Genomic DNA, 49,258 nt, shown 5'->3' with positions numbered 1-49,258 from the left:
CGCAGATAATGTTCCTCCGGAACTTACTATTTATCTTCCTCTTAAATAAACTCTTATCATCAATAATAAGATAATTATAATAAAGAATGGTTCCTAAAGGAACCATATCTCTGTAGATTATGATTATTAATGCCTTCGGCGTTCCGGAGGAACGCTATCTCATTATCCCTATATATTGGGATTACGATTAATGTGCTTCCAGCCAGTTATCTCCAACTCCAACTTCTACCACCAACGGCACTTTTGTAGGATATGCGCTTTCCATTTCGGTTTTGATAAGCTTTGATGCTTTTTCAATCTCACTTATCGGAGATTCAAACACCAATTCGTCATGTACCTGAAGAAGCATTTTGGCATTCATTTTCTTTTCATCCAACTGTTGATCAATTCTGATCATTGCCAGTTTTATAATATCAGCAGCACTTCCCTGTATTGGTGCGTTTACAGCATTACGCTCTGCATGCCCACGTACAACAAAATTATTGGAGTTGATATCGGTAAGGTGTCGTTTTCTACCTAGAATAGTTTCTACATAACCTAGATCACGTGCTTTCTTCACCTGCTCGTCCATATACTCACGGAGTCTCGGATAAGTCTCATAGTAAGCATCAATCATCGCTTTTGCTTCTGAACGGGAAAGTCCGGTTTGCTCTGCCAATGCAAAAGCTCCCTGACCATATATAATTCCGAAATTTACAGTTTTTGCCTGACTCCTTTGTATTTTAGATACTTCTTCAATTGGGATTTTAAATAGCTTAGCCGCCGTAGAAGCATGAATGTCTGCTCCCTGATTAAAAGCTTCCAGCATGTTATTCTCTCCACTTATCTCAGCAATTAGTCTCAATTCTATCTGAGAATAATCGGCAGAAATCAGCTTTTTCCCTTCTCCGGCAACGAAAGCACCACGAATTTGCTGACCACGGAGTGTACGGATCGGAATATTCTGTAGGTTAGGATTAACGCTTGCTAGACGTCCGGTAGCAGCAGTAGTCTGTGAGAAATTGGTATGTACTCTGTTGTCAAAGGCATCAATCTGTGTAGGTAAAGCATCTACATAGGTAGATTTCAGTTTTTGCAGCTGACGGTATTCTAATATATGTTTAATAATTTCATGCTTAGAAGCCAGTTTTTGCAGGATATCTTCAGAAGTTGCATATTGTCCGGTTTTGGTTTTCTTTGCCTTTGGATCAAGCTGCATTTTATCAAACAAAATATCCCCTAACTGACGCGGAGAGTTCATATTAAACTCTTCACCGGAAAGTTCAAATATTTCCTGCTCCAATTTCTTAAGGTCGCTTTCCAAATCTATACTTTCCTGCGCCAGCCAATCTTTATCCAACGAAACTCCGGCAAGCTCCATACGTGCTAAAACATTTACCAACGGCATTTCCACCTCGGTAAAAAGTTTCTCCAGGTTTTCGGATTTCAACTGCGGGGCAAACAACTCATATAACTGGAAAGTAACATCTGCATCTTCTGCTGCATAAGCTGTTTGTTCAGCTACGCTCACATCTCTTAATGTGCCTTGTTTTTTACCTTTTTTCCCGATTAAAGTTTCAATAGAGACCGGTATATAATCCAGATACATTTCGGACAGATAGTCCATACCATGACGTCCGTCCGGACTTAGCAGGTAATGAGCTATCATTGTATCAAAAAGTTTTCCCTTCACCTCAACACCTTGCTGGTGAAGTACTTTATAGTCAAACTTTAGATTATGGGCGATTTTTATCTGGTCTTCTTTTTCGAAAACCGGACGCATAATATCCAAAAGAACTTGCGCTTCCTGCTTATCTTCCGGCATCGGAATATAATAAGCCAAGCCTTTTTTATAAGAGAAAGAAACACCAATTAGCTGTGCTTCCAACTCATTCAAGGAAGTAGTTTCTGTATCGAAGGCTAATGCAGGTTTTTCCAAAAGATTTCTCACCAATACCGAAAGCGCTTTTGGCGAATCTACATACTGATATAAATGGTCGTTGGTTTTAATATCTTTTTTAGAAGAGGTTGCTGCATCCAGCTCGTCAAAACTTGAGAATAAATTAAGCTGCTCTGCCTGTGGTGAAACTTTCTTCACAGTCTCTTCAGCTGTTGCCTGTACCGGTTCTCCTTTCGGAGCAAAAGCACGGTACATATTTTCGTATAATCTACGGAACTCCAGTTCCTCAAATATTTCTTTTACTTTTTCAAAATCAGGTGCTTCCAGATCGTATTGCTCCTGATGGAAATCTATTGGAGCATCGATCATAATAGTCGCCAATTTTTTGGAGAGTATACCTCTTTCCGCACTTGCTTCTACTTTTTCTTTCAGCTTTCCTTTCAGATCAGCTGTATTTGCCAAAAGATTTTCTATGCTACCATAATCCTGCAGGAACTTTTTAGCTGTTTTTTCACCAACACCTTCCAGTCCCGGGATATTATCTACACTATCCCCCATCATTGCCAGGAAGTCAATTACCTGCTTAGGATCCTGAATATCGTACTTTGCTTTTACTTCTTCTACACCCAGAATTTCGATGTCTCCACCTTTCATTCCGGGCTTGTATATTTTCACATGATCTGTTACAAGCTGGGCAAAATCCTTGTCCGGTGTCACCATGTATACATTATAGCCTTCTTTCTCTGCTTTATAAGAAAGTGTACCTATAACATCATCGGCTTCATAACCTTCTACCCCAAGAATAGGAATATGCATCGCTTCCAGAATCTGATGGATGTACGGAACTGCTATTTTAATAGCCTCCGGTGTTTCGGAACGATTGGCTTTGTATTCTTCAAAGTCATCATGACGCAGGGTTTTACCACCCACATCAAATACAACAGCAAGATGTGTTGGTTTTTCTCTTTTTATAAGCTCTATTAATGAATTGGTAAATCCAAAGATTGCAGAGGTATTCATCCCCTTGCTTGTTAATCTCGGACTTCTGATTAATGCATAATATCCACGGAAAATCATTGCGTAGGCATCGATAAGAAAGAGCCTTTTGTCTTGTGTTACATCCATAAAACAAAGATAGGAAATAGTTGTTAGTTAGCAGTTGTCAGTTAATAGTTATGAACTAAATAATTAACAATTAACCATTAATTAACTGTAGACTAAAAAGAACTATTTTTGTATCATGTTAGATATAAGGACTGTTACCGTAATGCGCTATATTCTGCCACTACGGGAAGGCGGCTCTCTTCCTGCACTGGCAGAAGCCGATGATGATTTTAAATATGTACTGAAATTCCGTGGTGCCGGCCATGGAGTAAAGATGCTGATTTCCGAATTACTGGGTGGAAAAATAACAGAGATACTGGGATTAAAGATTCCGGAGCTTGTATTTGTAAATCTGGATGCTGATTTCGGGAGAAGTGAGGGTGACGAAGAAATTCAGGATCTTCTAAAGGCTAGTGAAGGCCTTAATCTTGGCCTGCATTTTCTTTCAGGTGCTATTGCTTATGATTCTACTATAAAAACAGATCCGCTTCTGGCTTCCAAAATTGTTTGGCTGGATGCATTTATCACTAATATAGACCGTACATTTAAAAATACAAATCTATTGATGTGGCATAAGGAGCTATGGATAATAGACAATGGTGCTTCTTTTTATTTTCACCACTCCTGGCAGAATTTTGATGCTGCAGCCAAAACACCATTTAAATACGTAAAAGATCACGTTTTACTTCCACAGGCATCTATGCTGGATGAGGCTGATCAGTTTGCTAAAGAAAAACTGAACGATGCTATTTTCAGGGAAATTGTAAATCTTATCCCTGAAGATTGGTTACACTGGAATGATGCCGACGAAACTCCGGAAGAGATAAGAGAAGTTTACTTCCAGTTCCTGAGAACCCGACTAGAAAATTCTGAAATCTTTGTAAATGAAGCTAAAAATGCAAGAGGATAAAATATACGAATACGCAGTAATACGCTTAGTGCCAAAGGTTGAGAGAGAGGAATTTTTCAACATCGGACTGGTCATGTTCTCCAAGAAAGAAAAATACATTCGTGTGGAGTTTCATCTCTGTCCGGACAAGTTTGCTTTAATGCACAGTAAACTGGATTACGAAGATATTACTCAGAATCTGATCAGTTTTCAGAATATTGCTAAGGGTGACAAAAGCGGAGGTCCTATTGCTTTATTGGAGATACCAGAACGCTTCCGCTGGCTTACAGCTGTAAGGAGTGCTGTTGTTCAGACCTCTCGTCCTCATCCCGGAAAGAGTAAAGATCTGGATAAGACTTTTGATAAACTCTTTGAAGAACTGGTGAAGTAAAAAATTCACCTTTATATTTATAATCCTTGTTGTGGTACAAAATCCAACAAGGATTTTTTACTTGCACAATATCATATATATTATTCTTATTTTCAAATGTTTATATTTAAATTTATAATAAAATCATTATTTTTACTAAAAACTAATTAACATGAATACACAAATCAGAAAAACAGTCTGCTCTTTAGCATTATTTACTGTAACATTGCTGTTTTCTCAAAAAGTCAAACCTCCTGTTATGGGATGGAGTAGCTGGAATAATTACCGCATAAATATTAATGAAAAGCTAATTAAAGAGCAAGCTGACGCCATGGTCTCGTCTGGATTATATGAGGCAGGCTACAGATATATCAATATAGATGATGGTTATTTTGGTGGCAGAGATGAAAAAGGAAACTTGATTATCGACAATAAAAAATTCCCGTCCGGTATGAAGAGTCTTGCTGCGTATATTCACAGTAAAGGACTAAAAGCCGGGATTTACTCAGATGCCGGAAAAAATACTTGTGGCTCAATCTGGGATAATGACAAACAAGGTTTTGGTGTAGGCTTATATGGTCATTTGGATCGGGATGCTGACTTGTTCTTCAAAGAATGGAAATATGATTTTATAAAAGTCGATTGGTGCGGTGGTGAGCAAATGAAACTAAATGAACAAGAAGAATACACCAAGATCATTAATAAAGTAAAGTCTATCGATCCTGATATTGTTTTCAACGTTTGCCGTTGGCAGTTTCCGGGAGAATGGGCTATTAAAATTGCTGATTCATGGAGAGTTTCAGGAGATATTAGCGCAAAGTTTTCCTCCATTCTGCATATTATAGATCTTAATAAAAATCTCTATCCTTACGCTTCTGCAGGACATTATAATGATATGGATATGCTTCAGGTAGGACGAGGGATGAGTTATGATGAAGACAAAACACATTTTTCCATGTGGGCTTTATTGAATTCGCCATTGCTAGCAGGCAATGACCTTCGGTCGATGTCCAAAGCTACTATCGAAATTCTTACCAACAAAGAAATTATTGCACTGAATCAGGACACAGCTTTCAAACAAGCCCAAAACATTATCACTGACGGAAATATAGAAGTTTGGCAGAAGATGCTGGCTAAAGGCCAAAGAGCAATAGCGATTATGAATCGTGGCGACCAGGAAATTAATTACACTTTAAGCGCTTCCAAACTGGGATTAAATCAAAATACGAAAATCAGAGATTTATGGCTTCACAAAAATCTGGGGAAATACGTTGAACAGCAAACTTTCAAAATACCTCAACATGGTATCATTGTCTTGAAAACCTATTAATTTAATCTTTTTTCAATTTCTTAAGTCTGTCAATAATCTTATTTGATAGTTCATTAAGATCACGCTGTGAATCGTTTGTATAAATATTAGTTACCATAAATAACCCTGTCTTTTGATTTGGATAAAGGGCAATCCATGAGGAGTGCCCTAATGTTCCTCCACTATGGTATAGCATTTTGTAATCCTGATTATAGTTATATGTATTCCATGCATAAGCTCTCCCATTCTGCATATTTCCTTTCAGTAGATTCATAGATTGAATAATTACCGGATCATCGTTTTCTAAATACATTCTGATATAGTTAAGCATAGAACTGGTGGAAGATTTCAAACCACCTGCATATTGATACCCATTGTTTATTAATGGCATCAACTTCTTCTCGCTATTTTTACCGATAGATAATCTTTTTTCCAAAACCTTCTCTATCGTAAAATAGGTTTCCTGTTCATCTGATCTGGAGAAAATGTATTTTTCTAATAATGCTTTGTATGGAAGCTTGTATGTGTTTTCCAGAATATATCCAACTAACTGGACACCTGCATTAGAATAATTGTACTTCTCATGTGAGTTATCCTTGAGTTTTATCTCCTTCAGAGCCTGAAAAAAAGCTATGCTTGAAAAAGATTTAAAACAGGATAACTGTTCTTCAATTTTCTGTCCAAAGCCTATACAATTAATATTCATAGGAAGTCCTGATGTATGAGTAATAAGGTGTCGCAGTGTTATTGGCTCTCCATTGCTCATAATCAAATTAGGATACGAACCTTCAATATAAGTTCTGATATCTTCATCCAGATTAACTTTCTTATCATAAACTGCCTGAGACAATAATAAACCTGTATAAGTTTTTGTAATAGATCCTATTTCAAACAATGTATTAGTATCCGGTTTTTTACCATTACTTAGCTTACCATAATGAAACTGAAATGTTTTCCCCCGAATATATAAAGCTCCGGAAATCATTTCATAACCAGATGATTTCATTAATTCGGCAACCTCCTGTGATACAATTATTTCAACAGAATCCTGAATAAGCTTATGTATTTTAGTTTCAAAACGTACCGAAGCACCTAAAAAGCTAATACTCAATAACAATATAGTATTTAAAAACAGAACTATTTTTCGCCTAAACACTGATTGTTTATTATTCATAAACCACATAATTTACCTTATCTACTCCGGTATTACCTGTCTTTTCATGGTAAGCGTACAACGTTAGCTCATAATTTCCGGGAACGTTAATCATATCTTCTCCTTCGAAAAGGTTTGTTGATATCCATGACATTTTGATATCCTTTACATATTTCCCGTCTTTTTTTAAGATTCCTTTTACTTCAATCTCTTCAGAATCCCAAACGCCACCTTTATCAATAACACACCCACACATCATTACAATATTTGCCTGGAACTGAAACGGTTTATCTTTTATTGTTTTCAACGGTATATACTGATGTGTTCTGGGCTTTAGTATATCAATAATGTATCCCGGAATTTCCAGTATAATCCCGTCGCCTAAAATATCTTTCCCAGGAATTACCCATAATTCGGTGCTTACCTTTGCCTGAGCCTGTTTGTTGTTAAATGGAGAAATTACTTCTACCGTTACAAAAGTAGGTTCGCTAATATCGATGTTTGCTGTAAACCCTGCGGTCTGGGCATCGGTAATAGAGGCACCTCTTGCTTTGGTATTTTTCATTATTAAATCTGTATTTCCCGTCCCGCCTGTAGTTTTTCCTTCAGCAAGTATTTTCTGGCTTATCTTATCCCTTACAATAATGTAAGCACCTCCAAGCGAACTTCCGATAAATTTTGCATCTCTGGCTTTTGCCCTTATCATGATTTTGGTTGGCGTGGCAGAAACCAGCATTATATTAGCACACAACAATGTGGCTAAAAAAATAAATGTTCTCATGTGTTTAGTGATTTTTGATATTCTTGTTTAAATCTGTTATAAAAGGAATTAACTTTTAGCTCTGCATCAATCGCATCCAGATAAGAGAAAATACCCAAGTCATCCGAAAGAAGCTTTAAGATTGCACTTTCGCAACTTTGCCAGATTAGTTCTAATTCGGGTAATATTTCAGTTGCTTTGGGCGATAAGGATACCAGTTGTTTCCGTTTATCATCCTTATCTTTTTGGATATGTAAATAATCCTTTTCTGACATTTTTTTTACAATAACAACTACTGACGGATGCGAATAACCTAAAGATTCTGCAATATCTGCAATTGAGATCTCTCCTTTATTCTGTAGTAACATAAAAATAAGATACCAGTTAGGCTCTATATCTATATCAATTTCTTTGTATAGTTTCCTTACATCATGCGACATCCGATCACTAATTCTCTTAAGTCTGCTGTCGAATGCCTTATATCCTAATGTTTTAATAAAATCCATTCTCTGTATTATTTATAACAAATATAATAAAAATATGAAGCTAACTATATAGTCAACTTCATATTTAAATAAAAATGAAAATTATTATCCTAAAGACTTTTGATGATTTTCTTTAATATCCTGGCAGAACATATAGTTTATATGTGAAAATTTATTTTTCTTTGTAATGTTTCTTTATGAAGTATATATTCTATACTTCTACCCGATACTACTCAATTTGCTAATATCTGATCATGAAAAAACTAATACTCTCTATTATTTTTGTTCCTGCTGCATTTTCTGCCCAACAGGTTATTTCTAAAGATGCCGAAATTGCCAATTACGTCTCACAGGTAAGTACAGATTCTCTAAAGTCTCATATCAATAAGCTGGTAGGTTTCGGAACCCGACATACCATGAGTTCTGTAACGGATCCCAAGAGAGGAATCGGTGCTGCCAGAACCTGGGTTTTGAGAAAGTTTAAAGATTATGCCAGAAGTACAGATGGCAGAATGGAAGTATTTCTACAAAATCAGATAATACAACCAGATGGTAAAAGGATTGATAAACCAACAGATTTAGGAAATCCTGTTGCTATTCTACACGGAACAGATCCTAGTGATAAGCGGATTTTCATGATTAGCGGACATCTGGATTCACGTGTAAGCGATGTAATGAATTCAAAAGACAATGCTCCGGGGGCTAACGATGATGGCAGTGGTACTGCAGCAGTAATAGAAAGTGCAAGAATCCTGAGTAAATCCAAATTTCCGGCAACTATAATATTTGTTGCTTTTTCCGGAGAGGAACAAGGCTTATTAGGATCTAAAATGATGGCTGAAAAGGTTAAAAATGAGAACTGGCAACTGGAAGCACTTCTGAATAATGATATGATTTCTAATAACCTGACCAGCGAAACCAACCTGGTTAATGCACACCAGTTGAGAGTATTTTCTGAGGGCTTACCGCAATATGAGTTGGATAAAAAAGCCCAGAGAATCAGAAGCCTTGGTTTGGAAAATGACGGCGATGCCCGACAACTGGCAAGATATATAAAAGAAACGGGTGAACGTTATGTAGATAATCTCCAGGTAAAACTTATATATAGAAATGACAGATTTCTAAGAGGAGGTGATCACTCTCCCTTTGTAGAAAGAGGCTATTCCGCTGTAAGGCTTACTGAATACAATGAAAATTTCGACCATCAGCATCAGGATATCCGCAAGGAAAACGGAAAACAATACGGAGATTTACCCGAGTTTATTGATTTCGATTACTTCAAAAAGAATGTAGGAGTAAATGTTTCTGTATTGGCTAATCTGGCAAAATCACCCTCAAAACCTGAGAATGTAAAAATGGAAGTAAAAGAACTCACCAATTATACTTCGCTTTCCTGGGAGAAGCCTAAATCGGGTGAAGTAACCGGATATTATGTTTTAATGCGTGAAACAGATTCTTCGGTATGGCAAAAGAAATTTTTCACAAAAGAAACATTTATAAAATTGCCGTATTCTAAAGATAATTGTTTCTTTGCCGTTCAGGCAGTAAACAGCACCGGCAACCAAAGCTTGATCGTTATTCCTGGTGTAAAATAAAAATAGCCTGTCAGATCAAATTTGACAGGCTATTTTTTATCTCTAAATTCTCTTAGGAAATTTTCGTCAGCTTTGCGAATTTCAGAATCAGGTTTTTCTCACCTTCATGCTGGAACAATACTTTTGCTTTTATATTTTGCGGATCGGTTCCGTCCAGGAAGACAACTTCTCCCACTCCAAAACGGTCATGTCGTACCATATTCCCTACTTCAATATGATCTGTAGTTCCACCAGATGGATTGTTAATTTGAGCAGAAGCTACAGGTTTCAGGTTTTTAGGTGTTAAAGCCGGAGAAGGCGTTAACTTCTTCGGAGTATCTTTCTTCACCAGGCGTGGAGGTGGTGCATCGTCAAAAAGACTAGAGGTAAGTCCTGAAGAATTTCTGAATCGTGTATCAGTTGCCGGATTAAGGAAATCCAGATACATTGTATCTACTTCGCTCAAGAAACGGCTTGGTTCGGAATCTGTAATTTTACCCCACTGAAAACGGGAAACTGCATACGAAAATATAGCCTGTTTTTCAGCTCTTGTAAGCGCTACATAAAATAAACGTCTTTCTTCTTCCAACTCTTCTCGGGTGTTAGCACTCATAAACGAAGGGAAAAGATTCTCTTCCAGCCCTACAATATGTACCACTGGAAATTCCAAACCTTTTGACAAGTGAATGGTCATTAAGGAGACTTTATTGTTGTCATCGTCTTTATCCTGAGTATCTGTAGAAAGTGCAATATTTTCAAGGAAATTAGAAAGGCCGGGATCACCGTCTTCTAATTGTTGTTGCTCTTCAATAAATCCTTGTAAGGAGTTCATTAATTCCTGAATATTCTCCATACGGGAAACACCTTCGGGAGTCTGATCGTCCTTTAGTAGCTTTAGTAGTCCGCTCTTCTGTGCAACATCCATAGCCACCTGATAAACGGTTTCTGTCTTCATCATCACCTGAAAGGCTTTGATCATATTCCAGAATTCTGAAAGCTTGTTGAGTGTACCTGCATTAAACCCTGTCTGTGGCCCATACATCTGAAGGTTATTCAGTAATTCAGCCATCGAAATATTCAGTTGATCGGCAGTAACAATTAGTTTATTCTGCGTTGTTTCACCGATACCTCTTGTTGGATAATTGATAATACGAAGCAAAGCTTCCTGATCGTTTTCATTAACCAGAAGTCTTAAATAAGCAATCAAATCTTTGATTTCTTTTCTCTGGTAGAATGAAAGTCCACCATATACTTTATACGGAATGTTCTTTCTTCTCAATGCATCTTCAAATGCACGAGTCTGAGAGTTGGTTCTATATAGAATTGCAAAATCACTGTATTTACGCTGATTTCGCATACTGTTTTCCAAGATCTGTGCAGCAACGAAGTTGGCTTCATCTGCATCGGAGAGACTCCGGTAAACCTGTATTTTATCTCCGGGTTCATTTTCACTGAAAACATTTTTCTTAAACTGCTGCTGATTTTTAGCAATAACATCATTTGCAGCGTTTACAATATTCTGCGTAGAACGGTAATTCTGTTCCAGAGAAACAGTAATCGCATCCGGATAATCTTTTTTAAAGTTCAGAATGTTGTAGATATTTGCACCACGGAATGCATAGATGGACTGTGCATCATCTCCTACCACACACAAATTCTCGAATTTAGAAGCCAATGCTTTTACAATAAGATACTGGGAATGGTTGGTATCCTGGTACTCATCTACCAATATGTAACGGAATCTGTCCTGATATTTTGCCAGCACTTCCGGAAACCTGGTTAGAAGCTCGTTGGTACGTAACAACAAATCATCAAAATCCATTGCACCGGACTTGTAGCAGGTTTCAACATACTTCCGGTAAATTTCACCTAACAGCTTCATATTAGCCATTGCATCAGCTTCCATCAGTTCCGGATTGTTGAAATAGGCATTTACTGTAATCAGATTGTTTTTATACTGAGAAATTCGGTTCAGTACTTTTTTCGGTTTATACAGATCTGAATCGATAGACATTTCTTTCAGCACTTTTTTTATAACATTCAGTGCATCCTGACTGTCATAAATTGTAAAATTAGATGGAAATCCAAGGTAATGTGCTTCCATACGGAGTATTCTGGCAAATATGGAGTGAAATGTTCCCATCCATATACTTTTAGCATCGCTATCTCCCACTACCCTTGCAATACGCTCTTTCATCTCTCGTGCTGCTTTATTGGTAAAGGTTAGTGCCAGAATATTGAAAGGATCTACACCATTTTGTATAAGATGAGCAATACGCATGGTAAGTACTCTGGTTTTTCCGGAACCCGCTCCCGCTAATACCATCAATGGTCCCTGGATAGTTGTTACCGCTTCGTATTGTGATTCATTAAGTCCTTTCAGATAATCCATTCCGTGTCTACAATTTTTAGGAATACAAATTTAAGGAAAAGTTTTGGCAGTTGGAATTCAACAAATTTAATTCGTAAGTACCTCTATACTATATCTATACTGAAAAAATATATACATTTGTAAAAACAGCAGATATGGAAATTAACAGAGACCTTATCCGTGAAGCCATGAAAGAAGGCTATTCTTTCTACCAGATGAATGGTAAACTGGTAATCCGCCGGGCAGGCGGTTTCAAAAAAGGCGATCTTAAAAACGATCCCAAATACAGTAAAGTTACCCAGAATGCCTCGGAATTCGGAAGATGTTCCCGCATGGGAAAACTTTTACGGACGGCTCTGGAAAATGAACTGAAAAATATACAGGATAAAAATATCCACCGCCGGGTTGCTAAATTGCTGTATGATATTATGAAACATGATCCGGAATCTCAGCCAGGAAAGAAAACTACTGAAAAAGGATTGTTGAATAACGAAGGATTAGCCCTAATGAAAGGATTTCAATGGAATGAGCACGATGCATCAGCCATTTCTTTTGATCCGGAAAAACATAGTCTGGAATTTGTTGTCTTTCCAAAAAATGCTGTACAATTCAGTGCTGAATGGAAAAATATTGATACCGATATGGAACAGAGTACTTTTCAGGTTACTGAGCAGATGCTAAAAATACAACCACTGGATCAGAAGAAAAAATACAGTTTTAAAAAGCGACAGGAACATCCACAAAATCTAATGCAGTTTCTCATTATACATTTCTTTGATAAAACCGGAACAGAAATTCCACAAAGCTGTCACATTGAATATATTGAAGCAAAAAGTTTTATACAAAGTTTATTCTAACTCCATAAATTTTAATTTTATTCTGAATGAAAATACCAACTATTCACGGCATTTATAGAAAGAAGAATTCTCGCAAATTATACTGCTGATCCGGAGTACGTACACAAAATACTACCAAAACCTTTCAGACCTAAGCTATATAACGGGAAAGCTATAGTTGGAATCTGCTTAATAAGATTAAAAAACATAAAGCCTAAAGGGTTTCCCGATATTATAGGAGTAAATTCGGAAAATGGAGCTCACCGAATTGCTGTGGAATGGGAGGAAGATAATGTAACTAAGGAAGGTGTTTATATTCCACGCAGAGATACCTCGCTTAGGTTAAACTCTCTTATCGGTGGAAAAATATTTCCCAGAAAGCATTATCTGGCCAAATTTAATGTCGATGAAAAGGACAATCATTATCATTTAGACTTTGTAAGCTCTGATCATACAACTATTGAAATAGATGCAAAATTATCGGACAAACTGAATAAAGATTCTATTTTTAAAACTATTGATAATGTCTCTGACTTTTTTAAAAAGGGCTCTGCAGGCTACTCTCCTAATGGTAATGATTTTGAAGGTTTAAAACTGGAAACCTATAAATGGGAAGTAAAACCTTTGGAAGTCATAAATATTAGGTCAAGTTTTTTTGAGGACAGAAACATTTTCCCGGAGGGAACAATACAATTTGATAATGCACTTCTGATGGAGAACATAGAACATGAATGGAAATCTCTTCCATCAATTAACCATTGATTGTAAATAAAATCTACTTAAAATTATTACATGAAATTACGGGAAAAGAAACCAGCTCTTATTTTAATCGATATTCAAAAAGGATTTCTGGATGAAGAATACTGGGGAGGCAACAGAAATAATAAAAATGCCGAAGAGATAAGTGGTACAATCCTGAACAAATGGCGGGAACTGAATCTACCTATATTCCATATCCGACATAGTTCTGTAAATCCTAATTCAAAATTACATGAATCAAATCCCGGGTTTGAGTTCAATGAATATGTTCTACCTATAGATAATGAACCTGTTATTACAAAAGAAGTGAACAGTGCTTTTATAGGAACGGATCTGAAAGAAAGACTGGACAAAGCGGGAATAAATACGCTGGTGATTGCAGGTATTACCACCAACCATTGCGTATCTACCACAACAAGAATGGCTGGTAACTATGGATATGAAACTTATTTAATATCCGATGCTACTGCAACCTTCAACAGAACAGGAATTAATGGTGAAAAATATGATTCAGAATTAATCCATCTAACAGCTCTTGCCAATCTGAATGACGAATTTGCTACAGTATGGAGTTCTGATAAATTACTGAATAATCTATAGAAAAATACTTTCAAAACCTTTAGATGAAAATAAACCCCGTCAAAAACAGGGTTTATATGTTTTAAAACTGAATTGCATCCAGCAATCCGTCTGTAGGGGCATCACTTGCAAGTTCCCAGAACATAATACCGCCCAAGCGTTGTTTTTTAATATAATCTGTTTTTATTTTAATCGATTTTTTATTGTCACCTGTAGCAAAAAGCTTTTTCTCCGCATTAAACCAGTAAGGTACTGATGCTGTAGAATCCCAGTAAGCAACAAAACCATCGGATTCCATAGTGTCTTTGTTGTTTTTATAGTCCTTGCCACTTACAAATTTTGCAGCTTTAAACAAGCCATTATCATTTGTATCTTCAACTTGAAAATATCTCGTGTAGAAAGGTACACCAACAACAACTTTATTTAAAGGAAATTTATACTTCCTGAAAAAATCTACAGCTCTGTCTATAGATTCATCCTGAGATCTGTTAGAATATAGTGCCGACTGATGACCAGTTTCGGTGGAGTAACCATGTACAAGGTCGTAGCTCATAAGATTCACAAAATCCAGATACGGGTTCACCTTCTGCCATTCTATAGATTTCTCAAAGAAATCACCAAATCCTCCAGCTGCAAATGTAATCAGTTTAGTCTTGCCCAATTCTTTACGCAACTGTATAACAAGATCCGTAAAATTTGGCTTATCCTGATCCTGGTACAAATGCTCTGGCGGTCCTTTTATTGCAGGATATTCCCAGTCTAAATCGATTCCGTCCAGTTTAAAGTGATCGATAAATGCCTTTGTTGACTTTGCGAATTCTATTCTTTTGTTCTTATCCGAGAATGTTGCAGAACAGGTAAAACATCCTGTCCACCCTCCTAAAGCGATCATTGTTTTTAGTTTGGGATGCTTTTTCTTTAATTCGGCAAAGGTTTTTAGCATCACAGTGTCTTTTTTCTTGTTGATACTAATCTTTCCTTCATTATCCAAATGGGCAAATCCGTAAATAAGGTGGGTAACTTTCTTCAGGTCATACTGCATTAAAGAGGTACTATCCGAAGAAATATAAGCCACTACCTTATATTGTTTTTGCTGCCCAAAAGCTATATTCAAACTGAATGTAAGAAAAAGGAAAAAGACTATTTTCCTAAAAGAAATTGTAAAGTTATCATTCATAATATTAGTTTTCCAGACTAAAGATAATGAATTTAAATAAAACGGGATAAAATCAAAAAAAACACAGCCTTATCAAAGTTTAAAACCTGACATAGCTTTTTAGAGCCTGTTTAAATTTTGATCAAAAAAAATATTAGACTTCGACAGGCTCAGCCTGACACTCCTAAAAGGAAGCTATTTTGGACAGGCAATATCACTCTGAGCCTGTCGAATAGTATTAACAATAAAATTTAAACAGGCTCTTATATCAGATCTATAATTCTTTTGATCTTTTTGTAGCTACATTAGGAGGGGTAGATTATTTTCACAATAATTTTCCGATGATCAATCTACTCTGCAGCACTTATAATTCCCATATAGAAACGGCAACTGTATACTCCGCTAAATCACTGTTAGTGTCTACAGTATACTTGCCGGTTTTTGGATCTGTTCCTGACTTCATCTTACCCGACATTTTCACATCAAGTTCATATAGAGATCCGTTCTCACCTTCTTGTTTTCTTATGACACCACTACCTCCGTGCTCAGTTTCATAATTTCCCATAAAAGGCACTAGTTTTGGCATTTTGTATTTTTCCCGCAAAAGCTTCTCAATCCTTGCGTGATCTTTACCTGATACGCTATAGTAAGCGGTTGTCATAAGTTGAGAAAGTTCCTTAGGTTCCTCGCATCTTTCAAATTTAAGCCCCTTTATAGGTTCTGCATAAGCTTTTAGTAAATCACATTCAAACGGAGCTTTTGTTAAATCCTTTTGTTGGCCACTAAAAGTCAAAGGAAGCAATAAGCCCAATAACATTAAATAATAGCTCTTGTATTTCATCTTTATTTGGATTTTATACCGATTATATATTTATATCTGAAAATTAAAACTTACCATTTTCCTGAATAAATCCGAACCTGTTATTACCTTCGCTTTTAATAATCTCTATCTCCTGTCTTATCACCTCTTCGAGCGAGGAAGCCACTACGCTTCTAGTCCAACCTTCATTCTGTAACTCGATAATTTGTCCGAAACTTCCTTTCTCGCTTGGATCCGTATCAATTAGTAAGTAATCACCATTTCGCCCTTCCGCAAAAGGAATCCATTTTGGATTTGCATAGTTAACAGCCTTTACTTTATCAGAATACCCAGCTTTCATTTCTGCCCCCAATACTTCATCATCATTTAAGTCCTGTATTTCTTCCCATTCATCTATAATTTTTTCGAATGGTAACAAATCGTAGCTCCATCCGTTTACACTAAAGCTAAAAGCTGAAGTTACTGCATTCCATCTTACATTATGCACTTTATAGAAATTCAACAGAACCCCGGGTAACGGTACCTCCAGCTGCACTTCTGTTTCATGAATTTGTCCGGCGGTAATACCATGGGTAAGGTTATAATACGCATTGTCCTCATCTACATATTCTTTGATGATAGCAATCCACTTACTCCAAATTACAGCTAAATCTTCGAATCCTGCATCCAATGGTAATGATTCCAAAGTCTTCACCTCTCCTTTTGTATAGGCTTCTATAGAAACTGTATTGAATACTCCGTCTTCTATATCCAGCCATAAACTATGGTTATTAAAAATAAATGCTCCGTTTGGATCATCATCCCATAATTTTACCCGCTTATCTTTATTATTGATATAATACTCTTTTATATCTGTTCCGTTTAGTAAGAGCTCGCCGGTAAAAACCTTTTCCGGTGAATGCTCATAATCCTCTGCCTCGAAAACTACATCAACAGTCTCCGCCAAATTTCCTTCCTTAGAATATGCTTTTAGTCCTAATTCCGACCATGTATAAACGGTATTATGCTCTCCGGTAAAAACACGGGCTTCACCCAGGATACTTTCCAGTTCCTTTATAGGCAGCGGAAGAGCTATGGAATTTCCGTTAATATCAAAACTATCAGCTGTGAAACAAATTCTGGTCATATACACTCTTTTTTAGCGAATATAATCATTTAAACATAAAAAAGCACCGCAATAGCGGTGCTTTATATTTATAATTTAGTTGAGTAACTCAGTCTGTTATCTTGCGATATTTACAGCTCTTGTTTCACGGATTACCGTTACTTTTACCTGTCCAGGATATGTCAATTCATTCTGAATTTTCTCAGAGATATCATAGGAAAGCTGTGCCGCTACATCGTCATTCACTTTACCGCTCTCTACCATTACACGAAGTTCTCTACCTGCCTGAATTGCAAACGCACTAGATACTCCGTCGAAGCTTAATGCTGCAGCTTCAAGATCTTTAAGTCTCTGCATATAAGATTCCAGTACCTGTCTTCTCGCGCCAGGTCTTGCACCTGAAATAGCATCGGCAACCTGAATAATCGGAGATAATAAAGATGTCATCTCGATTTCATCGTGGTGAGCTCCAATTGCATTAATAACTTCTGGATTTTCACCAAACTTCTCTGCCCACTGCATTCCTAAAAGTGCGTGTGGAAGTTCAGATTCCTGCTCCGGAACTTTACCTATATCATGTAATAAACCTGCTCTCTTAGCCAGTTTAACATTTAATCCTAATTCTGCAGCCATTGTAGCAGCAATATTTGCTACTTCTCTGGAGTGTTGCAATAAGTTTTGCCCGTATGAAGAACGGTACTTCATTCTACCTACAATCTTCACTAATTCCGGGTGAAGACCGTGGATACCTAAATCTAAGATTGTTCTCTTACCTACTTCAATAATCTCCTCCTCGATTTGTTTCGTTGTTTTGTTTACAACTTCTTCAATTCTTGCCGGGTGAATACGTCCGTCGGTAACTAAGCGGTGTAAAGATAATCTTGCAATTTCTCTTCTTACCGGATCAAAACATGAAAGCAAAATAGCTTCCGGAGTATCGTCTACAATAATTTCTACTCCTGTAGCAGCTTCCAAAGCTCTGATGTTACGCCCTTCACGGCCGATAATTCTACCTTTAATTTCATCGGATTCGATGTTGAATACAGAAACAGAGTTTTCAATTGCCTGCTCTGTACCAATTCTCTGAATGGTCTGAATAACAATTTTACGAGCTTCGTTTTTCGCATTCAATTTTGCTTCATCCATTACATTGGTAACAAAAGCCTGTGCTTTGGATTTAGCTTCTCCTTTCATTGCCTCTACCAATTCAGCCTTAGCTTCATCAGCAGAATATCCTGAAATCTTTTGTAATAATTCAACTTTCTGAGCAGTAGCAGCAGCTAATTCCTGCTGGCGGATCTCCATTTGCTCAATTTTCTTTTCCAGATCCTGATTCTGACGGGTAAGATCTTTCTCTAATTTCCCGACTTTAGAAAGCTCATCATTAAGCTTATTTTCTTTGTCCTTTGTTCTTTTTTCAGCCTCCTGCATTTTCTTTTCACGCTGCTGAATATTACTGTCATGCTCGGCTTTTAATTCAAGAAATTTTTCTTTAGCCTGTACATTTTTTTCCTTTTTTATACTTTCAGCTTGTACAGTCGCTTTTTCTATAAGATTTTCTGCACTTTTTTTAGCATCTTCAATAATAAATCGGGCTTTGGAGTTTAGCGAACTTTTTGATAGTAAAAAGCCAACCAGTGCTCCTATAACGAGGCATAGAATGCCGACAATGATAATAGTGGTTGTCATATATATAGTTTAATTTTCTTTTTTTATTTCCTTTTTTGTTTCTGTTTTTACACCATAAAAAAAGCCCACATCAGCTCTATGATTAGAGTAAACTCCGAATCTACACGATTTGAGCTGATTTTTACTGTCTGTAATCCGGATAAATCCGGCACGCCATTCAGTAAACATTCGCTCGGCAAATTGTTTGCGTTGAGTTTACCTGCTTGTGTTAGAACTAATGTAGGCAGTCGTTAAAAGACGAATATTATAATTCCTCTAATTCGTTTTGCAATAAATTATTCAAATGAATTAACTTTTCATTCGAAATGCTTATATTCTTTTCGTCATTAAGCTTATTGATCTCCGCATTGGTTCCCAGTCTTAGGGCGCACATTGCTAAAGCATCCTGTTTATCATTAACGGCGAAATTCGCTTCAAATTCCTTTATCATATCCTCTATCTGCTTCCCAACCTTACGTAGTGTTTCTTCCTCAGCTGCGGGAACGTTCAACGGATAGTTTCTTCCGGCTATATTGATGGTTATTCTTCTAAAATCCATTATATGCCTGTGTTTTGAAGTTGCGCTATACAAGAATCTATCTCTTTTACCAACCTGTTGATGTGATTTTTCATCAATCGGTTATGTTCCGGATTACCTGATATAGCAGACATTAATTTTATTCTTCTCTGTTCTTCCTGTAATTCTTCATTTTTGCTGCTTTCATCTTCATATTTCGTCCTCAGCTTTTCATATTTATCCGAAAGCTCTGCATATTTTTCTGAAAGATTCTTATAATTAGCTGTTAACCTAAGAATCTTTTTCTCCAGTGATACAAAATTGCTTTCTAAATCCTTCAGCATTTTCGAAGTTTATAATTCTAACCTAAAAGCAAAAGTAACAAATTAATTTAACATTTGTTAATGTTTACTTCAATTTTATTTTATCAGCCTATCGCCCCAATAGATAAAGCTGATTTGTTTATTTTTTACTTTGTTGCTTTATAAATAGTTGCAATTCCGAAAGTCAGTTTTTTATATTCAACTTTAGAAAATCCTACATTCAGCAATATGTTTTTCATCTTCTCACCATAAGGGAAGGCATTTACAGAATCCGGCAGATATGTATATGCGCGGCTGTCTTTAGAAATAAGCTTTCCTATATTCGGCAGAATATTTTTAAAATAAAACATGTAAAACGGCCCCAAGAAACCTTCAACTTTGGAAAATTCCAAAATAAATACGTTTCCGTTTGTTTTTACAACTCTCTTCATTTCTCCAAGACCCTTTTCCAGATTTTCGAAGTTTCTTACACCAAATGCAGCTGTAATTGCATCGAACTCATTATCCTTGAAAGGCATATGCTCTGCATCTCCTTTTATCATCTGAATCTTGTTCTGAAGTCCTGCTTTTTTCACTTTCTCCACCCCTACATTCAACATTTGCTGGGACAGATCATACCCTACAACATCAGCACCTGTTCCTTTTTGTATGGTCAGTGCCAGATCTCCTGTACCTGTTGCTACATCCAGAATTCTGTTTGGGCTGTCAATTTTAAGCCACTTTACCAACTTGTTTCTCCATGTAACATCTATCTTCATAGACAAAACATGGTTAAGTAAATCATATTTAGGGGCAATGTTATCGAACATTTCCTCTACCTGATTTTTCTTACTTTGTTCTGAATTATATGGGGTTATTGTATTATGTTCCAAAATATTGTTTTTATTCGTTATAATAATCTTTGTAGTAGTTTAAGAAGTCCTGCTTTCTGAATATTTTCGTTCTGGATTCTACCTTCTGGATATTCTTAATTACCTTATCATATTCTTCATTGATGTTGTAATAGAAATCTTCAGTATACAGTTTGTTTATCTTCTTAGCATCGGTAAAAAGAGTTTCTCCGTCTACAACAATATTATGTTTTGCCCGAAGCGAATCTTTGTTCAGATTGTATCCGTAATATTGTCTGTTTACATAATAGTCCTTGTGGGCTATATTTAGCAGACCACGCAGCTTGTTTACAGTGAAAGCAGAATCATAAAGCATTTTCTTGTTCTTATCAAATACTTTTATACTATTCTGACCTTTATTAAGGTCTACTGTTACATATTGTCCGGAAGCAATAATATTCTCTTCCCCGTTATTCACTTTAAAGTAAAAAGTATCAGGAGTGGGATTGTCTACCAGGTAATGGTTTTCTTTTTTTAAATAGATATAGTAAACAGCAAAAGCCACGACCGCAGCCAACACTGAAAAAATAAGGCCTTTCGCCGATGCACCAAGCTTCTTCATACGTCAAAAATAAGCTCTGCAAAGTTAATAATAATTTTGTTTTCACTATTATATATATTTAATTCTTACCTTTGCCAACTATTAATAATTTACTTTTTATATATTAAAAACTGATGCTTAAAAGTGTAATCACCGGTTCCGGTCACTACCTTCCTGAAAGAGTAATTGACGGATCATACTTTAATGACGCTGTTTTCTATGATGAAAATGGTAATAAGATTGAAAAATCTAATGAGGAGATTGTAAAAAAGTTTGTTGAGATTACGGAGATTGAAAGACGCCGTTATGTTACAGATGACCTTTTAAACAGTGATATTGGTGCTAAAGCGGCCCAACAAGCTATTGAAGAAGCAGGAATAGATCCGGAAACTATAGATTATGTTATTGCGGCGAGTAACTTTGGTGAAGTTACACAGAACGGACTGGCTAACTTTATGCCTTCAGTTTCTGCAAGAATAAAAAGTAAACTGGGGATTAAAAACCGCAAATGTGTTAATTACGATATGATCTTTGGCTGCCCGGGATGGGTAGAAGGAATGATCCTTGCCAACGACCTTATTCAGGCTAAAAGAGCAAAAACTATTCTGGTTGTAGGTACAGAAACCTTAAGCCGTGTAGTAGATATATATGACAGAGACAGATTAATCTTTGCTGATGGAGCAGGAGCTGTTATTCTGCAGGCTAAAGAAAATACTGAAGAAGGATTTATTACTTCCAGTACGATTTGTGATAACGATGCAGAGCTGGATTACCTTAGCAATGGTTGTTCTCTGAATCCGGAAGTAGGACCAGAAAGACTATTCATCCGTATGCGTGGTCGTAAAATTTACGAATACGCTCTTAAAAATGTTCCGGATGCTATAAAAGACACCATCAGTCAGGCTGGATTAGACATCGATGATATCGACAAAATCCTTATCCACCAGGCGAATGCTAAAATGGATCACGCTATTATCCACAGACTATTCAAACTTTACGGTAAAGAATACAGAGAAGAGATTGCTCCGATGACTATTCAGGAATTTGGTAACTCTTCAGTAGCAACTGTGCCTACGATGTATGATCTGATTAAAAAAGACAAAATGCAAGGGCATTCTTTCAAGAAGGGTGGTTATGTTGCCATGGCTTCAGTAGGTGCCGGCATGAACATCAATTGCCTCATCTATAAAAACGAATGATTCAAAAAATCTTCCCTTATGTTTTCGGAGTAATCCTGATATTAGAATTATATGTATATCAGGCGATAAAAAACATAACTAAGAATAAAAAAATAAAATTAACATACTGGGTAATAACAGTACTGCTATACGGTATTATTATTACCCTTATGCTTACTTTCGAAAAGGGATCCAGAGACCAGACCAAAGTACATTGGCTTGCCGCTCTGTTTACCATGTTTCTGGTACCGAAAGTATTAATTGCTGTTATTCTGCTTCTGGGTGATATTTTTCGCGTTGCAGAATACACCTTACAGCGTTTTACAAAACCTGCAAAAACTTTCCCCGAAAGACGAAAATTCTTAAGCCTGACAGCATTAGGATTAGGAGCAGCACTCTCCTATTCTTTCTTCGACGGCATAGTATGGGGCAAATACAGATATTTTGTAAGAAACATTAAGGTAAAAATCCCGAATCTTCCTAAAAGTTTTAAAGGCTATAAAGTCCTGCAAATCTCAGATGTACACAGCGGAAGCTTTTCCGATCCTGCTAAATTGCAGCATGCAATAGACATGATTAATGAGCAAAATGCTGATCTTATCTTGTTTACGGGAGATATGGTAAATGCTTATGCCGAAGAGTTTGTTCCTTTTGTAAAACTGTTCTCCACTATAAGATCTAAGGACGGAAAACTGGCAGTTCTTGGTAATCATGATTATGGTGGTTATGGAACATGGAAAAGTCAGGCAGAACACGATCAAAACATTCCAAAACTTATAGAACTTGAAAAACAGGCTGGTTTCGATATGCTTCGTAACGAGTTTAGAATTATTGAAAAAAACGGAGAAAAACTTTATATCGTAGGTGTTGAAAACTGGGGTCTTCCTCCATTCCCGCAATATGGAGATCTGGACAAAGCAACACAGGGAATACCTGCAGATGCTGCCAAGATTCTAATGTCTCACGATCCTACTCACTTTGACGAGATTGTAAAGAAACACCCGTCTAATATTCATTTAACTTTATCCGGACATACGCACGGCATGCAGTTTGGATTAGACTTAAAGAACATTAAATGGTCTCCGGTACAATATAAATATCCTAAATGGGCAGATTTATATGAATCGATGGGTAAATACCTTTATGTTAACCGTGGATTTGGTGTTATTGGATATCCGGGAAGAGTCGGCGTAAAACCAGAAATCACAGTATTTGAATTAAGCTAAGATGCTTCAATAGTATATAATCACACTATTTTCATAGTGTGATTTTTTTTAAAATATAGTTGCCTTTTAATCTTATAATTTACCATAACAATATAGCTACTATTCGTTTAGTATATTTTCTCAGAATATTTTGTAGCAGGTGGAATAACAATAGCATCATATTTTTCAATATAATTAATAAAATCTTTACTTAGCTTAATACTATTCTGAATACTTAACTCTTCCAGTTTGCAGAGATCTATGACAGTCCATTGATTCAGAGAGGTATATTTCAAAAGCTCTTTGTCTTCATCTTCAACTAAATCTTCTACTTTTCCTATTTTTTCATTCAGGACAAATCTTGGAAAAGTTATAATAGAAAATGACTTTGACCGATTAACATTTGCCAGTTCATATATCATGTTACCAACTTCTAAATTTCCACTAAAACCTGTCCCTCTTGCCGTATGAACAGCACCTAATTTAATAAAAGCTTTAACAGGAGGTTTTTTAGTACTTTGATCAGAATAATATCTGGCAAAGTTACTTTTCATATTATCAACTCTTCTCTGCCAAAAGCCCAAAGTTATTTGATGATTTATATTTAATGATAATTCAAATTGTGTTATTATGGGAGTATTTATCTCGTTCTTAGAAAGCATTATAAATTCTTTCAGTTCTTTCGAAGCCAATAAATGACTCATTAAATGGAGGTTGTAATTATCTTTTCCGTTTTTATATTGAGATTCAACAAAAGAATAAACTTTACCATACAAATCTATAGACACTTTTCCTTTATCCGAATTTTTATAAAGCTCATCAATAAGAAAAAGATAGGAACCATAACTCTCAAAATCAATTCCACTAAGACTAATGCTATATTTTTTTAGCTGTTGAAGTGTTTTTTCCTCCTCTTTGGTACCAAAGAATCCAAAAGGTGGCAAATTTATCTGTGATGAATATTTAGTGTAATAGTCTTTTAATGGGAGCGGACTTTCGGCAAGTTCAGTAAGCTTCTTCGCTGCTATTGGACCTATTTCAGTAATATAATGATTATATCCGTTTTCTTTAAAAAGAGGAATTAAAGAAGTTATCAATGTTTCGATTGAATGTATGTTATGTTGTTCACCGATTAAGAAAAATTGTGATTCTATAATTTTATTCATTATAAAATCAGCTCCATATCCTTTAAAATTCTGATCCTGATTTAATGAAAAATAATAGGTAGACTCCTTAACAATATCTTTATTCTGTTGAGAAAACAAAATAAAACTAAAAAATAAAAAACAAAGAATAATATATTTTTTCATTATGTAAATATCATTCAAATTTATTCTTTATTCCTCATTAAAATCAATGACACATATATACTATAACATATCTGTTATAAATAAAGAAAAAGCAGGATCAGGCTCAAAAGTTGGAAACTAAGCAAAGCTCGGCTAATACGAAGATGAGAGATTCTGTTTGGATAGTAATCTGAAGTTTTTGATTTTTCATCTGAAGGATTTTTGCTTCCCTTATTAAGATAGCGTTCCTCCGGAACGCTTCGGATTTTCAGAATTATATTCTATAGAGATAAAGCTCCTAACGGAGCTCCTCACTCATAATGATGAACTCTATTTTCTGTACAATCGTGATAGGAGAAATCAGGAGAAGTTAGAATGAAGCTCCGGAGGAGCCTGATCTGTGTAAAAACAGGTGTGCCAGAAAGTAAGTATTCTGGAAGAAAACTATCTCACAACAGGGCCATTTTCTATATATTCTACCGAGATTTTTATCTTATCCAAAATGCAGTTTATTTTTGATTATTAAATCCTATCTGAAAATTATGCTTTCAGAATATCAAATTTAGATGAGATTAGAAAAAATATTCTCTTAGGGTTGCTGTGGCAAAATCGTTTTCATTAATCCACTTTAGGAATTCAGAGAACTTATGATACATTTTATCACCTAAATTGTACTTTCTGTAAAAAGGTAATCCATAATCAGGAGATTTAACATTCATAAACTGCCATGGATAATAGTACAGTAAGGTATACTCATCCTGATTGACTGTTTCCAGTACCATCCCCTCATAATAACGCAATGGTAAAAACTGAAAAGAAAAATCACTGAATGGCAATCTTGTCATTGGAGATTGTGAAACCGGAAGATATAAAATATCATCCTTCACATATTGGATTGTTTTTCGGGTTATCTTTTTGAGATACTGGGATATATCCCGTGGTTCAAAGCTGGCATCGTATACATAATCCAAATTCTTAAGATCCTGAGCGGAAACATCACAATGGGGAGCATATCGGATTCCGAAGATCTTCTTACCGGATACCTCTTCCAATATCTTTTTAGATTCTGCCAACTGCTCTGTATTCTCTTCGGTATACCAATGGGCTATTCCAAAGTTTTTCGCAACAATGCTTTTTATAAGCTCCGGATTACGTTCTGCAAAATGACTTTCGATAAAAAAAGTGGCCTGTATTTCAGCATTTTCTAAAATACGCAGAAGGCTCTGTGTTCCCTTAACACTAAGCTCATCAAGTTCTTTCATTGAAAAAAGTCCCTGCTTTTCAGTAGGGACTTGAAAACTTCGAAGATTGAATGTTAATAATATCATTTAGGCTTTAACCAACTTCTTTTTTAAATTCTCTAACATGTCCTTAGTCATAGAGGTAATATCGAAATCATATTTCAGCCCCCAGTCCTTCTTAGCTACAGCATCATCTATGCTTGCAGGCCAGCTGTCTGCAATCGCCTGACGGAAATCAGGTTCGTAGCTTATTTCAAATGTAGGCATTTCATTTTTAATTTCAGCCGCCAATTCTGCCGGAGTAAAAGACATACCGCCAAGGTTATAAGATGTTCTTACCGATAATTGCTCAGCAGGAGCATCCATTAACTTTAGTGTTGCATTGATTGCATCGTCCATATACAGCATTGGCATTGCCGTATCTTCTTTTATAAAGCTGGTATATTTACCATCTTCAATAGCCTTATAGAAAATTTCTACAGCGTAATCGGTTGTTCCACCACCTGCAGGAGCTTTCCAAGAAATAAGCCCTGGATAACGGATACTTCTTACATCTACACCATACTTGCTGTGGTAATATTCACACCACTTCTCTCCCGCCAGTTTAGAAATCCCGTATACCGTAGAAGGATTTAACGGAACTTCCTGTCCTACATCGGTTTTAGGAATTTCGCGTCCGAATACAGCAATACTGCTTGGCCAGAAAAGCTTATTTATCTTTTTATCTTTTGCCATTTCCAGAAAATGAATTAGCGGATCTACATTAATTCTCCATGCCAATGGTGGATTCTTTTCTGAAGTTCCCGATAAAAGAGAGGCTAAATGGTATACCGTTGTAATTTTATATTCAGCTACAAATTTTTCGATTGATGCAGAATCAGTCACATCCATTTTGACATAAGTACCTGCTGCAGAATCAACGGCTTTACTTTCATCTTCCAGCCCAAGCCCGAATATGTTTTCTCTTCCGTATATCGCTGCTAATCTAATGCATAATTCAGTACCTATCTGGCCTAATGCGCCAGTAATCAAAATTCGTTCCGTGTGTGACTCCATAATTATTGTTTCAATATTTTAAAGAAGCAAATTTAATTATTATCTAAAACATAATAAAGAATCTGACAGGTTTATTTATTTTTGTATACACAAATTGATCTTATGCGAAAATTACTCTTTACTATTGGGATTATTTCAGCTTCTTCTACTCTTCTTTTCGCTCAGTATACTGACATTAGAGTGGTAAAAGAAGTAAAAGTAAAAAACAAAGGTGTTGTTGTATCAGCTCACCCTCTGGCTAGTGAGGCTGGAACGCTGGTAATGAATGAAGGCGGAAATGCATTTGATGCTTCCATTGCAACCCAGTATGCTCTGGCCGTAGTATATCCACAGGCAGGAAACATTGGTGGTGGCGGATTTATGGTTGCAACAACTGCGGACGGAAAAAAGCTATCATTAGATTATCGTGAGACAGCTCCGGCAAAGGCCCATAAAGATATGTATATCGACAAAAAAGGAAATGCCAATACAGATCTTAGTCAGTACGGATGGCTTGCTGTTGGTGTTCCGGGTTCTGTAGCAGGGTTATACGAGATGCATAAATATGCAAAGCTTCCTATGGAAAAGTTAATTCAGCCTGCTATTGATCTTGCTGAAAAAGGATTTGCTATTACCCAGGCCGAAGCCAACTTGCTAAATTCTACAAAGAAAAGTTTCCTTAGCAATAATAAGAATGCAACTGTTTTTGTAAAAGATATTGACTGGAAAGAAGGAGATATTCTGGTACAGAAAGATCTGGCAGAAACCTTAAGAAGAATCCAGAAAGAAGGATTAAAAGGTTTTTATGAAGGAAAAACAGCTGACCTTATCGTTGCTGAAATGAAAAGAGGTAACGGAATCATTACTCATAATGACCTGAAAAATTATAAAGTAAAATCCAGAACACCTATCACCTTCAATTATAAAGGAAACGAAGTTGTTACAATGCCTTTGCCTTCCAGTGGTGGAATCTTGCTGGCGCAGATGCTTACTATGACTGATTTCGTAGGATTAAAGGATAAGCAAATTAACTCTCCGGAGGCAGTACAGCTAATGGTAGAAGCTGAAAGACGTGCTTATGCAGATAGAGCAGAATATATGGGAGATCCCGATTTTATTCAGGATAAAACAGCAATGCTGATTAGCACTGATTACCTAAAGAAAAGATTTGCCAACTATAATCCTAATCTTGCTACACCAAGCAAAGATGTGGGCAAAATCATCAATCCCGGAAAAGAGAGTACACAAACCACACACATCAGTATTCTGGATAAAGAAGGAAATGCTGTTTCTGTGACTACAACACTGAACGGTTACTACGGAAGCAAAACCGTTGTAAGTGGTGCTGGTTTCTTTTTAAATAATGAAATGGATGACTTCTCTGTAAAACCGGGAGTTCCGAATATGTATGGAGCCGTTGGTGGTGAGGCCAATGCCATTGCACCCAACAAAAGAATGCTAAGTTCTATGGTTCCTACCATTGTGCTAAAAGATAAGAAACCATATATCGTAGTCGGGACACCGGGTGGTACAACAATTCCTACTTCTGTATTCCAGGCAATTGTAGATGTTATTGATTTTGGAACCAATACAAACATCGCTGTTAATGCACCTAAATTCCACCACCAGTGGTTACCGGAAACAGTAGCTGTGGAAAAAGGCTTTCCGGAATACACAATTAAAGAACTGGAAAAGAAAAATTATAAATTCGAAAGACGTGATAAAATTGGCCGCGTAGAAATGATCGTTGTAGATCCTAATGGAAACTACCATGCTGTAGCCGATGGACGTGGTGATGACTCTGTTTCTATGGAGAAGTAAGACATGTAGCTGATTTATGAAAAAAATAATCTTTATCATTCTCATTGTCCTAACATCCCTAGCAAATGCTCAGACAGTGGATGATATTAAAATTAGTGATTTGAAATCCGAATACATAGCTGTCCGCTTTTCTCCGAGGCTAATATCTTCTAATATTCAAATAGAAATTAATTACGGGCAATCGTCAGACTGGCTTTCTTCTTATAAAAGCTCCCCAGTATTAGATGAAAACAAGAAAAAGAAGAATTTTAATTCCATAGTCAGCGCTATTAACTTCTTATCCGACCAAGGATATATGCTTATAACAAGTACCACTGAAGTGTACAATCAGCAAAGTACTAATTATTTCTTTTTCAGAAAAAAAGAAGTTTTGATTAAACAGCAAAGCTCTGAAACAACAAATAAACAGTAATAAGAATTATTTATTATTAAACATAAAAACTGTAGCTTAATTCTTATAGGCAACAGTTTTTTATGCCTTTATCTATCGATGTTATTTATAATATTAAGCCTATTTTAAGCCAATTGCTGCAATTTTATTGAGTACCTTTGCAAAATGATTGATTGGAATAATTTGTTTACAGAAAACGGACAAGGTGTAGTTTACACCTGGGCTGCTCCGATTCACCTTACGGTGATTTTGGGGGAAATGATTTACAGCCACTTCAATAAAGAAAAACTTTATGAAACAAAGGATACGATTACCAATGTTTATTTAGCTCTTTTAAACTACGGGCTGGACCTTCTGATGAAGGCCTTTGCAATGGGAGTAATGTTCTTCTTCTATCATTACCGCCTTTTCACATGGGAGGAAAATGCATGGTATTGGATTGCGGTATTCCTTTTACAGGATTTCGCTTATTACGTCCTGCATCTTGTAGATCACAAATCCCGTGTATTCTGGGCTGTACATATTACCCATCACAATTCGGAATTATTCAATATTTCTACAGGATTTAGGTCTTCGGTTTTTGAGCCACTGTACCGCTATATGTTCTTTTCTCCATTAGCTTTCTTAGGGTTCAATCCTTGGCATATTATGGTAGTATATGCTATAGTACAGGTGTACGGAACATGGGTACATACCAAAACAATTAAAAACATGGGTATATTAGAATATATTCTGGTAACCCCTTCTCACCACCGTGTACACCATGCTTGTAACATCCGTTATCTGGATAAAAACATGGGCATGATGCTTATTATATGGGACAAATTATTCGGAACTTTTGAAAAAGAAGATCCAAATCTTCCTGTAAAATACGGAATCTATCCTAAGGCTAAAGACCGCGGACCTATTAACGTTGTATTCTATGAATGGAAAAAACTGGCCCGGGACCTGACCCAGCCTAACCTTAGTATGATGGACAGATTCAGGTATATTTTCTATTCACCGGGATGGAGACATGATGGCACAGGAAAAACCGTAAAAGACTATCAACGGGCAGAACTAAAGCGCAGAGAGAAAAAAGCCGCTGAAATGGCAACTAAAAATACCGAAAACGAAATTGTAAAAAAAGTAAGTTAGTTTTCAATTATAATAGCAATGACCAGAATAAATTCTGGTCATTTTTTATTTTACCACATCTGTTTCATTTTTAATTAAAATTAATAATAAATATTTTTTAATGTTTTTATTTCAATATTTACCCATCTATTATTATGCATAAAATACGATGTAGACATTATCATTTATCTACTGTTTTTCTGCAAATTAGTTAAAAATATTCAACAATTATTTTTTATAAAATACAATATACAGATCCCATTTTCAGGAACTTTTCTGAAATAAGATATCCACATTAACTCTTCATAAAAAAAGAAATATTATAATTTTTGGTACGCAAATTGTCTATACAAATACAATTAAAATAATCCCAAATTTTACGATGATGAAAAAAACAATTTTTGCGAGCGCTTTTTTAGGACTAAGTTTAATGTCAGTTTCATTAATGGCACAAACAACTTATAAAGTTGATTTAGCACCATTCCCAAAACCGGAAAAAGGACAAAAGCAAGTTGTTATTGAGGTTCCACATTCTCAAAACGATGGAAACAAGAAGATTGAAATTTTTGTTGGAAAAACCATGGAAACAGATGGCTGCAACAAAACTTTCCTAAGTGGAGAGTTTAAAAGCAAAGAGCTGAAAGGATGGGGATACGATTACCTTACTTTTACAACCAACGGTAGCACACCATCTACATTAATGGCTTGCCCGGGAGCAAAACCAAAAATGGAGTTTGTAATGTCCGGAGGATATCTTACCGGGTATAATGGAAGAATGCCTATCGTTCTTTATATCCCTGAAGGATATGAGGCTAAATACAAAATTTACGAAGCTAGTCCTGAGCTATACAGTGCTCCGGAAATTATGGAAAAGAAAAAATAAGTATCTTTTCTATACTAAAATAAAAGTTTCCCAAGGGAAACTTTTATTTTTGGTATAAATTTAAAACACGATGAAGCACTATATTTATCTTTTTATCGCTATTATATTTGAAGCAGTTGCTACTTCTACCCTCAAAAGCTCCGAACAATTCACCAAGCTTATTCCCAGTATTATCACTATTGTGGGTTATGCCGGAGCATTTTATTTCCTAAGTCTTTCATTAAAACAAATACCTGTGGGAATTGCTTATGCATTATGGTCGGCTGTAGGAATTGTTCTTATTGCAGCTGTAGGAGCACTGGTTTACAAGCAAATTCCGGATCTTCCAGCTATTATAGGCTTTATTTTTATAATTGCTGGTGTTGTTATCATTAATCTGTTTTCTAAGATGTCTTCTCATTAAAGACTAAATTCAGTTTACTAAACCAAAAATGACTGCAAAAATTTATTCTAAAAACTCTCAGCTTTATTAGAATTAATCTATTTTTTGAAATCCTTAGATTATCTTTTTTATTTCTTTTGCGGTTTATAAAATAAATTCTCAGTAAAAAACTCTAAATAAAAAACATCATAGGTTTCGAAAACCTATGATGTTTGTATATTACCCCCCTGAGATCAGGAGCTTCTTTTTTATATCAAATATCTGTTACAATAAAGATTCATCTACAATATTAGGTAGTGTCACTTTTAGCAAAGGCTCTTCCTCCATAGCTCTTTTAATTGCAAAAATCGCTTCTTCATTTCTAGCCCAGGATCTTCTCGCAATACCATTATTTACATCCCAATGCAGCATAGATTTCAAACGTTGCTCTGCCTCGGAAGTACCATCTAATAGCATTCCGAATCCACCGTTGATTACTTCTCCCCAACCTACTCCTCCACCATTGTGAATGGAAACCCATGTAGCACCACGGAAACTATCTCCAATTACATTATGGATAGCCATATCAGCCGTAAATCGTGAACCATCATAAATATTCGATGTTTCACGGAAAGGCGAATCTGTTCCGGATACATCGTGATGGTCTCTTCCTAACACAACAGGTCCTATTTCTCCATTTGCAATTGCATCATTAAATGCCTTAGCAATTTTAGTACGCCCTTCTGCATCCGCATAAAGGATACGCGCCTGTGAGCCTACTACTAATTTATTTTCCTGAGCTCCTTTTATCCACGTAATATTATCCTGCATCTGCTGCTGAATTTCTTTTGGAGAATTTTTCATAATCTCCTCCAATACTTTACATGCTATATTATCTGTTTTCTGAAGATCTTCCGGTTTTCCAGAGGTACAAACCCAACGGAACGGCCCGAACCCATAGTCGAAACACATAGGCCCCATAATATCCTGTACATAAGATGGATATTTAAAATCGATTCCGTTTTCTGCCATCACATCTGCACCGGCGCGAGAAGCTTCCAAAAGGAAAGCGTTGCCATAATCAAAGAAATAAGTTCCTTTTGCTGTATGCTTATTGACTGCCGCTGCATGACGGCGCAGTGTTTCCTGTACCTTTTCTTTGAACAGTTCTGGTTCTTCAGCCATCATTTTGTTGGCCTCCTCAAACGAAATTCCTGCAGGGTAATAACCTCCCGCCCATGGATTATGAAGAGATGTCTGATCCGATCCTAGCTCAACATAAACATCTTCCTGATCAAACTTCTCCCAGACATCTACGATATTACCATCATAGGCAATAGAAACAACTTCTTTATTTTCTTTAGCTTTTCTTACTCTTGCTACCAGCTCATCCAGATCCGAAATTACTTCGTCCACCCAGCCCTGCTCATGTCTTTTATAGGTTGCAGCCGGATTTACTTCTGCAGTAACCGATACCACTCCGGCAATATTCCCGGCTTTAGGCTGGGCTCCGCTCATCCCTCCAAGTCCAGCAGTTACGAATAGCTTACCGGCAGTTCCCTGATCATCTATTTTTCTGGAACCATTCAGTACAGTAATTGTTGTACCATGTACAATTCCCTGCGGACCTATATACATATAGCTTCCTGCTGTCATTTGTCCATATTGTGTAACCCCTAATGCATTGAACTTCTCCCAGTCATCCGGTTTAGAATAATTAGGAATCATCATTCCGTTTGTTACAACAACTCTTGGTGCATTTTTATGAGAAGGGAATAATCCCATCGGATGTCCCGAATACATTACTAATGTCTGCTCATCTGTCATTTCGGATAAATACTTCATCGTTAACAGATATTGCGCCCAGTTCTGGAAGACAGCACCGTTTCCACCATAAGTAATCAGCTCGTGTGGATGCTGCGCAACAGCTTTATCAAGATTATTCTGGATCATTAACTGAATTGCTTTTGCCTGCTGCGAATTTCCCGGATAATCTTCTATTGGACGTGCGAACATTTCGTAATCCGGGCGAAGACGATGCATATAAATACGTCCATATTTCTCCAGTTCTTCTTTAAATTCCGGAATTAATGTCGCATGGTACTGAGCATCAAAATAACGCAATGCATTTTTCAGTGCCAGTTTCTTTTCATCTTCAGATAATATTTCTTTACGCTTAGGTGCATGACTTACTGTAGTATCGTATGCTTTCGGATTTGGTAAAATCGCAGGAATGCCCTGTTGGATTTGTTCTTTAAAAGTCATTGAATATTCAAAATTTAAAGTTGCTTTCAACTTGGTTTAAAAACCTAAATATATTCAAAATGAAAAATATGAAACAAATAATCCCGGTATATCTTTCACCAAACTTACATTCCCAACCATGTAAAGAAATAATTATCTCTAAAAAGTGGGCTTATTTATATAAAGTTTACTTCAAAAAAGAATATACCAGAATACCTTTACACAGGAGCTTTCTACATCAAACCGTCTACATAAAGGCCATTTTTTTCTTGCAAAAAAGATAAAAATTCAGTACTTTTATTGAAATTTTTTACAAATGAAGAAAGTATTTTTTGGAATTGCCGCTCTAGCTATTATTGTCGCTGCCTGTAACAGTAAAAAAGAAAAATCCGAAGCTGAAACACTTACAAAAAATGATTCTGTAGCTGTGGAGAAAAAGGATAGTACTGCAGTAAATACAAAAATAGATATAGACAACGACGGTTCATTATATATTTCTTCAGATGAGCAATACCATTTCCGTATCATCTCCAAGCAAGATGACAGCAAACCTGCAAAAATTCTTTTGCGCAATGATATCAGCGGCAGAATATACGATATGGAAAGAGTAATCAGTGCAAGTGGCGAAAAATATCAGGATGCAGATGGCAATTATTTCTGGTTAAAAGGAGATGACTTTAGTTTTGGTAAGGCCGATAAAGTTGTTGCTGAAGGATCTATCGCTGGAAAACCTAAGGAAGAGCACTAAAATTATATATTCGTAAAATACTTCCGTTTTTATTTTAATATCCTTATTTTTGCATTCGAATTTTCGAAAAGGTGAATCGTGTGTAATTCACGAACTGTCGCGCAACTGTATATGTCCTTTGACATGAGTCAGATCCCTGAAAATTCGGTAAATACTTTCGCGGTTTGAAGTAGAAAAATGCTCCTAAATTTTTTCTTTTAGGTTTATTTTCCTGTTCAACTTATATAATTTAATTTAAAATTTAATTATGAATTTAGAAGAAAAAATTCAGAATTCGGAAACGCATGTCTTTAAAGTAGTGTTTCCAAAGATTACAAATCACCACAATACAATGTTCGGGGGAACGGTTATGGAAATGATGGATGAAGTTGCTTTTATGACTGCTACACGTTTTAGCAGAAAAAGAATTGTAACAGTAAGTAGTGATAAAATTGACTTTAAAAAGCCAATTCCTTCAGGTACTCTTGTAGAACTTATCGGTTCTATAAAACATGTAGGAAATACCAGTGTAAAAGTACATGTGGATATCTTCACAGAAAAAATGTATCAGGAAGGTCGTGATCTGGCTGTATCTGGAGAATTTACTTTGGTTTCTGTAGATGAAGAAGGTAGACCTGTAAGCATTAAATAAAATTATCCCATTAGAAGTACAAAGTCGGTGTATATGTTCAATATCCTACTTCGTACTTCTAATTTAAGTTAAACTGTTACTCGTTGAATTGTTCATTTTACATTTCGCAATTCTAACTTCTAACTTTGTACTTCTATTTATTCGTATTGTTCAACATGGGAACGAACTTATAAAGCCCGAATTCCTCTTTCTCAAAAGAAGTTTCTCCTACTTTTCTGAAACGCGTGAGAATCTGCTCATCTCCTTCCCCTAAAGGAATAACCATTAATCCACCAATTTTCAGCTGTTTCAATAATTCAATAGGCAAAACAGCCGCCCCGCAGGTTACTAAAATCTTATCGAATGGTGCAAATGTCGGCAAACCGGCAAAGCCATCACCGAAACTTTGGAATTTAGGTCTGAGTCCTATTTCCCGTAACTTTCTTTCTGAAAAATCATATAGATCTTTTTGCCTTTCAATAGTGTATACAAAGGCTTTCATTTCAATCAAAACAGCAGTTTGATAACCACTGCCAGTGCCTATTTCCAAAACTTTTTCCTGTTCATTTACTCTTAAAAGCTGTGTTTGCTCTGCTACAGTCGACGGATGAGATATAGTCTGGTCTGCAGCAATAGGGAAAGCTCTGTCTTCATAAGCATAATCTTCAAAAATACTTTCCAAAAAGAGATGGCGGGGTATTTTGTTTATTGCCTGAAGAACATTTTGATCTGAAATTCCTTTCGACATCAAATAATTCACCAGGTGTCTTCTTTTCCCCTTATGCACAAAACTGTCTCTCATAGGGCAAAAATAAGGAAAATACTTATTAGTTTACCTTTATTGGTTGATAGTTTACACCTGATATTATCCCGCTTATATGTTATAGATAGAATACGACTTTACACATCAATACCTTACAAGTTATAACTCATAATTCCTAAGCGTTTATTATCTTTACGAAAATTTAAAATTACATGTTAAAAGCGGGATTAGTAGGTGCCGGCCACTTAGGAAAAATTCATTTGAGACTTCTGAATCAATCTGAAAAATATGAATTGGTAGGCTTTTACGACAGTGATGCTGAAAACGGAAAGAAATTAGAGCAGGAATTCGGTTATAAATACTACAACGATCTGGACCAGCTGTTAAGTGAAATTCAGGTTTTGGATATTGTAACACCTACCCTCTTCCATTACGAATATGCAAAAAAAGCAATAGAAAAAGGAATTCATTTCTTTATTGAAAAACCGGTTACTCAAACTCTGGAGCAGGCAGAAGAATTGATTCGTCTTTGTGAGGAAAAAAATATAAAAGTACAGGTGGGTCACGTTGAACGTTACAACCCTGCTTATATTGCAACGAAAAGTTACCTGAGCAATCCTCAGTTTATTGAAATCCACCGTCTGGCCGAGTTTAATCCTCGTGGTACAGATGTATCTGTAGTATTGGATTTAATGATCCACGATCTGGATATATTACTGAGTATTGTAAAGTCACCTGTAAAACACCTCCATGCAAGTGGTGTATCAGTTGTAAGTAAAACACCGGATATCACCAATGCCCGTATAGAGTTTGAAAACGGTTGTGTAGCAAATCTTACAACCAGTCGTATTTCTATGAAAGCAATGCGTAAAAGCAGATTCTTCCAGAAAGATGCCTATATTTCGATAGATTTCCTGGAGAAAAAAGCAGAGGTTATCCGTATGCAGGCAGCTCCGGAAACTCCATCTGATTTCGATATGATTATAGAGAATGCTGAAGGTGACAAGAACCAGATTGTTTTCGAATATCCAAATATTCAGCCAAACAACGCTATTCTGGATGAACTGGAAAGCTTCGCTCAGGCTATAGAAGAAAATACACCTATTGAAGTAAGTTTAAATGACGGAACCGAGGCATTGAAAGTAGCATTGAAAATAATGGAGCTGATTAAATAGTATTAAAACCTTATAGGATTTTGAAACCTATAAGGTTTATAAATAATTTCGGTATGGCTTTAAAATCATTTTTATTGTTTTGTATATTATTTATAAGCCTTTCTTGTATTAAACAAAGGACTAATCAGTATGAGATTGATTGTAATTATGAAACGAAACTTGCAAAAAATGATTTCAAATATCAAAACTATACCTATACAAACTTCATGGGTTTTGACTTTGATATTAATGCCGAAAACGAATTTTCGGATTTGTTGAGGGAAAATAAAATCAAATATAAGTCTGCTACAGAGTCGTGTGTTGTATACGAAAATACACAATTTGAAAGGTGTTATCCCAGAGAGATGAACCGATTACTGGAAAACAAGTATGGGAAGCTTTTTTTTGACTCATTAAAAGTATTGGGGGTAAAACAATTTGTATTAAAAAACAAGGATTCAATTTTTCCATTTGAGGTGTGTGATCTGACTTCAAGGACAACCAAAACAAATGATGATAGCGAACAGTTTGACAGACTTCAAAAAGATTATTTTTCCAGTTTCAAATATCCTAAGAGCTATGTTAAAAGAAAAGGTGATGAAAACCATTCTAATACAACAACACATTTTGTAATCATGAAGGATGGTACTGCAAAAGATTTTAATACAGAATCATCTCTCGTTAATACTAAAAATAATATATTCGAAAAATCATTTAACAAAAGTGTAGAAACCTATGTAGAGAGCCTCAACTGGAAACCTGCTTTAATAAAAGGTATACCGGTAAATTCTTATATGAATGTTACTATATTTTATGATTAAAATCAAAAACATAAATTAGTTGAAATGAAAAAAATTATACTTCTGTTTCTTTTGGCCGGTCAGTTTATACTTGCTCAGCATACGTCCATACTAAATGATATAAATGCTGTCACCAAAGACAAGAAAGCCACTGTAGCTGTTTCTGTTTTGGGAATAGAAAACGACTTTCAGTTTAGTAACGCCAATGGTAATTTAAAAATGCCAATGATGAGTGTTTTTAAATTCCATATTACCTTGGCGGTTCTGAATCAGGTGGACAAAGGAAATCTTACCTTGGATCAGAAAATACTGATTAAAAAATCTGATTTACTGGAGAATACATGGTCACCACTTCGTGAGAAGTATCCAAACGGAAATGTAGAAGTTCCTTTGAGTGAAATTATTACTTATACCGTAGCCCAAAGCGACAACAATGGTTGCGACATCCTGCTAAGGCTAATTGGAGGGACTAACACCGTACAGAAGCTAATGGATGTAAATGGCGTAAAAAACTTTCAGGTAAAGTACAATGAAGAAGAGATGTCTAAAAAAGGTGTACAAGCGCCTTATGCTAATTACAACACTACAGCATCTATGGTAAAAACCCTGAAAGCATTTTATAAAGGAGTGTTTTTATCAAAAAGATCTACGGCTTTTTTAATGGAGATTATGACTAAGACCAATACCGGGATGTCCAAGCTTCCGGGATTGCTTCCAAAAGTTAGGATGGCCAGAAAAACAGGTTCTTCCGGTAAAATGAAAAATGGATTAACTATTGCCGAAAACGACTCAGGAATTGTAACTTTAGGCAGTGGTAAACATTATGCAATCGCAGTATTTGTAAAAGACTCGATGGAAAGTGAGGAAGTCAATTGCGGAATGATAGCTCAGATCTCGAAAGTAGTTTGGGATGCTTTAAATAAAAAATAAAATAAACCCTCATAAAAAACCGAAAGGTTTGTAAATTCTTTAATAAAAAATAAAAATTATGAACAAGAATATTGTAGTAATTGGTGCGGGAACTATGGGTAACGGAATTGCTCATACTTTTGCCCAAACCGGATTTAAAGTAAATTTAGTAGATGTTTCACAAGAAGTGCTGGACAGAGGTATTAAAACTATTACCACAAATCTGGACAGAATTATTGCTAAAGGAAATCTTACAGAAGAAGAGAAAGCCAATACACTAGCAAACATCTCTACATTTACAGCTTTGGAAGATGCTGTTAAAGATGCAAATCTTATTGTAGAAGCTGCTACAGAAAATATAGATTTAAAGCTTAAAATATTCCAACAAATGGATGCTGCCGCTCCTGCTGATTGTATTTTAGCAACCAATACATCTTCTATTTCTATTACTAAAATTGCGTCTGTAACTTCAAGACCGGAGAAAGTAATCGGAATGCATTTCATGAATCCGGTTCCTATTATGAAGCTTGTAGAAATTATAAAAGGTTACTCTACTTCCAAGGAAACTTTCAGTGCTATCTATGAAATGAGTAAAACATTGGGTAAAGTACCTGTAGAGGTAAATGATTATCCTGGTTTCGTAGCGAACAGAATATTAATGCCTATGATTAATGAAGCTATTTATTCATTATACGAAGGTGTTGCCGGAGTAGAAGAAATAGATACTGTAATGAAACTTGGAATGGCTCATCCGATGGGACCATTACAATTGGCAGACTTTATCGGGCTGGATGTTTGCCTTTCTATCATGAATGTGTTGTATGACGGCTTCAAAAATCCTAAATATGCACCTTGTCCACTTTTAGTTAATATGGTAACAGCTAAAAAGTTAGGTGTAAAATCAGGAGAAGGCTTCTACGATTATAGTGAGAGTAAGAAGGCCGAAAAAATTTCCAAACAATTTGCAAAGTAAACGAGGAAAGCCGAAAAAATTTTCCCTATCTTTGAAATATCAAATATTAAAGAAATGAAATTACCTAAGTTTTTATTAGCCGACAATTCAGACTTTCCAGAGGATCTTTTTGTAGTTCATACTGAGTATCCACGTTTTATCCTAAATGTTGAGGAGGAAGAAGTAGAATGGTTAGACGATTTAGAAGGTGATGATGAAGAGCAAGTAGCAGAAGAAGCTACTAAAGTTGTAGAAGAAGCTTTCAAATGGTGTGATGCTGAGTTGGAAAAGTATGACGACGAAGACGAAGCTTAATTGTAAAATCTAAAAAAATAAATCCGCTCTTACGAGCGGATTTTTTATTTTAGTTTGCTTTCTGAAATTTCATTAAGAGCATATTTCCTTTATAAAGCTCCAAAGTATTTTTTACAACTACATACTTATCGGCAGACTCCAGTATTTTAATAAAATTATTCTCTATCTTCATATCCATACTAGGACAAGCCATTCTGGTAGAACCAATTTGTTTTATAGAGAAATCTCCTTGTTTAGACTGGATGGTAATGTCCTGGCTAAAAATCTTATTACAACCAGCATTTCCGCTCATTCCTTTTTCAGGATCAAAGCTTATATAAGGCTTTGCATTGGTCTGAAGATTATCCATAACCTCCCAACGAGTATTGGACAGTGTAGGCTGCTGAGTTCCGATCTTAGAAACATTTCCCAAATTAGCAGTGGAAGTACAGGAGGATACTGCAGCTAAAATTCCTATTGAGGCTATATAAAAAAGCTTTTTCATATGTAAATTTTTATCTTTTAGTCTGTATCCAATACAGTAATCTTTAATCTCTTGAAAAAGACCACTGTACCAGTCCAGATTTCATAATTATAATCCTTTAGCAGATTGTAAAAATACTATTTTTTTAAATAAATGAATTTAAGAACGTAATTCGGCATTAAATTCTTTCTGATACTTCTTGATCAGCTTATTCATAATATTCGTAATCTCAGCTTCTTCTAACGTCTTCTCTGTATTTAATAATTCAAAACTTAGAGCGTAAGACTTCTTCCCTTCCGGAAGATTTTTACCTTCGTAAACATCAAATAACTGAATCTTCTTAAGATTAGAAGAAATATCATTAGATGCCTGAAGCAGATCGTTATAAGAAACAGTTTTGTCTACTAATAACGCTAAATCTCTTCTTATCTTATTAAATTTCGGAATATCTACGAATTTAAAGTTAGCTGTGCTTCTTAAAGCCTGACAAGCTTCCAGTTCTATCTCTGCATAATAAGCAGGTTGAGAAAGATCTGCATCTTTTAATAAAGCTTTACTTACAACACCTATTCTGGCAATAGTTTTACCTTCAGCAACAATTTCCAAAGCATCTGAGAAACGTCTATCTTCTAAAGCTTTTTCAGTAGTATTCAGCCCTAATTTGTCCAGCAATAACTGAACATAACCTTTCAGGATGAAGAAATCCGTCGGAGACTTACTCAGTATCCAGTTTTCAGGGTTATTATTACCAGAAACAAGAATTGCCAATTGCTTGCGCTCTTCAAATTTCTCTTTTTTGAAGTAAATTTTTCCAAGCTCGAAGAATTTAATATTCTGGTTCTTACGCTTGATATTATAATCAGCATTCTGCAATAATCCTTCTAATAAAGACTGACGCATTGTGCTTAGTTCATTACTCAACGGGTTTAGCAAGGTAACTGCATCTGCATTCTCTTCTTTAAGAGAAGTCAGAGAGTTATTCATTACTTCATTAAAACCATTAGACTGCAACATTCTCGCCCAGAAATTTTCCAGAGAATCCTGATCATCTAATGTTAAACGAACCGGTGTAAATGCTATTTTCTCCTGAGAACTTACTTTGTTATATCCGTAAACACGAAGAATTTCTTCTATAACATCAATTTCTCTGGTTACATCTGCTCTGTATGGCGGAACAGAAATTTCCAGTCCGTCTTTAATTTCATTCAGAACTAATATGTCAAGAGATTTCAGGATTTCTTTTATAGTTTCTCTGTGGATCTTAATCCCCAGGATCTGATCTACTTTGGAGTATCTAAGGATAACAGGAAAATAATCAACTTTCTTAGGGAAAGATTCAAGGATTTCTCCTTTTAGTTTTCCGCCAGCAATTTCCTGAATCATCTCTACTGCTTTCAATAAAGCATCTTTAGTAATATTAGGATCTACACCTCTTTCGAAACGGAAAGAAGCATCCGTATTCAGGCCATGTGCCTTAGCTGCTTTACGTACCGCTACAGGGTTGAAATATGCACTTTCTAAGAACACAGAAGTTGTTCCTTCTGAAACTCCTGAATTTTCACCACCAAAAACACCGGCAATACACATTGGTGTATTATCTCCGTCTTTGATCATAATTTCGGTACCATTCAAGCTACGCTCTGTACCATCCAGAGTTTTGAATTTCGTTCCTTCAGCAGCTACTCCTACTTTCACTACATGTCCATTGATCTTTGCAACATCAAAAGCATGTAAAGGCTGTCCGTAAGAATGTAAAATATAGTTGGTAATATCTACAACATTATTAATAGGTCCAAGGCCTATAGCTTTCAGGCGGTTTTTCAACCACTCCGGAGATTCTTCAACTTTAATATCTTCGATAACAGCACCTAAATAACGAGGTGTTAATTCTGTATCTTCAACTTCAAGTTTGAAATCGTGACTTCCTTCACCGTTAATTACTGGAGCCTGAAGCTTATTGAAAGTAGATTTTAGTTTATTCAAAGATAAATAAGCCTGAAGATCTCTTGCAACACCATAATGCGACATAGCATCTGTTCTGTTTGGTGTAAGTCCTATTTCATAAACCTCATCCTGCTCTACCTTGATATAATCGGATAAAGGCTTTCCAACTTCATAATCTTCCGGCAATACCATAATTCCGGCATGGCTTTCTCCAAGACCCAATTCGTCTTCAGCACAAAGCATTCCTTCTGATACTTCTCCTCTAAGTTTGGATTTAGCAATTTTAAAGGAATCTCCATTATTCAGATGAATTGTAGTACCTATTGTAGCCACAGCTACTTTTTGTTCTGCAGCAACATTGGGTGCACCACAAACGATATGTAATGGTGTTCCGGTATTAATGTCCACAGTAGTTACTTTCAGTTTATCTGCATTAGGATGCTGCTCACAAGTAAGCACTTTTCCAACCACTACTCCATTAAGGCTTCCTTTAACAGATTCATAAGGATCTATTCCTTCCACTTCCAGACCTAAATCTGTAAGAATTATTCCAAGCTTTTCAGCTGACAAATCTGTTTCAAGGTGAGTTCTAAGCCACTTATCAGAAATTTTCATGTATTATTTTCTTATTATTTAGCTGCTGTATTTCGCACAGCTTTTATTACAAAATTTTGAACTGCAAATTTAATAAAAGAAAAAGCTTCATCCTGCATCTGATCCGATATTTTATATCCAATCAAATAAAGATGAAGCTTTTTGTCTATATTAAAATAAAATTATAGGCCAATTACAGGCATCGAAAGCATAAGGATGCTCTCATTTTCTTCAAGACCGTCTACCGGTTCTATAATTCCCGGACGGTTTGGCTGTGACATCTTCATCGTAATATCATCTGATCCTAAAACAGAAAGCATTTCTGTTAAAAACTTAGAGCTGAATCCGATATTAATATCTTCTCCGTTGTACTCGCATGGAATCTGCATATCTGCTTTGTTTGCATATTCAGTATCCTCTGCGTGAAGGTGAAGTAAATTTCCTGAAAGTTTGAATCTTACCTGATTAGTCGATTTGTTGGAGAAGATAGATGCTCTTCTGATAGAACTTAGTAATAAGTTTCTGTTAATCGTTAATACATTAGGATTCTCTTTCGGGATAACAGCTGTATAGTTAGGATATTTACCATCGATAAGACGGCAGATCCAGATATTATCCTGGAAGCTGAACTTAGCCATATTTTCATTGAATTCGATAAGAACCTCATCATCTGTATTAGAAAGGATGTTCTTGATGATAGCCAAAGGTTTCTTCGGCATAATGAATTCAATATTGTCAACATTCATTACATCTTTTCTGTTGTATACTACCAAACGGTGAGAATCGGTAGACACAAAATTAACTTCGTTCTCATTAAACTGGAACAAAACACCTGTCATTACAGGTCTTAGTGAGTCGTTACTTGTTGCAAACAGAGTGTTAACCAATGCTTCTGACAAAATTCCAGCCTGAATTTTCACACTTTTAGAAGCATCAAATTCTGGTAACTCAGGATAATCCTCAGCATTGTCCAATGCTACGAAGTAATTATCCTTCTCGTCCAAAATCTCAAGAAGACTGCCAATTCCGTTTTCAGACTCTTTTTCTACAAAAGTAAGAGGCTGATCTCCGAATGATTTAATTACATCCAGAAACATTTTAGCCGGAACAGCCATTCTCCCGTTGTCTTCAGACTTTACAGGAATAGAAGTTATTAAAGTTGTTTCTCCGTCGGAAGCGGTAATTTTTAGATTGTCATTTTCCAGTTCGAAAAGAAAATTCTCTAAAATCGGTCTTGACTGGGAACCAGAAATTACTCCGCTTACCGTCTGCAAGGCTTTTTGTAACTCGCCGCTGGCAACAATAAATTTCATAAAATAATTTTATAACGCAGACAAAGATAATGATTCTCCATACAAAAAGGAAACTAAATGATGATTTAGTTTCCTTTTTTATTGTATTTTTTTGCACATTCTCTAATCCGCTACAGGAATGATTACTCTGGCATGATCATCATCGCTGTGATCAATAGTGAAATTAAGCGCCATGTAAAGAAAATGTAGATTTTTGTTTCCGTTAGGTGAAAATTCTCTCTGCCACATATACCCCATTGAAGTACTCACCGATTTATTGAATTTATATCCAAATCCTGTAAACAATCTGTTTCTTTTCAGAAAATCAGATTTCGGACCAACAAATAATTCTTCAAATGCGTTAACAAAAAAAGTATTGGCCTGCATCTTTGGATTGTTAATCGGCATAGTAGCACTCAGACGATACCTGAATCTGTTATCAGTTGTATTTTCTCCGGTTTGAGACATGTGGAAAAACCGCTGTTCAGCACGTCCCCGGTGGTCAATATTTACACGACCGATATTATGACTATAAGTATACTGTAACCATAACCTTAGTTCCTCCTGAGAAATCTTTTGCTCTTTATAAGTTCCGTAACGTCCTATTCCGACAAAAGCCTGATTATCGCGGTTGATATTATAACCTACACCACCTTTAGTTTCGTAATAATCGATATTGGTATAATCCTCAATTGATCTGGTCTGAAATTCCGTATAAGCCATCCATTTTTTTGAAAACTTATAAGTAATTGATAACATATTGAAAGAAGAAATATGCTCTTTATTCTGAGCTTTCCCTATAACCGCCAAAATAAGCAGCACAAAAACAAAATGTTTTTTCATTCGTATAACCGGAATTAATGACCTTTTTACTCTAATTTATTTTATCAAACGGAACACTCTGTACATGAAATATTCCATTCGGCAAAAGTAATAAAAAGAACCTAGAATTTGCCTTTAAAATTAAAGCCTAGCTGAAACCATCTTCCCGGCATTGGTACAAGGCTTGCACCGGTATATTTTGCATTGGTAATATTGTTGATTAATAAGAAAACATCTACATCTTTGGTACTAAATGTAAGCTTCTCATCCAACAGATTATAACTGCCTAATGTTACACGCTGGTTGTACTGATACACAAGTTCGTTTGTAAACTTCCAGTATCCCAGTGTCAGTTTTGCATTAAACTGGTGCTTCAGATTCTCCAAAGCATAACGCGAATTTTCACCCTTATCATTGTTTTTAGCTTTGCTATCAAGATAAGTATAGCCTATAGATATGTTTTTCACAATACTATTGAAACCCTGCGAAGCTTCTACTTCCAATCCTTTGGTTTTTACATCAGAGATATTCTCCGCCATCCAGATACTCTTTGCATCTGCTCTCGTCCAGTCAATTGCATTCTTAGAATCCCTACCAAATACACTCGTCTTGAATAAAAACTTTTGTCTGTTAAAACGGTAACCAATTTCATAGGAAAGAGCATTTTCAGGTTTCAGATCAGCATTTCCCTGTTCTGTTTTACTTTGATAGAACAAATCAGTATAGGTTGGTACCCGGTGTACTTTTGCAACATTACCATATACCTTGTTTTGTTTATCTATATCAAAACCTACATCTACCCCGGGATAAAAGAAGTTCCCTGTACCTGTATAATTTACCCAGCTTGCTCCCGGAATTATACTCAATCTGTTATTGATAAAAGAAAAATGATGTTCCGCCAGCACCTGAGTAACAAAACGTCCCCGAGCGCCCAGATTATTACTTCTTAGATCTTCCTGATGCATTTCCGCACCAATACCTGTAACCCCAAGAGAAGATTTATAACTTAAATTTAGTTCCCCGCCATAGTTATTACCAATATGCATATTGCGGTAGATCTCAGGTTTATTTCTTACAAAAAGATACATATCCTGTGCTCTACGCCAGTATAAATTGGCGTTTACACCCCAATTTCCGAATTTCTGATTATAGATTGCACTTACCAGTGATGTTTGCGTTTCTTCATACTGATCTTTAGCAGCCGGAGACGAATAAAAGCCATTGGCTCCAAACTTTTTTTCTACAAAACCAGCCTGAAATTTAATGCTTCCGTCTTTTATTTTCATCTGGTTCTGATACCAGAAATTTTTAATTTTATAATCGGTATTATAACGATACCCTGCAGATTCAGTATTGTTCACCTGCAGAAAGTTCCCAAACTTCTCATTACCGAAATCAGCTGCAGCTCCTAGTGACCATGTTTTATAATCACCTCCTGTTGCAGAAACTCTGTACTCATCCTTACCGGAAGCTTTTGTAATAATATTAATAACCCCGGCATAGGCATTTTGTCCAAATCTACGGGCTGTAGGTCCTTTTATAATTTCTATTCTTTCAACAGATGCTAAGCTAAACGGTACATTCATCATATTATGCCCCGTTTGGGCATCACTCATCCGGATACCATTAACCAGCATAAGCACTTGCTCAAAAGAACTACCTCTTATACTAACATCTGCCTGAGTATCTGCCATTCCTCGTCTTCTAACATCTACCCCTGTATAGTAAGCTAACAAATCCTCAATAGATTGCGCAGGAGCTTTCTCGATCTGTTCTTTGGTGATAATCTCAATATTTTCACTTACTTTTTTATACGGAAGCGACAAGAACTTTCCGTCTATCACTACCTCATAAATCGCTTTTTCCTGAGCCATAATACCGGCAGTAGGAATCAACACAATAGCACTTAGTAATAGTTTCTTCATTGTAACAGTAATTTTTAAGTCGGCAAATGTACTAGACTCTCATCTAAATATGCGGATCCGGATTTTATGATAAGTGCTAGTCCGGTTAGTTTTTAATAGATTGTCATTGGTTTATCTACTTTTTACCCCACTTACTTGTATAAAACTTCTCGTTTTATATAGGATATCCCTTCATCATATAATTTAGCATCTTTTATGATTTACAATTCCAATATCTACTTCGTATTAGGCTTTAATTTTTGTAATTTTGCATCCTTATAATTATTATGGCACACCAGGACAATATAGATATTAAAAAAGAGATTTTTGTTAAAAACGCCCATCTCAATAATCTAAAACATATTGATGTTTCCATCCCGAAAAATAAGCTTACCGTTATCACGGGAGTTTCCGGTAGTGGTAAATCTTCCTTAGCCTTCGACACTATTTATGCTGAAGGCCAAAGACGTTATGTAGAAAGCTTAAGTTCCTATGCCCGACAGTTTCTCGGAAAGCTGGAAAAACCAAAGATAGATGATATTAAAGGGCTTGCTCCTTCAATCGCTATTCAGCAAAAGGTAATCTCCTCAAACCCGCGTTCTACAGTAGGAACAACTACAGAGATATATGATTATCTTAAATTATTATTCGCTCGAGTTGGGCGCACCTACTCTCCTGTATCCGGAGAAGAAGTAAGAAAAGACAGCGTTACCGATGTTATTGACTTTGTTAAAGCTCAGAAAAAAGCACCTACACTTATTTTACGTGCACCATGGCATTATGAATCCGAAAATTTTGCAGAACAGCTTAAGACTCTAAAATTACAAGGTTTTACAAGACTCGAAATCGGCGGAAATGTTGCCAGCATTGAGGATTTGGAAAGCTTTGGATTTGTACCTGAAGCAGGAACTGAGATATTTCTGGTTATCGACCGCTTTAAATATGAAGATGATGAAACTTTCCTGCAGCGTTTGGCAGACTCTATACAGATGGCTTTTTATGAAGGTAAAGGCTATTGTTCTATCAAAAATGCCGACAACGGAAAAATCAGAGAATTTTCGAATAAATTCGAACTGGACGATATTGTTTTTAATGAACCCAACATTCATTTTTTCAGCTTTAACAATCCTTATGGCGCATGCCCTACCTGTGAAGGTTATGGAAAGATAATAGGTATAGATGAAGACCTTGTGGTTCCTAATAAAAACCTTTCGGTTTATGAAGATGCAGTGGCACCTTGGCGTGGTGAAACCATGAAAGAATGGAAAGCTGCTTTTATAAAAAAGGTAGCCAAGGATTTCCCAATACACAAACCGTATTTTCAGCTTACCAAAGAGCAGCGTCAGTTTTTATGGCGCGGTGATAAATCGGCAAATTTCCCTGGTGTAGACAATTTCTTCAAAATGCTTGAAGAAAATCTTTACAAAATCCAGTACCGTGTAATGCTTTCCCGCTACAGAGGAAAAACAACATGTCCGACATGTGAAGGATTACGCTTAAGAGAAGAAAGCTCCTGGGTAAAAATTGATGGTCATAATATCCAGTCTATGGTTGAATTACCATTAGACGAATTATTACCACTTATTCAAAGCCTGAATCTAAACGAGCTTGATGCCGCTATTGCCAAAAGATTGGTATACGAAATTGTTTCGCGTTTAGAATTTTTAGTAAAAGTAGGTTTAGGTTATCTTACCCTTAACCGTAATTCGAATACTCTGTCCGGTGGGGAAAGTCAGCGTATTAATCTGGCAACCTCTTTAGGAAGCAGTTTAGTCGGGTCTATTTATATTCTGGATGAGCCTAGTATCGGACTTCACTCCCGCGATACCGAAAATCTTATAGAAGTATTAAAAAATCTCCGTGATTTAGGGAATACCGTTATTGTGGTAGAACATGATGAAGACGTAATGCGTGCTGCAGATCATATTATAGATATAGGTCCGGAAGCAGGTTATTTAGGTGGTGAAGTAGTATTTAGTGGTGACTTTGAGGAAATAAAAAAAGCCAATACACTAACTTCTGATTACCTAAACGGTGTTGAAGAAATCGCTGTGCCAAAGCACAGAAGAAAACCAAAGGAATTTATCCATATAAAAGGAGCCAGAGAAAACAATCTTAAAAATGTTGATGTAGATA

Annotated in this window: 45 protein-coding genes (1 of these 45 running past the window's edge); 22 read left to right on the top strand and 23 right to left on the bottom strand. The window is 36.0% G+C overall.

Translation table 11 applies throughout. From position 1 onward, the window contains the following. Positions 1–187 precede the first annotated feature (187 nt). A complete protein-coding gene (gene polA / locus BAZ10_RS01585) occupies positions 188–3,004 on the bottom strand; it encodes a DNA polymerase I (protein WP_078770528.1) in 2,817 nt (938 codons plus the stop codon). Between the two features lie 115 nt (positions 3,005–3,119). Between polA and BAZ10_RS01580 the strand changes: the two genes are divergently transcribed. The 3 genes from BAZ10_RS01580 to BAZ10_RS01570 all read left to right on the top strand — a co-directional run bounded on the left by BAZ10_RS01580 (position 3,120) and on the right by BAZ10_RS01570 (position 5,572). Next, complete coding sequence (locus BAZ10_RS01580; protein ID WP_078770527.1) at positions 3,120–3,893, top strand: HipA family kinase; 774 nt, start codon at positions 3,120–3,122, stop codon at positions 3,891–3,893. Further along, positions 3,880–4,263, top strand: a complete 384-nt coding sequence (locus BAZ10_RS01575; RefSeq protein ID WP_078720497.1) for a DUF3037 domain-containing protein — start codon at positions 3,880–3,882, stop codon at positions 4,261–4,263. Before BAZ10_RS01580 ends, BAZ10_RS01575 begins: the two co-directional genes overlap by 14 nt. 151 nt (positions 4,264–4,414) lie before the next feature. Beyond that, on the top strand, positions 4,415–5,572 hold the full coding sequence (locus BAZ10_RS01570; RefSeq protein WP_078770526.1) for a glycoside hydrolase family 27 protein: 1,158 nt from the start codon (positions 4,415–4,417) through the stop codon (positions 5,570–5,572). Position 5,573: 1 nt separating this feature from the next. Here the strand turns inward: BAZ10_RS01570 and BAZ10_RS01565 are convergent, their stop codons facing one another. Genes BAZ10_RS01565 through BAZ10_RS01555 form a run of 3 tightly spaced genes read right to left on the bottom strand, consistent with a single transcriptional unit; the run spans position 5,574 to position 7,970 of the window. Beyond that, on the bottom strand, positions 5,574–6,662 hold the full coding sequence (locus tag BAZ10_RS01565) for a serine hydrolase domain-containing protein (RefSeq protein WP_165689694.1): 1,089 nt from the start codon (positions 6,660–6,662) through the stop codon (positions 5,574–5,576). A gap of 55 nt (positions 6,663–6,717) precedes the next feature. Then, the gene (locus BAZ10_RS01560; protein ID WP_078770524.1) at positions 6,718–7,485 is read right to left on the bottom strand and encodes a hypothetical protein; all 768 of its coding nucleotides are present in this window, start codon (positions 7,483–7,485) and stop codon (positions 6,718–6,720) included. Continuing rightward, complete coding sequence (locus tag BAZ10_RS01555; protein ID WP_078770523.1) at positions 7,482–7,970, bottom strand: MarR family winged helix-turn-helix transcriptional regulator; 489 nt, start codon at positions 7,968–7,970, stop codon at positions 7,482–7,484. The genes BAZ10_RS01560 and BAZ10_RS01555 overlap by 4 nt, the downstream gene beginning before the upstream one ends. A 233-nt stretch (positions 7,971–8,203) precedes the next feature. On the opposite strand from BAZ10_RS01555, the gene BAZ10_RS01550 reads away from it, so the two are divergent. Beyond that, positions 8,204–9,544, top strand: a complete 1,341-nt coding sequence (locus BAZ10_RS01550; RefSeq protein ID WP_078770522.1) for a M28 family metallopeptidase — start codon at positions 8,204–8,206, stop codon at positions 9,542–9,544. A gap of 52 nt (positions 9,545–9,596) precedes the next feature. Here the strand turns inward: BAZ10_RS01550 and BAZ10_RS01545 are convergent, their stop codons facing one another. Then, on the bottom strand, positions 9,597–11,915 hold the full coding sequence (locus BAZ10_RS01545) for an ATP-dependent helicase (protein ID WP_078770521.1): 2,319 nt from the start codon (positions 11,913–11,915) through the stop codon (positions 9,597–9,599). Positions 11,916–12,049: 134 nt separating this feature from the next. Between BAZ10_RS01545 and BAZ10_RS01540 the strand changes: the two genes are divergently transcribed. The 3 genes from BAZ10_RS01540 to BAZ10_RS01530 are packed head-to-tail and all read left to right on the top strand — an operon-like array spanning position 12,050 to position 14,089. Next, positions 12,050–12,751: a hypothetical protein gene (locus BAZ10_RS01540; RefSeq protein ID WP_078770520.1), complete on the top strand. Its 702-nt coding sequence runs from the start codon at positions 12,050–12,052 to the stop codon at positions 12,749–12,751. Positions 12,752–12,805: 54 nt separating this feature from the next. Next, positions 12,806–13,492: a DUF2071 domain-containing protein gene (locus tag BAZ10_RS01535; protein WP_317043637.1), complete on the top strand. Its 687-nt coding sequence runs from the start codon at positions 12,806–12,808 to the stop codon at positions 13,490–13,492. Between the two features lie 30 nt (positions 13,493–13,522). After that, positions 13,523–14,089, top strand: coding sequence for a cysteine hydrolase family protein (locus BAZ10_RS01530; RefSeq protein WP_078770519.1), 567 nt, complete (start codon positions 13,523–13,525; stop codon positions 14,087–14,089). Between the two features lie 61 nt (positions 14,090–14,150). On the opposite strand, the gene BAZ10_RS01525 is transcribed toward BAZ10_RS01530, so the two are convergent. From BAZ10_RS01525 to BAZ10_RS01490, 8 genes are all read right to left on the bottom strand, one after another. Further along, on the bottom strand, positions 14,151–15,245 hold the full coding sequence (locus BAZ10_RS01525) for a glycoside hydrolase family 18 protein (protein WP_078770518.1): 1,095 nt from the start codon (positions 15,243–15,245) through the stop codon (positions 14,151–14,153). A 343-nt stretch (positions 15,246–15,588) separates the two neighbouring features. Then, entirely contained in the window at positions 15,589–16,065 is a 477-nt protein-coding gene (locus tag BAZ10_RS01520) for a hypothetical protein (protein ID WP_078770517.1), read from the bottom strand. 43 nt (positions 16,066–16,108) lie between these two features. Then, positions 16,109–17,170, bottom strand: a complete 1,062-nt coding sequence (locus BAZ10_RS01515) for an SMI1/KNR4 family protein (protein WP_078770516.1) — start codon at positions 17,168–17,170, stop codon at positions 16,109–16,111. 96 nt (positions 17,171–17,266) lie between these two features. Beyond that, entirely contained in the window at positions 17,267–18,838 is a 1,572-nt protein-coding gene (gene rny / locus BAZ10_RS01510; protein WP_078770515.1) for a ribonuclease Y, read from the bottom strand. A 244-nt stretch (positions 18,839–19,082) separates the two neighbouring features. Further along, positions 19,083–19,376 carry a cell division protein ZapA gene (locus BAZ10_RS01505; protein WP_009085149.1) on the bottom strand — a complete coding sequence of 98 codons (294 nt, stop codon included), beginning with the start codon at positions 19,374–19,376 and terminating at the stop codon, positions 19,083–19,085. Next, positions 19,376–19,678 carry a hypothetical protein gene (locus tag BAZ10_RS01500; RefSeq protein ID WP_034869133.1) on the bottom strand — a complete coding sequence of 101 codons (303 nt, stop codon included), beginning with the start codon at positions 19,676–19,678 and terminating at the stop codon, positions 19,376–19,378. Before BAZ10_RS01500 ends, BAZ10_RS01505 begins: the two co-directional genes overlap by 1 nt. A gap of 125 nt (positions 19,679–19,803) precedes the next feature. Next, positions 19,804–20,529, bottom strand: coding sequence for a bifunctional demethylmenaquinone methyltransferase/2-methoxy-6-polyprenyl-1,4-benzoquinol methylase UbiE (gene ubiE / locus BAZ10_RS01495; protein WP_078770514.1), 726 nt, complete (start codon positions 20,527–20,529; stop codon positions 19,804–19,806). A gap of 10 nt (positions 20,530–20,539) precedes the next feature. Then, positions 20,540–21,109, bottom strand: coding sequence for a DNA ligase-like domain-containing protein (locus BAZ10_RS01490; RefSeq protein ID WP_078770513.1), 570 nt, complete (start codon positions 21,107–21,109; stop codon positions 20,540–20,542). A 113-nt stretch (positions 21,110–21,222) separates the two neighbouring features. Here BAZ10_RS01490 and BAZ10_RS01485 point away from each other — a divergent pair, with 113 nt between their 5' ends. Together BAZ10_RS01485 and BAZ10_RS01480 are read left to right on the top strand one after the other, a co-directional pair. Then, complete coding sequence (locus BAZ10_RS01485; protein WP_009085157.1) at positions 21,223–22,287, top strand: 3-oxoacyl-ACP synthase III family protein; 1,065 nt, start codon at positions 21,223–21,225, stop codon at positions 22,285–22,287. Then, positions 22,284–23,492, top strand: coding sequence for a metallophosphoesterase (locus BAZ10_RS01480; RefSeq protein WP_078770512.1), 1,209 nt, complete (start codon positions 22,284–22,286; stop codon positions 23,490–23,492). Before BAZ10_RS01485 ends, BAZ10_RS01480 begins: the two co-directional genes overlap by 4 nt. Positions 23,493–23,599: 107 nt before the next feature. Here the strand turns inward: BAZ10_RS01480 and BAZ10_RS01475 are convergent, their stop codons facing one another. From BAZ10_RS01475 to BAZ10_RS01465, 3 genes are all read right to left on the bottom strand, one after another. Next, entirely contained in the window at positions 23,600–24,781 is a 1,182-nt protein-coding gene (locus BAZ10_RS01475) for a hypothetical protein (RefSeq protein WP_078770511.1), read from the bottom strand. A 551-nt stretch (positions 24,782–25,332) separates the two neighbouring features. Further along, entirely contained in the window at positions 25,333–26,022 is a 690-nt protein-coding gene (locus tag BAZ10_RS01470; protein ID WP_245803714.1) for a polysaccharide deacetylase family protein, read from the bottom strand. A gap of 66 nt (positions 26,023–26,088) precedes the next feature. Then, positions 26,089–27,057 carry an NAD-dependent epimerase/dehydratase family protein gene (locus BAZ10_RS01465; RefSeq protein ID WP_078770509.1) on the bottom strand — a complete coding sequence of 323 codons (969 nt, stop codon included), beginning with the start codon at positions 27,055–27,057 and terminating at the stop codon, positions 26,089–26,091. 102 nt (positions 27,058–27,159) lie between these two features. Here BAZ10_RS01465 and ggt point away from each other — a divergent pair, with 102 nt between their 5' ends. The 5 genes from ggt to BAZ10_RS01440 all read left to right on the top strand — a co-directional run bounded on the left by ggt (position 27,160) and on the right by BAZ10_RS01440 (position 31,650). Then, entirely contained in the window at positions 27,160–28,857 is a 1,698-nt protein-coding gene (ggt, locus tag BAZ10_RS01460) for a gamma-glutamyltransferase (RefSeq protein ID WP_078770508.1), read from the top strand. A 16-nt stretch (positions 28,858–28,873) separates the two neighbouring features. Continuing rightward, positions 28,874–29,269, top strand: coding sequence for a hypothetical protein (locus tag BAZ10_RS01455; RefSeq protein WP_078770507.1), 396 nt, complete (start codon positions 28,874–28,876; stop codon positions 29,267–29,269). A gap of 144 nt (positions 29,270–29,413) precedes the next feature. Continuing rightward, positions 29,414–30,385 carry a sterol desaturase family protein gene (locus BAZ10_RS01450; protein WP_078770506.1) on the top strand — a complete coding sequence of 324 codons (972 nt, stop codon included), beginning with the start codon at positions 29,414–29,416 and terminating at the stop codon, positions 30,383–30,385. 361 nt (positions 30,386–30,746) lie between these two features. Continuing rightward, positions 30,747–31,247, top strand: a complete 501-nt coding sequence (locus tag BAZ10_RS01445; RefSeq protein WP_236709620.1) for an ecotin — start codon at positions 30,747–30,749, stop codon at positions 31,245–31,247. A 70-nt stretch (positions 31,248–31,317) separates the two neighbouring features. Beyond that, complete coding sequence (locus tag BAZ10_RS01440) at positions 31,318–31,650, top strand: DMT family transporter (protein ID WP_078770505.1); 333 nt, start codon at positions 31,318–31,320, stop codon at positions 31,648–31,650. A gap of 243 nt (positions 31,651–31,893) precedes the next feature. On the opposite strand, the gene BAZ10_RS01435 is transcribed toward BAZ10_RS01440, so the two are convergent. Then, entirely contained in the window at positions 31,894–33,873 is a 1,980-nt protein-coding gene (locus BAZ10_RS01435; protein ID WP_078770504.1) for a urocanate hydratase, read from the bottom strand. A 295-nt stretch (positions 33,874–34,168) separates the two neighbouring features. Here BAZ10_RS01435 and BAZ10_RS01430 point away from each other — a divergent pair, with 295 nt between their 5' ends. Both BAZ10_RS01430 and BAZ10_RS01425 read left to right on the top strand, forming a co-directional pair. Next, complete coding sequence (locus tag BAZ10_RS01430; protein ID WP_078404704.1) at positions 34,169–34,600, top strand: MliC family protein; 432 nt, start codon at positions 34,169–34,171, stop codon at positions 34,598–34,600. A gap of 247 nt (positions 34,601–34,847) precedes the next feature. After that, positions 34,848–35,231 carry an acyl-CoA thioesterase gene (locus tag BAZ10_RS01425; protein ID WP_078770503.1) on the top strand — a complete coding sequence of 128 codons (384 nt, stop codon included), beginning with the start codon at positions 34,848–34,850 and terminating at the stop codon, positions 35,229–35,231. 133 nt (positions 35,232–35,364) lie between these two features. Here BAZ10_RS01425 and BAZ10_RS01420 read toward each other — a convergent pair whose 3' ends face one another. Further along, on the bottom strand, positions 35,365–36,012 hold the full coding sequence (locus tag BAZ10_RS01420) for a protein-L-isoaspartate(D-aspartate) O-methyltransferase (RefSeq protein WP_078770502.1): 648 nt from the start codon (positions 36,010–36,012) through the stop codon (positions 35,365–35,367). Between the two features lie 173 nt (positions 36,013–36,185). On the opposite strand from BAZ10_RS01420, the gene BAZ10_RS01415 reads away from it, so the two are divergent. The 5 genes from BAZ10_RS01415 to BAZ10_RS01395 are packed head-to-tail and all read left to right on the top strand — an operon-like array spanning position 36,186 to position 40,103. After that, positions 36,186–37,148, top strand: coding sequence for a Gfo/Idh/MocA family protein (locus tag BAZ10_RS01415; protein WP_059155385.1), 963 nt, complete (start codon positions 36,186–36,188; stop codon positions 37,146–37,148). Between the two features lie 53 nt (positions 37,149–37,201). Beyond that, positions 37,202–37,948: a hypothetical protein gene (locus tag BAZ10_RS01410; protein WP_078770501.1), complete on the top strand. Its 747-nt coding sequence runs from the start codon at positions 37,202–37,204 to the stop codon at positions 37,946–37,948. Positions 37,949–37,972: 24 nt separating this feature from the next. Continuing rightward, positions 37,973–38,857: a CME family extended-spectrum class A beta-lactamase gene (gene blaCME, locus BAZ10_RS01405; protein ID WP_078770500.1), complete on the top strand. Its 885-nt coding sequence runs from the start codon at positions 37,973–37,975 to the stop codon at positions 38,855–38,857. 58 nt (positions 38,858–38,915) lie between these two features. Further along, positions 38,916–39,809, top strand: coding sequence for a 3-hydroxybutyryl-CoA dehydrogenase (locus BAZ10_RS01400; protein WP_078770499.1), 894 nt, complete (start codon positions 38,916–38,918; stop codon positions 39,807–39,809). A 54-nt stretch (positions 39,810–39,863) separates the two neighbouring features. Continuing rightward, a complete protein-coding gene (locus tag BAZ10_RS01395) occupies positions 39,864–40,103 on the top strand; it encodes a hypothetical protein (protein WP_009085191.1) in 240 nt (79 codons plus the stop codon). 49 nt (positions 40,104–40,152) lie between these two features. Here the strand turns inward: BAZ10_RS01395 and BAZ10_RS01390 are convergent, their stop codons facing one another. From BAZ10_RS01390 to BAZ10_RS01370, 5 genes are all read right to left on the bottom strand, one after another. Then, positions 40,153–40,587 carry an META domain-containing protein gene (locus tag BAZ10_RS01390; protein WP_078770498.1) on the bottom strand — a complete coding sequence of 145 codons (435 nt, stop codon included), beginning with the start codon at positions 40,585–40,587 and terminating at the stop codon, positions 40,153–40,155. A gap of 138 nt (positions 40,588–40,725) precedes the next feature. Further along, entirely contained in the window at positions 40,726–43,125 is a 2,400-nt protein-coding gene (pheT, locus tag BAZ10_RS01385; RefSeq protein WP_078770497.1) for a phenylalanine--tRNA ligase subunit beta, read from the bottom strand. A 161-nt stretch (positions 43,126–43,286) separates the two neighbouring features. Further along, positions 43,287–44,417, bottom strand: coding sequence for a DNA polymerase III subunit beta (dnaN, locus tag BAZ10_RS01380; RefSeq protein ID WP_034869173.1), 1,131 nt, complete (start codon positions 44,415–44,417; stop codon positions 43,287–43,289). Between the two features lie 102 nt (positions 44,418–44,519). Next, on the bottom strand, positions 44,520–45,239 hold the full coding sequence (locus BAZ10_RS01375) for a DUF2490 domain-containing protein (RefSeq protein ID WP_078720521.1): 720 nt from the start codon (positions 45,237–45,239) through the stop codon (positions 44,520–44,522). Positions 45,240–45,340: 101 nt separating this feature from the next. Continuing rightward, complete coding sequence (locus BAZ10_RS01370; protein ID WP_078770496.1) at positions 45,341–47,143, bottom strand: TonB-dependent receptor plug domain-containing protein; 1,803 nt, start codon at positions 47,141–47,143, stop codon at positions 45,341–45,343. Between the two features lie 266 nt (positions 47,144–47,409). On the opposite strand from BAZ10_RS01370, the gene uvrA reads away from it, so the two are divergent. Then, positions 47,410–49,258, top strand: the 5' portion of a protein-coding gene (gene uvrA, locus BAZ10_RS01365; protein WP_078770495.1) for an excinuclease ABC subunit UvrA. The gene runs 944 nt beyond the window's last position; the window shows 1,849 of its 2,793 coding nt (coding positions 1–1,849); it begins with the start codon at positions 47,410–47,412; its stop codon lies off the right edge, out of view.

This window comes from Elizabethkingia occulta (genome assembly GCF_002023715.1).
Taxonomy (GTDB): domain Bacteria; phylum Bacteroidota; class Bacteroidia; order Flavobacteriales; family Weeksellaceae; genus Elizabethkingia; species Elizabethkingia occulta.
This window is presented reverse-complemented; position numbering and strand designations above follow the sequence as displayed.

What these genes read in the sequence shown, in the direction of transcription:
- ggt (WP_078770508.1), top strand. Translation starts at nt 27,160, where the DNA reads ATGCGAAAATTACTCTTTACTATTGGGATTATTTCAGCTTCTTCTACT.
- BAZ10_RS01520 (WP_078770517.1), bottom strand. Translation starts at nt 16,065, where the DNA reads ATGAAATACAAGAGCTATTATTTAATGTTATTGGGCTTATTGCTTCCT.
- BAZ10_RS01395 (WP_009085191.1), top strand. Translation starts at nt 39,864, where the DNA reads ATGAAATTACCTAAGTTTTTATTAGCCGACAATTCAGACTTTCCAGAG.
- dnaN (WP_034869173.1), bottom strand. Translation starts at nt 44,417, where the DNA reads ATGAAATTTATTGTTGCCAGCGGCGAGTTACAAAAAGCCTTGCAGACG.
- BAZ10_RS01465 (WP_078770509.1), bottom strand. Translation starts at nt 27,057, where the DNA reads ATGGAGTCACACACGGAACGAATTTTGATTACTGGCGCATTAGGCCAG.
- BAZ10_RS01515 (WP_078770516.1), bottom strand. Translation starts at nt 17,170, where the DNA reads ATGACCAGAATTTGTTTCACAGCTGATAGTTTTGATATTAACGGAAAT.
- BAZ10_RS01530 (WP_078770519.1), top strand. Translation starts at nt 13,523, where the DNA reads ATGAAATTACGGGAAAAGAAACCAGCTCTTATTTTAATCGATATTCAA.
- BAZ10_RS01500 (WP_034869133.1), bottom strand. Translation starts at nt 19,678, where the DNA reads ATGCTGAAGGATTTAGAAAGCAATTTTGTATCACTGGAGAAAAAGATT.
- BAZ10_RS01525 (WP_078770518.1), bottom strand. Translation starts at nt 15,245, where the DNA reads ATGAATGATAACTTTACAATTTCTTTTAGGAAAATAGTCTTTTTCCTT.
- BAZ10_RS01580 (WP_078770527.1), top strand. Translation starts at nt 3,120, where the DNA reads ATGTTAGATATAAGGACTGTTACCGTAATGCGCTATATTCTGCCACTA.
- BAZ10_RS01410 (WP_078770501.1), top strand. Translation starts at nt 37,202, where the DNA reads ATGGCTTTAAAATCATTTTTATTGTTTTGTATATTATTTATAAGCCTT.
- BAZ10_RS01490 (WP_078770513.1), bottom strand. Translation starts at nt 21,109, where the DNA reads ATGAAGAAGCTTGGTGCATCGGCGAAAGGCCTTATTTTTTCAGTGTTG.
- BAZ10_RS01505 (WP_009085149.1), bottom strand. Translation starts at nt 19,376, where the DNA reads ATGGATTTTAGAAGAATAACCATCAATATAGCCGGAAGAAACTATCCG.
- BAZ10_RS01400 (WP_078770499.1), top strand. Translation starts at nt 38,916, where the DNA reads ATGAACAAGAATATTGTAGTAATTGGTGCGGGAACTATGGGTAACGGA.
- BAZ10_RS01575 (WP_078720497.1), top strand. Translation starts at nt 3,880, where the DNA reads ATGCAAGAGGATAAAATATACGAATACGCAGTAATACGCTTAGTGCCA.
- BAZ10_RS01550 (WP_078770522.1), top strand. Translation starts at nt 8,204, where the DNA reads ATGAAAAAACTAATACTCTCTATTATTTTTGTTCCTGCTGCATTTTCT.
- BAZ10_RS01475 (WP_078770511.1), bottom strand. Translation starts at nt 24,781, where the DNA reads ATGAAAAAATATATTATTCTTTGTTTTTTATTTTTTAGTTTTATTTTG.
- pheT (WP_078770497.1), bottom strand. Translation starts at nt 43,125, where the DNA reads ATGAAAATTTCTGATAAGTGGCTTAGAACTCACCTTGAAACAGATTTG.
- blaCME (WP_078770500.1), top strand. Translation starts at nt 37,973, where the DNA reads ATGAAAAAAATTATACTTCTGTTTCTTTTGGCCGGTCAGTTTATACTT.
- BAZ10_RS01450 (WP_078770506.1), top strand. Translation starts at nt 29,414, where the DNA reads ATGATTGATTGGAATAATTTGTTTACAGAAAACGGACAAGGTGTAGTT.
- BAZ10_RS01560 (WP_078770524.1), bottom strand. Translation starts at nt 7,485, where the DNA reads ATGAGAACATTTATTTTTTTAGCCACATTGTTGTGTGCTAATATAATG.
- BAZ10_RS01570 (WP_078770526.1), top strand. Translation starts at nt 4,415, where the DNA reads ATGAATACACAAATCAGAAAAACAGTCTGCTCTTTAGCATTATTTACT.
- BAZ10_RS01440 (WP_078770505.1), top strand. Translation starts at nt 31,318, where the DNA reads ATGAAGCACTATATTTATCTTTTTATCGCTATTATATTTGAAGCAGTT.
- BAZ10_RS01375 (WP_078720521.1), bottom strand. Translation starts at nt 45,239, where the DNA reads ATGAAAAAACATTTTGTTTTTGTGCTGCTTATTTTGGCGGTTATAGGG.
- polA (WP_078770528.1), bottom strand. Translation starts at nt 3,004, where the DNA reads ATGGATGTAACACAAGACAAAAGGCTCTTTCTTATCGATGCCTACGCA.
- BAZ10_RS01470 (WP_245803714.1), bottom strand. Translation starts at nt 26,022, where the DNA reads ATGAAAGAACTTGATGAGCTTAGTGTTAAGGGAACACAGAGCCTTCTG.
- BAZ10_RS01425 (WP_078770503.1), top strand. Translation starts at nt 34,848, where the DNA reads ATGAATTTAGAAGAAAAAATTCAGAATTCGGAAACGCATGTCTTTAAA.
- BAZ10_RS01370 (WP_078770496.1), bottom strand. Translation starts at nt 47,143, where the DNA reads ATGAAGAAACTATTACTAAGTGCTATTGTGTTGATTCCTACTGCCGGT.
- BAZ10_RS01390 (WP_078770498.1), bottom strand. Translation starts at nt 40,587, where the DNA reads ATGAAAAAGCTTTTTTATATAGCCTCAATAGGAATTTTAGCTGCAGTA.
- BAZ10_RS01420 (WP_078770502.1), bottom strand. Translation starts at nt 36,012, where the DNA reads ATGAGAGACAGTTTTGTGCATAAGGGGAAAAGAAGACACCTGGTGAAT.
- BAZ10_RS01415 (WP_059155385.1), top strand. Translation starts at nt 36,186, where the DNA reads ATGTTAAAAGCGGGATTAGTAGGTGCCGGCCACTTAGGAAAAATTCAT.
- rny (WP_078770515.1), bottom strand. Translation starts at nt 18,838, where the DNA reads ATGACAACCACTATTATCATTGTCGGCATTCTATGCCTCGTTATAGGA.
- BAZ10_RS01555 (WP_078770523.1), bottom strand. Translation starts at nt 7,970, where the DNA reads ATGGATTTTATTAAAACATTAGGATATAAGGCATTCGACAGCAGACTT.
- BAZ10_RS01540 (WP_078770520.1), top strand. Translation starts at nt 12,050, where the DNA reads ATGGAAATTAACAGAGACCTTATCCGTGAAGCCATGAAAGAAGGCTAT.
- BAZ10_RS01455 (WP_078770507.1), top strand. Translation starts at nt 28,874, where the DNA reads ATGAAAAAAATAATCTTTATCATTCTCATTGTCCTAACATCCCTAGCA.
- BAZ10_RS01430 (WP_078404704.1), top strand. Translation starts at nt 34,169, where the DNA reads ATGAAGAAAGTATTTTTTGGAATTGCCGCTCTAGCTATTATTGTCGCT.
- BAZ10_RS01435 (WP_078770504.1), bottom strand. Translation starts at nt 33,873, where the DNA reads ATGACTTTTAAAGAACAAATCCAACAGGGCATTCCTGCGATTTTACCA.
- BAZ10_RS01480 (WP_078770512.1), top strand. Translation starts at nt 22,284, where the DNA reads ATGATTCAAAAAATCTTCCCTTATGTTTTCGGAGTAATCCTGATATTA.
- BAZ10_RS01485 (WP_009085157.1), top strand. Translation starts at nt 21,223, where the DNA reads ATGCTTAAAAGTGTAATCACCGGTTCCGGTCACTACCTTCCTGAAAGA.
- BAZ10_RS01545 (WP_078770521.1), bottom strand. Translation starts at nt 11,915, where the DNA reads ATGGATTATCTGAAAGGACTTAATGAATCACAATACGAAGCGGTAACA.
- BAZ10_RS01445 (WP_236709620.1), top strand. Translation starts at nt 30,747, where the DNA reads ATGATGAAAAAAACAATTTTTGCGAGCGCTTTTTTAGGACTAAGTTTA.